Origin of the sequence: Methylophaga sp. OBS3 (genome assembly GCF_026319325.1) — a bacterium.
Taxonomy (GTDB): domain Bacteria; phylum Pseudomonadota; class Gammaproteobacteria; order Nitrosococcales; family Methylophagaceae; genus Methylophaga.
Map to the genome: position 1 here is coordinate 1 of NZ_JAPDMU010000006.1, position 57,671 is coordinate 57,671.

The 57,671-nt window shown below is 43.7% G+C and carries 47 protein-coding genes (1 of these 47 running past the window's edge); 17 read left to right on the top strand and 30 right to left on the bottom strand.

The genetic code is table 11. The features are described from left to right. The 11 genes from OMP94_RS10490 to OMP94_RS10540 form a co-directional block, all read right to left on the bottom strand. Positions 1 to 1,264 (bottom strand): retention module-containing protein (locus tag OMP94_RS10490; protein WP_266278253.1); only part of this gene is annotated, 1,264 nt, incomplete at its 3' end. A gap of 254 nt (positions 1,265 to 1,518) precedes the next feature. Then, positions 1,519 to 2,481 carry a GlcNAc-transferase family protein gene (locus OMP94_RS10495; RefSeq protein ID WP_266278254.1) on the bottom strand — a complete coding sequence of 321 codons (963 nt, stop codon included), beginning with the start codon at positions 2,479 to 2,481 and terminating at the stop codon, positions 1,519 to 1,521. Between the two features lie 89 nt (positions 2,482 to 2,570). Next, a complete protein-coding gene (locus OMP94_RS10500) occupies positions 2,571 to 13,709 on the bottom strand; it encodes a retention module-containing protein (RefSeq protein WP_266278255.1) in 11,139 nt (3,712 codons plus the stop codon). 318 nt (positions 13,710 to 14,027) lie between these two features. Beyond that, positions 14,028 to 14,444 carry a hypothetical protein gene (locus OMP94_RS10505; protein WP_266278256.1) on the bottom strand — a complete coding sequence of 139 codons (417 nt, stop codon included), beginning with the start codon at positions 14,442 to 14,444 and terminating at the stop codon, positions 14,028 to 14,030. Further along, the gene (gene slmA / locus OMP94_RS10510; RefSeq protein ID WP_266278257.1) at positions 14,441 to 15,058 is read right to left on the bottom strand and encodes a nucleoid occlusion factor SlmA; all 618 of its coding nucleotides are present in this window, start codon (positions 15,056 to 15,058) and stop codon (positions 14,441 to 14,443) included. The genes OMP94_RS10505 and slmA overlap by 4 nt, the downstream gene beginning before the upstream one ends. After that, complete coding sequence (gene argB, locus OMP94_RS10515) at positions 15,055 to 15,957, bottom strand: acetylglutamate kinase (RefSeq protein WP_266278258.1); 903 nt, start codon at positions 15,955 to 15,957, stop codon at positions 15,055 to 15,057. Before argB ends, slmA begins: the two co-directional genes overlap by 4 nt. 17 nt (positions 15,958 to 15,974) lie before the next feature. Next, on the bottom strand, positions 15,975 to 18,464 hold the full coding sequence (locus OMP94_RS10520; protein WP_266278259.1) for a phosphomannomutase/phosphoglucomutase: 2,490 nt from the start codon (positions 18,462 to 18,464) through the stop codon (positions 15,975 to 15,977). Continuing rightward, positions 18,464 to 18,919 carry a dUTP diphosphatase gene (gene dut / locus OMP94_RS10525; protein ID WP_266278260.1) on the bottom strand — a complete coding sequence of 152 codons (456 nt, stop codon included), beginning with the start codon at positions 18,917 to 18,919 and terminating at the stop codon, positions 18,464 to 18,466. Before dut ends, OMP94_RS10520 begins: the two co-directional genes overlap by 1 nt. After that, positions 18,891 to 20,120, bottom strand: a complete 1,230-nt coding sequence (gene coaBC / locus OMP94_RS10530; protein WP_266278261.1) for a bifunctional phosphopantothenoylcysteine decarboxylase/phosphopantothenate--cysteine ligase CoaBC — start codon at positions 20,118 to 20,120, stop codon at positions 18,891 to 18,893. The genes dut and coaBC overlap by 29 nt, the downstream gene beginning before the upstream one ends. Then, entirely contained in the window at positions 20,113 to 21,459 is a 1,347-nt protein-coding gene (locus OMP94_RS10535; protein WP_266278262.1) for a YhjD/YihY/BrkB family envelope integrity protein, read from the bottom strand. The genes coaBC and OMP94_RS10535 overlap by 8 nt, the downstream gene beginning before the upstream one ends. Before the next feature lie 10 nt (positions 21,460 to 21,469). Continuing rightward, positions 21,470 to 22,228, bottom strand: coding sequence for a Nif3-like dinuclear metal center hexameric protein (locus OMP94_RS10540; RefSeq protein WP_266278263.1), 759 nt, complete (start codon positions 22,226 to 22,228; stop codon positions 21,470 to 21,472). A 53-nt stretch (positions 22,229 to 22,281) separates the two neighbouring features. Between OMP94_RS10540 and OMP94_RS10545 the strand changes: the two genes are divergently transcribed. Beyond that, a complete protein-coding gene (locus OMP94_RS10545) occupies positions 22,282 to 22,950 on the top strand; it encodes a DUF4126 domain-containing protein (RefSeq protein ID WP_266278264.1) in 669 nt (222 codons plus the stop codon). On the opposite strand, the gene OMP94_RS10550 is transcribed toward OMP94_RS10545, so the two are convergent. Then, a complete protein-coding gene (locus tag OMP94_RS10550) occupies positions 22,947 to 23,780 on the bottom strand; it encodes a CheR family methyltransferase (protein ID WP_266278265.1) in 834 nt (277 codons plus the stop codon). The genes OMP94_RS10545 and OMP94_RS10550 overlap by 4 nt on opposite strands. Before the next feature lie 103 nt (positions 23,781 to 23,883). On the opposite strand from OMP94_RS10550, the gene OMP94_RS10555 reads away from it, so the two are divergent. Together OMP94_RS10555 and OMP94_RS10560 are read left to right on the top strand one after the other, a co-directional pair. After that, complete coding sequence (locus tag OMP94_RS10555) at positions 23,884 to 24,741, top strand: SDR family NAD(P)-dependent oxidoreductase (RefSeq protein WP_266278266.1); 858 nt, start codon at positions 23,884 to 23,886, stop codon at positions 24,739 to 24,741. A gap of 69 nt (positions 24,742 to 24,810) precedes the next feature. Beyond that, positions 24,811 to 26,946, top strand: a complete 2,136-nt coding sequence (locus tag OMP94_RS10560) for a putative bifunctional diguanylate cyclase/phosphodiesterase (protein ID WP_266278267.1) — start codon at positions 24,811 to 24,813, stop codon at positions 26,944 to 26,946. A gap of 50 nt (positions 26,947 to 26,996) precedes the next feature. Here the strand turns inward: OMP94_RS10560 and OMP94_RS10565 are convergent, their stop codons facing one another. The 5 genes from OMP94_RS10565 to OMP94_RS10585 all read right to left on the bottom strand — a co-directional run bounded on the left by OMP94_RS10565 (position 26,997) and on the right by OMP94_RS10585 (position 32,811). Next, positions 26,997 to 27,851, bottom strand: coding sequence for a formate/nitrite transporter family protein (locus OMP94_RS10565; RefSeq protein WP_266278268.1), 855 nt, complete (start codon positions 27,849 to 27,851; stop codon positions 26,997 to 26,999). Positions 27,852 to 27,982: 131 nt separating this feature from the next. After that, the gene (clpB, locus tag OMP94_RS10570; RefSeq protein WP_266278269.1) at positions 27,983 to 30,568 is read right to left on the bottom strand and encodes an ATP-dependent chaperone ClpB; all 2,586 of its coding nucleotides are present in this window, start codon (positions 30,566 to 30,568) and stop codon (positions 27,983 to 27,985) included. An 82-nt stretch (positions 30,569 to 30,650) separates the two neighbouring features. Beyond that, positions 30,651 to 31,325: a lysophospholipid acyltransferase family protein gene (locus OMP94_RS10575; RefSeq protein WP_266278270.1), complete on the bottom strand. Its 675-nt coding sequence runs from the start codon at positions 31,323 to 31,325 to the stop codon at positions 30,651 to 30,653. Then, a complete protein-coding gene (locus OMP94_RS10580; RefSeq protein WP_266278271.1) occupies positions 31,322 to 31,948 on the bottom strand; it encodes an L-threonylcarbamoyladenylate synthase in 627 nt (208 codons plus the stop codon). The genes OMP94_RS10575 and OMP94_RS10580 overlap by 4 nt, the downstream gene beginning before the upstream one ends. Then, positions 31,945 to 32,811, bottom strand: a complete 867-nt coding sequence (locus tag OMP94_RS10585) for a PHP domain-containing protein (RefSeq protein WP_266278272.1) — start codon at positions 32,809 to 32,811, stop codon at positions 31,945 to 31,947. The genes OMP94_RS10580 and OMP94_RS10585 overlap by 4 nt, the downstream gene beginning before the upstream one ends. 53 nt (positions 32,812 to 32,864) lie before the next feature. Between OMP94_RS10585 and OMP94_RS10590 the strand changes: the two genes are divergently transcribed. The 4 genes from OMP94_RS10590 to OMP94_RS10605 are packed head-to-tail and all read left to right on the top strand — an operon-like array spanning position 32,865 to position 36,204. Continuing rightward, positions 32,865 to 33,452 carry a septation protein A gene (locus OMP94_RS10590; RefSeq protein WP_266278273.1) on the top strand — a complete coding sequence of 196 codons (588 nt, stop codon included), beginning with the start codon at positions 32,865 to 32,867 and terminating at the stop codon, positions 33,450 to 33,452. A 3-nt stretch (positions 33,453 to 33,455) separates the two neighbouring features. Beyond that, positions 33,456 to 33,755: a YciI family protein gene (locus OMP94_RS10595; protein ID WP_266278274.1), complete on the top strand. Its 300-nt coding sequence runs from the start codon at positions 33,456 to 33,458 to the stop codon at positions 33,753 to 33,755. Next, complete coding sequence (locus tag OMP94_RS10600) at positions 33,752 to 34,018, top strand: BolA family protein (protein WP_266278275.1); 267 nt, start codon at positions 33,752 to 33,754, stop codon at positions 34,016 to 34,018. The genes OMP94_RS10595 and OMP94_RS10600 overlap by 4 nt, the downstream gene beginning before the upstream one ends. A 2-nt stretch (positions 34,019 to 34,020) precedes the next feature. Beyond that, positions 34,021 to 36,204, top strand: coding sequence for a PilZ domain-containing protein (locus OMP94_RS10605; protein ID WP_266278276.1), 2,184 nt, complete (start codon positions 34,021 to 34,023; stop codon positions 36,202 to 36,204). Here the strand turns inward: OMP94_RS10605 and pmbA are convergent. Genes pmbA through OMP94_RS10640 form a run of 7 tightly spaced genes read right to left on the bottom strand, consistent with a single transcriptional unit; the run spans position 36,201 to position 41,605 of the window. Then, positions 36,201 to 37,526, bottom strand: coding sequence for a metalloprotease PmbA (gene pmbA / locus OMP94_RS10610; RefSeq protein WP_266278277.1), 1,326 nt, complete (start codon positions 37,524 to 37,526; stop codon positions 36,201 to 36,203). The two genes, OMP94_RS10605 and pmbA, sit on opposite strands and share 4 nt — an antisense overlap. After that, on the bottom strand, positions 37,523 to 37,933 hold the full coding sequence (locus OMP94_RS10615) for a M67 family metallopeptidase (protein WP_266278278.1): 411 nt from the start codon (positions 37,931 to 37,933) through the stop codon (positions 37,523 to 37,525). The genes pmbA and OMP94_RS10615 overlap by 4 nt, the downstream gene beginning before the upstream one ends. A gap of 1 nt (position 37,934) precedes the next feature. After that, positions 37,935 to 38,690: a HesA/MoeB/ThiF family protein gene (locus tag OMP94_RS10620; RefSeq protein WP_266278279.1), complete on the bottom strand. Its 756-nt coding sequence runs from the start codon at positions 38,688 to 38,690 to the stop codon at positions 37,935 to 37,937. Beyond that, complete coding sequence (prmC, locus tag OMP94_RS10625) at positions 38,687 to 39,538, bottom strand: peptide chain release factor N(5)-glutamine methyltransferase (RefSeq protein WP_266278280.1); 852 nt, start codon at positions 39,536 to 39,538, stop codon at positions 38,687 to 38,689. The genes OMP94_RS10620 and prmC overlap by 4 nt, the downstream gene beginning before the upstream one ends. 12 nt (positions 39,539 to 39,550) lie before the next feature. After that, complete coding sequence (locus OMP94_RS10630; protein ID WP_266278281.1) at positions 39,551 to 40,558, bottom strand: response regulator; 1,008 nt, start codon at positions 40,556 to 40,558, stop codon at positions 39,551 to 39,553. Between the two features lie 10 nt (positions 40,559 to 40,568). Further along, complete coding sequence (locus OMP94_RS10635; protein ID WP_266278282.1) at positions 40,569 to 40,880, bottom strand: DUF3301 domain-containing protein; 312 nt, start codon at positions 40,878 to 40,880, stop codon at positions 40,569 to 40,571. After that, positions 40,877 to 41,605, bottom strand: a complete 729-nt coding sequence (locus OMP94_RS10640) for a 16S rRNA (uracil(1498)-N(3))-methyltransferase (protein ID WP_266278283.1) — start codon at positions 41,603 to 41,605, stop codon at positions 40,877 to 40,879. Before OMP94_RS10640 ends, OMP94_RS10635 begins: the two co-directional genes overlap by 4 nt. Before the next feature lie 96 nt (positions 41,606 to 41,701). Here OMP94_RS10640 and OMP94_RS10645 point away from each other — a divergent pair, with 96 nt between their 5' ends. The 9 genes from OMP94_RS10645 (at position 41,702) to OMP94_RS10685 (ending at position 51,264) form a co-directional block, all read left to right on the top strand. After that, positions 41,702 to 42,502 carry an inositol monophosphatase family protein gene (locus OMP94_RS10645; RefSeq protein WP_266278284.1) on the top strand — a complete coding sequence of 267 codons (801 nt, stop codon included), beginning with the start codon at positions 41,702 to 41,704 and terminating at the stop codon, positions 42,500 to 42,502. Then, positions 42,495 to 43,232 carry a peptidoglycan editing factor PgeF gene (gene pgeF, locus OMP94_RS10650; protein WP_266278285.1) on the top strand — a complete coding sequence of 246 codons (738 nt, stop codon included), beginning with the start codon at positions 42,495 to 42,497 and terminating at the stop codon, positions 43,230 to 43,232. Before OMP94_RS10645 ends, pgeF begins: the two co-directional genes overlap by 8 nt. Positions 43,233 to 43,271: 39 nt before the next feature. Next, entirely contained in the window at positions 43,272 to 44,084 is an 813-nt protein-coding gene (locus OMP94_RS10655; protein ID WP_266278286.1) for a ZIP family metal transporter, read from the top strand. Continuing rightward, complete coding sequence (waaF, locus tag OMP94_RS10660) at positions 44,084 to 45,097, top strand: lipopolysaccharide heptosyltransferase II (RefSeq protein ID WP_266278287.1); 1,014 nt, start codon at positions 44,084 to 44,086, stop codon at positions 45,095 to 45,097. The genes OMP94_RS10655 and waaF overlap by 1 nt, the downstream gene beginning before the upstream one ends. 39 nt (positions 45,098 to 45,136) lie before the next feature. Further along, the gene (locus tag OMP94_RS10665; RefSeq protein ID WP_266278288.1) at positions 45,137 to 45,886 is read left to right on the top strand and encodes a lipopolysaccharide kinase InaA family protein; all 750 of its coding nucleotides are present in this window, start codon (positions 45,137 to 45,139) and stop codon (positions 45,884 to 45,886) included. A gap of 16 nt (positions 45,887 to 45,902) precedes the next feature. Beyond that, entirely contained in the window at positions 45,903 to 47,411 is a 1,509-nt protein-coding gene (locus tag OMP94_RS10670; protein WP_266278289.1) for a hypothetical protein, read from the top strand. A gap of 36 nt (positions 47,412 to 47,447) precedes the next feature. Next, on the top strand, positions 47,448 to 48,533 hold the full coding sequence (locus OMP94_RS10675; protein WP_266278290.1) for a glycosyltransferase: 1,086 nt from the start codon (positions 47,448 to 47,450) through the stop codon (positions 48,531 to 48,533). Positions 48,534 to 48,560: 27 nt separating this feature from the next. Next, entirely contained in the window at positions 48,561 to 49,241 is a 681-nt protein-coding gene (locus OMP94_RS10680; RefSeq protein ID WP_266278291.1) for a DUF6625 family protein, read from the top strand. A 298-nt stretch (positions 49,242 to 49,539) separates the two neighbouring features. Then, positions 49,540 to 51,264, top strand: coding sequence for a carbamoyltransferase (locus OMP94_RS10685; RefSeq protein ID WP_266278292.1), 1,725 nt, complete (start codon positions 49,540 to 49,542; stop codon positions 51,262 to 51,264). Here OMP94_RS10685 and OMP94_RS10690 read toward each other — a convergent pair. From OMP94_RS10690 to rfaP, 6 genes are all read right to left on the bottom strand, one after another. After that, a complete protein-coding gene (locus tag OMP94_RS10690; RefSeq protein ID WP_266278293.1) occupies positions 51,261 to 52,316 on the bottom strand; it encodes a CgeB family protein in 1,056 nt (351 codons plus the stop codon). The genes OMP94_RS10685 and OMP94_RS10690 overlap by 4 nt on opposite strands. Before the next feature lie 135 nt (positions 52,317 to 52,451). After that, positions 52,452 to 53,069, bottom strand: coding sequence for a YrbL family protein (locus OMP94_RS10695; protein ID WP_266278294.1), 618 nt, complete (start codon positions 53,067 to 53,069; stop codon positions 52,452 to 52,454). Beyond that, complete coding sequence (gene galE, locus OMP94_RS10700; RefSeq protein ID WP_266278334.1) at positions 53,066 to 54,100, bottom strand: UDP-glucose 4-epimerase GalE; 1,035 nt, start codon at positions 54,098 to 54,100, stop codon at positions 53,066 to 53,068. The genes OMP94_RS10695 and galE overlap by 4 nt, the downstream gene beginning before the upstream one ends. After that, positions 54,087 to 55,229 (bottom strand): glycosyltransferase family 4 protein, encoded by a 1,143-nt coding sequence (locus OMP94_RS10705; RefSeq protein ID WP_266278295.1) that lies wholly within the window; start codon positions 55,227 to 55,229, stop codon positions 54,087 to 54,089. Before OMP94_RS10705 ends, galE begins: the two co-directional genes overlap by 14 nt. After that, on the bottom strand, positions 55,204 to 56,610 hold the full coding sequence (locus OMP94_RS10710; RefSeq protein WP_266278296.1) for a lipopolysaccharide kinase InaA family protein: 1,407 nt from the start codon (positions 56,608 to 56,610) through the stop codon (positions 55,204 to 55,206). Before OMP94_RS10710 ends, OMP94_RS10705 begins: the two co-directional genes overlap by 26 nt. After that, positions 56,607 to 57,407, bottom strand: a complete 801-nt coding sequence (rfaP, locus tag OMP94_RS10715; RefSeq protein ID WP_266278297.1) for a lipopolysaccharide core heptose(I) kinase RfaP — start codon at positions 57,405 to 57,407, stop codon at positions 56,607 to 56,609. Before rfaP ends, OMP94_RS10710 begins: the two co-directional genes overlap by 4 nt. Positions 57,408 to 57,510: 103 nt before the next feature. Between rfaP and OMP94_RS10720 the strand changes: the two genes are divergently transcribed. Next, on the top strand, positions 57,511 to 57,671 hold the start of the coding sequence (locus OMP94_RS10720) for a D-sedoheptulose-7-phosphate isomerase (RefSeq protein WP_266278298.1). Its footprint extends 397 nt past the window's final position; the window shows 161 of its 558 coding nt (coding positions 1-161); its start codon is at positions 57,511 to 57,513; the stop codon falls past the right edge of the window.

Here is a 57,671-nt window from a genome sequence, read left to right on the forward strand (position 1 = left end):
CATCACCTTGGCCAATGCCGTCACCATCTTCAGCACTCACATCGGCTGCATCAAGAGCAAACAGGCCACTGCCAATGTCGCCTTCACCATTTAAGGCAAAGCCGTAACTCACAGACCCTGGGCCGTCTGCACCATAAACAGAGTCATCAGTAACAAAGTACACCGAGAAGTCGCCGGTAGCTGAACGCACGCCGGTCAACTCATCAACTGGATCAGTTTCATCTATAGTGACATCAACAGGTTTAATTTCTTGGTCAACATTCAGTATTGCATCAGGAATATCATCGACGACATCAATGACAATATTGCCTGAGCCTTGTTGGCCAGCTGTATCTGTTACAACAACTGAAATAATTTCAGCATTTAACTCGATGTTATTACCATCATCCAGTGCAGGATCTGAAAGTACATTTGTTTTCAATTCATACGTGAAATCAATGCGACCTGTCGTATCATCGAAATTATCAATGGTGATTTCACCCAATTCAGTTTCAATTACTAACCCTGGAATTAGCTCACCTAATGAAATAGGCGTTGAACCATTAAAAGCAATCGAAACAATGTCATCTACACCATCAGGATCTGAAATGAAGAAGCTTCCTGAGTATGATGCAGAACCACTTTCAGGGTCACTACCAAATTCTAGTCCTGCTTCACTAACAAGCGCTAAAGCAACAATATTTTCTGGACCGCCATTACCTCCTTCTGGGGGCGTTTCAGGATCCGGCGTAATAGATGGTGGACCATTAACTGGTGGCTCTACAATCGGATCTTCTTCAATGATCAAGTTGAGCTCTTCAGGATTTTCAAACGCAATTGTAGGACCAATGGTGTCAAAACCATTATCTGGTGTGACTTCAGGGTTTAGGTATTCACGGATAACAAAATCATGACCACCTTCACTTCCCTCTCCAGCCCCGGCTCCAGCGGCTGTTGCTTCACCTGCTATGGTTGGATCTTCACCATCTAATAATGCTTGCTGAATAGCAGCAACATCATCTGTTACTTCGGTAACGCCTGCTGTCTCAGTAGTTGCCGTATTTGGATTAAATACATCTAAATCTAGTATTGCCTGACTGCTACGTCCCATATCCATGGTAGTGCCATCAAGAAACTCAATTTCAATCGCCGCTGCTGCAGATGTCGTTATAAGGTCATTTTGATAAACCTTATCGCCAACTTGTAAATTTCGGATAGTGCCGTCAGATGATGTTGCAGTTGCGGTGCCAATGATTGCTTTGATGATGCCAATTTCTGTAGCCATAATGTCTCTCCCTTGAAACTATTAGCTTGAAAAAATTATTCAACGAACAACTTAATTTGATCACTTAAAGCCAATAATGCGCCGAAAAAAACACTTTGAAATTGTACTTAGGTACTAATTTAAAACTGATTGTGAGTACATCCTACTTCCCTTAGGATTTTATCCTATAAGGTGTTTTATATGATTGTTTTTACTATTTATTTAGCGTTTTATATTCCTGTTTACATTTGAATAAATCGTATTTAGATCTTTACTTAACGTTTAAATAACCAATATGGTCGGCCATTAGAAACGTACTTTTTCTGATGGATTTTTTGCAGCTTAAAATCAACTTTTATGAGAGCTTCGTAATCCTTAAGTGAACGTTGATTTCCTAACCCAAAGATATCCATATCTTTTAGGGCTTCATCATCGTTTGGCAGTTTATCAGCGAGCAAATATTGAATTCGCTGAACACTTCTTGCCTCAAGATCTGAAATATCATGATCATGCCAATGCCGTGGGCGACTCTTTTGTTCGCCATAGTTATGCCATGCCAATACATCGCTGGGAGCAAAAAAATCCCATCCATGAGTCCATAATCTTGCTGATAACGTGATTTCCTCACCAAAGAAATATAAGTATGGGTCGTAAGCAACTTGACGTAATGCTTCTGCAGGTGCGAATAAGAAATTTCCAGAGACAAAACCAGACGGTAATGGTTTGTCTGGCCGTTTTTCATAAAGATAACTATCTGACTGATAGACCAAGACACCATGTTTATTGAACCTGCCGGGCATTAATACGCGAATACGTTTATTTGAAAAGTTACCTGGACGTGTAAAACCTGGAGGGTAATGACTAATAATCGCTTTCCCGCTTGGACACTGTTGCCACATATTTAATAGCTTTACATCCCAATTGGGTTCAAAACGCATGTGGCTATCCAGCTGCAAGACAAAGTCAGCATCATCAGGTAAGTATTTATATAACTGTGCTCTAGCCCAGCAAACGCCTTTACTTATTGATGCATCTGCGACTATCTCGAGAATTTGTGAGTGTGGCTCAGATCGGCATGCATGATCTCCGGTCATTAACTGATTAAAGATGACGACTTTAAATAGCTCAGGCATCGACGCCTTTTGAAATAAGTCAGCTACCGTATTGTTTAAGTCATCATCACGATAACTAGCAATGGCAATAACGATTTTTGGATTTCGAGTTTCTTTATTCATCATATTTATATCATGCACAAAAAAGCCCGCTTTCGCGGGCTTTTTCATTAACGAATGACATCAGCGATGTTCTGCTAATGAGACCTACCTGATTAGCTGTTATCGACGTTGAGGTTCCCGCTGTTCAACAATGCGTTCAGATCCGTCTGATCTCCGTTGACAACGATACTCTGGGTTGATTGGCCAGAACCAGATTGCGCATCACCGTTGGTGTAAACATCAATGGTGGTTTTATCTCCATCAAAAGTCGCAACCAAATAATCATCCAGATTAGTGCTATCAATTGTTTTACTGCCATCTGAATCAAGCAGGTCAGACAATTCAAGCACATCGCCTTCAGATGCATTGAAGTTAACCACAGTGTCAACTGCTGGTGAACCTTCTGAACCCTCATCACCTTCATTCCATGTGAAGATATCAGCACCCAAACCACCAATCAGGATGTCGTCACCGGCACCACCAATGATAATGTTATCACCCGCTGCATCAATCTCAGCTTGTGATGGGTTAGGGTTAATCAGCAACTCATAGTTATCACGGATATACGCCATGATTTGTTCATCAGTTGGTGGTGTGCCATCACCATACAATTCAGACCAGGTCAGGTATTCCACCAGACCTTCGTAACCTAGACCATGACCAGCAGTGAATTCCTCACCGGTATCACCATTTGTCCAAGTTAACCCATCTGTGTAGAGCGTATCACCGAAGATAACATCATCACCGTCACCACCTTCCAGCACATCATCACCCAGGTCTACTGGACCTTCAGTGGTGTTGCCTTCTTGCAGTTGGGCAGTCAACTCATCAGCACTATTGATGATCTGTGGTTCGCCTACTGGACCAGAAACATCATTAGGAACACGCAGTTCGATGTTATCAATATCCATCTCGCTCGACCAACTACCATCTGAGTTGTCTTTAACCCAATAAACGACTCTATAGTTACCCGCATCTAAAGGATCAGAAGTAACTCGGTTCCAGTCACCATCACCTCTCGCTAGAGCCTCGGTTTCTACCGTGGTCCAAGAACCATTAGTATTCTGTTTCTGCAATGTCCAAACAAACTCATCGACGCTATTTGAATAGTAAGTGCGGTATTCGAATGTAAATTCACTTCCAGTTAGCGCTACAGCAAATACATTACTGCTTAAAACAGTGGCAGCATTATTACTAGAGCCACCTCTGGCGTCACGAATTGTTAAAAAATCGCCATACAGCGTACCAACTTGGCTATCAGGGTCACCTGATCTGGTCCAACCGGTCTCAAGTTGATCATTTGTACCGTAGAAATCCGCCAGACGAGTGGTCGTTGAACCAAAGTTCTCACTTCCCGTTCCTGTTTGGTTGGTGTTATCAAAGAATCGCAGATAGTCGGTATTAACACCGTCACCAATACCAATCGCATTGACTTCACTAATGTTGCTTAAAGCTTGGAAGGCTTGTACAGCATCATACAAATCTTCGTATTGCGTGCTGTTACCACTGCCATGACTACCACCATTACTATAGGTTGGGTCACCATCGGTCATAAAGTAAGTAATGAACTCGTGACCACTAGGCTGTTCGCCAAACCATTCCACAGCCTCATCAAACGCTGCTTCGTAGTTAGTACCACCACTTGCTGCCAAATCATCAATTTCAGCCAGCAGGGCATCTAGGCCATCAGGATTGTTTGCCAAATCGCTCACCGAAATTTCCAATGAAGCGCCTTGAGCAAAGCCAATCAACGCAATGTTGATAACACCATCATGGTTCGCTAAGTCATTAACGAAGCTTTCCAAAGCATCTTTCAGCAAGCCGTTACGGAAGCCATCCATACTGCCAGATTCGTCAGCAATCAAAGCGATACTGTAGTTCTTACCTGGAGAGTACTGTTGATCACGACCACCAATATCACCAATCAGAACGTCATTACCACCGTCTGTCGTATTGGTGTTGTCACCATTATTACCGACATACAACTCATCAGGAATTTCAGTTAATGCTTGCTCGGCTTCAACACCTTCACTGGTGATAGTACCGGTGATATTACCCTCACTAGTATCCCCATCAGCATCCGTAATGTTAACTGGCAGATCCAAATCGATATCTGATGGGCTGATTTCTTTAATCACCAGATCACCACCAACACGATAATCAACGTCGCCACCCAAGAACTCGAATGAGCCAATGGCTAAACCTTCTGCACCATTATCCCAATTGATATCTGAGGCATTAACTTCAATTTTGAATGGGCCGTTTGGATTATTTGAGCCAACTTCGACACTTAATGTACCTGTTGTACCGTCAACAGCAGTGAACTGCATCTCAATAGTTGTGGCTGTACCACCCTGCGTGTTAACAGAGATGTCAAAGCTACTGACACCAGCAACCACTGATGAACTCAATGCATTATCAAGGTTAGTCTGACCAGAGATACCACCTGTAGGTGCATCAATGTTGTCGTAGAAATAGAACGACGTGGACTCACCAGAACTAATCCAGTTGCTACCAGCACCGACATAACCTGTGCCACCTGCATTACTTGTGTTGGTAGAAGTACCTTCAGAGATGATCAGCGTATCGATACCGTCTGTTTGGGCAACCCAAGCATCGGCATTGCTACCTGACAAATCACCAATATCGAATGTTTGCTCATCACCAGCTAAGTAGAAAGTACCGTCAGCCACCTCGATATCGTATGTGCCATCAGCATCATTCAATGTGACTTTAATTGCTTCAACACCTGAGCCAGTCTTAGCGGTTAAGACATCACCTTCTAATTTCCAAGACAGTTCTTCACCATTAAAGAATACTTGCTCACCACCTTGCAGAACATTCATGCCATCTAATGATGAGTCGAAAGCAATATCACCAGCACCATCCGCACCAAACAGGCTTTCTAGCGAAATACCATTTGATGATGAGCCATCAGTGATAGTGCCGAATGACTCTGGCTCAATTTCAGGGACATCATCAACGATTTGTACTGACAACGTATCTGATGCTGGATCACCATCGACATCAGTCAACTCAACAGCAAAGTCTTCAAAGACAGAGTTTTGACCATTGTCATTCGGACCATGATTCAACGTGTTGTCATTTAAGGTGTATTCGTAAGTCACTTCACCCGTCGCTGGGTTGTAACCTGTAAAGCTCAATGTGTTACCCAGCGGCGTTGTGTAGCTACCAGCAACAAATACGCCATTGGTGATAACGGCAAAACCACCGACTGTCAGGTTACCGATACCATCAGCTGCTGAGACATTAAAGCTACCTTGAGCTGTTGTACTATCAGAACCATCAGAACCGGCAGATTCGCCAGCGCCACGGTCAGCAGATAAGTCATCTTCATCAACAGAAACGTCACCACCTTGAGCCTTAGGCGTCAGGTTGCTGATAACAGGTGTGGTATCAACACCAACTGACGTTTCACCAGCAGGTTGCAGATTTTCATATTGCTCATCACCAGATACTGTACTGATGGCATTATTCAGCGAAGATAGACCTTCAAGCTGCTCAGCGGTGTATTCAACGTCAACTTGACCACTTAATGCACCCGCATTGATAGTGATAGTGATTGGCTGACCGTCAGGGCCATTATTGGCCAGTGTGAATGTCACCGGTGTATTAGGATCAATATCACCAGGACCACCGGTTAATGTGACCTTATAAGTGATGGTACCGCCTTCTTCTGACAACTCGCTCGGTGTTGCCGTCAGTGTTGCTGTTACCGTATCAACGTCATCATTAATGGTTGTTGAAACCTCAGTTGTATCTGCTTGCAGGTTTTCAAAGGCACCATCAGTACCAGCGTTATCTTCAGTAACAGAATCAATTGCGTTGGTGATTTCATCATCTTCAACGAAGACGTCATCACGGTTTACAGGAACATCAATCGTGCCTTCACTGCTATCTGCTTCAATGATGATTTCTTCACCATTTTCCAAGATAACGGTAATAGCATTATTGGTTGTTACTGGGTTGCCATTGGCATCAACCAAACTCGCTTTATAGGTAATTAAACCACCATCTTCTGATGTGCTTTCGGTTGCCGTCAGCTTCACAATAACCGCATCGTTATCATCTGTAATTTCAGTGCTAACTTCGGCATCACTGAAGGTCAGTTTTTCGAAAGCACCTTGGGTACCGGCATCTGTTTCAGTGACATCTTCGATGGCAGTCGTAATATCGTCATTACCCAAGTAAACATCATCTTGGTCAACATCGACATCAACATAACCTGAGCTTTGGCCAGCTGGAATTGTGATGGTTTCACCATTTTCCAATTCAACTGTGACGCCTTTGTTAGTGGCTACCGGGTTACCTTCAGCATCTTCAATGGTTGCGGTATAACGAATGACACCACCATCTTCAGATGTGCTTTCAGTTGCCGTCAACTTAACTGTCACGGTGTCGATAGTGTCGTTGATAGTTACTGTCGCAGTATCATCACTGTCAATGTTAGCGAAATCACCACCAGTAACACCGGTCACAGTAACTTCGTAGCTTTCATTGTCAATATAAGGGTCATCACCTTGAATGTCGAACGGCTCTGATATTCCTTCGTCACTACCCACTGGTATTGTGATAGTCACACCATTACTTAGCGTGATAACAAGCGGCGAACCTGTAACTGGGTTATCCAGTTTGGCACTAATTATCTGTTGGCCAGTACCCTCATCAACCTCAACACCGTTCAAGGTGATAACAACATCTACTTGAACGTTTGCGATATTGATTGCGACGTTACCTTGAGCAGTATCGCCATCACCATCTGTCACAGTGAATGAGAAATTTTCAACTTCATTCTGTGTGACACTGCTGTCCTCAACACTGTAGCTGTATTCGCCATTGGCTTTGACTTTAATAGTGCCATGTTCCAACTCAATTTCTTGAGAGTAACCATCTTCACCGAAGACCAGTGCTACACCATTGATATGTGATACACCACCACCATCTTGACCGGCATCAAATACCAGTGTGCCAGTTGTAGTTTGGCCTTCATCAACATTACCTTGGGCTTGTTCACCAATAGACGGGCCGTCATCTTTAAAGCCAATAAGTGAACCTAAATCAATGCCAGCAGTCGCTTCATCGCCATCACCATCTGTGGCCGTGCCATTTAACGACAGCGCACCTTCGTTGATTGTTGCAGGTGAATCGGCTTCGTCATGATCGGTTGGGTCATCATGTTCAACTGAACGTAACTGCGTCAGAGTGACATTACCTTCACTATCAACACTAACGGTAAATACAACGTAGTCTTGACCATCGTCACTTGAGATAAAGCCTTCTACTTCGCCTTCATCATTTACTCGCAGCTCAACTGGTTTGCCGCTTAATGTATCGACAAGACCTGTTTCAACTGAACTATCGACTTCAAAGCTGTAACTAATACCTTCACCACCATCTGAACCATAATCTACGGTGAAGCTATCCGCTAAGTTCAAAGTCGCAGTGGCACCGGCTTCACCAATATATGTTTCATCGACAACCAGTTGACCAACACGAGTAATAACAACATTGATGTTAACGTCATTGTGATCGTTATCACCATTAATGATGTCTTCCCAGTTTTGGTTACCAGCTTCACTGTTATCTTCTACAGCGTTGTAACCATTTGGGTTCAAGCTAGGGTCATTAAACAGTACATTAGCACCCGCACCTGACAACGGCTGACCATCTAACAAGACAACCCAGTTACCGTCGGTATCTTGTTCAAAGCTAACTTCGGCACCATTTTCCAGCGCTTCATTTAAGTTAAAACCATCTGGAATAATGAAGAAACCGATATCAGCAGGATCTGCATCAATCGTCACTTCATCTGACTCGTTGTGTTTAACGTTAGCCCAGATAATTTCGCCAGTTAACGGCTCGCCATTTTCACCTTTGATGTAGTAACCGTAGGTGTTGTTATAACCCGCATCCCCACCTTCATTAGTGACTTCAATTGTCACTGATACAGCCGGTTGAGTTGCCATAACAGCAGGGCCATCATCTTCAAAGTTAATGGCAGATTTATTTTTGTTACTCAGAACGATACTGTCTTTTTCAGTCACGCTGTCGCCATCGGCATCAGTACGTGTGACTTCATATTCAAGTTTCAATGAACCTTTTTTGGTCAGTAAAGCCAGAGCTTCATCAAAACTGTTGGTATCGTTGTGTTTAATTGCTTCAAGCAACGTTGTTTGCAGTTGTAATTCACCATTTACATCAATAATTTCAATCGTGAATACGTCATCACCCTGTTCATCACGTCCAACGATAACGCCGTCAACATTGTAGAGTGAGATTAAACCGCCATCTGTCGCTTCAAGTGTCGTTGCTAGACCGTCACTTGAAAGTTGCAGTGACAAGGTACCTTCTAAAGTACCTGGACCATCAGCACCGACTGAACCGGTTACGGTAAATAAGTTGGTCAAACCACCTTCAACAGTTGTCGTCACCTGCGCAAGAGCACCTTCAACGTCATCATTGTTGCCATTGACCGTTTCACCTTCTGCTGCACGGTCTGCACCAACCGTTTCATCAAGTGTCATAGCTAACTGGCCGATAGCATTGTTGACTGCATTAACGTCAAGCGTCGGGCCATCATCAGTAAAGACAAGTTCGATTGTGCTTTCTGAGGTAATCGTGTCGCCATCACCATCAGTGATTGAAATATGAATCATATCCAAAGAAATAGATTCATTGTGACTGTCGGTATCGCCATGTTGCAGTGCTTTCAATTGAATCAAAGCCAGCAAATCATCACTACCGTCACCGGCACTACCTTCAATTAAACCAACCAAAAATGCCGCATCTGCAAGCATGTCAGCAATTGAGCTGTATTGGTCTAAGCCATCATCATTCGTTAAACCAATGACGATGTTGTCACCAAACAGGTCAAAGTCGCCTAAATCAACATTGATACCTAAGTCAGCTAACTGTTGTGCAACCGCAGCAACCAAAGCACCAGACAATGAGTACAGGTAGATAGGTTGACCATCAGCACTGGTATGCATACCCGTTGCTGTACCGTCGAAGTTATTACCCGCAGCATCTGTTAATGCGACGTTGCCAATACCATCGGCACCAGCGTTGTAGGTAATACCAGAAGTATCAGCTTTAACTGACACACCCAACATTTGACCATCGCCAAAGTGTTGAGTGAATAGTTCTCTACCATCATCATTCAAATCTAATGGGTTTGCACCACCCAAGATTTTGAAGAAAATTTCCATTGGCGACATTTGCTGTGCTTCATCTTGAGCACCGGCAGACTCGTCATGCGTGATGGTAATGCCTGAATCTTGGGTGAACACAGGAACATCGTCCTCAACACCAATCACCAAAATACCATCGGCAGTATCACCGTCACCATCAGTCACGGTAAATTCAAAGCCAAGCTTGATTAGTGCTTCATCACGACCTACATGATCCAGCTCACGGTATTGTGTAAATGTGTAAGTACCATCTGGGTTAACAGTTAAAGTAAAGACTGTTTCACCACCCTCAGTCGTGACTACCACTTCATTTGGGTTGCTGCTATCAGCAACAACAACCGTTTCACCACCAGAAGTTAAGCCTTGGAAGTCAACAGAGTTCGTGATGTTTACGGCAGTAACTTCTGCACCATCAGCACCTGGGTTGAATAACAACTGACCATTAACACTCTTAACATCAAAGCCATTGTTATCAATGTCTGTTTCTTTAATAGTGTTGGTTGTTGCTTTATCAATTGTTGGTACATCATCTTTAACACTGATTACCAAAATACCATCGGCTGTATCGCCATCACCATCAGTCACAGTGAAGTTAAAGCCTAACTTGATTAACGCTTCATCACGACCAACATGGTCAAGTTCACGGTATTGCGTGAATGTGTATGTACCATCTGGGTTCACCGTCAGTTTGAAGACTGGATCGCCATCAACAGAATTAACAACCACTTCATTTGGATTGCTGCTGTCAGCAACAACTACTTCTTCACCATCTGAAGTTAAACCTTGGAAGTCGACAGAGTTTGCGATATTAACCGCAGTAACTTCTGCACCGTCAGCACCTGGATTGAACAGCAATTGACCATGGATACTCTTAACATCAAAGCCATTGTTATCAACATCTGTTTCTTGAATGCTGTTAGTTGTGGCCTTATCGATAGTTGGCACATCATCTTTGACGCTGATGATCAGTGAACCTTCAGCTGAATCGCCATCGCCATCAGTAACGATGAACTTAAAGCCTAATTTAATTAATGCTTCATCACGGCCAACATGATCCAACTCACGGTATTGTGTAAACGTGTAAGTACCGTCTGGGTTCACCGTCAGTTTGAAAACTGGGTCGCCATCAATTGAATTAACAACAACTTCATTTGGATTGCTGCTATCCGCAACTACAACTTCTTCACCATCAGATGTTAGGTCACGGAAGTCAGCAGTATTCGAAATAGTGACCGAAGTAACTTCTGCACCATCAGCACCTTCATTGAAGAGTAACTGACCGCTAACACTCTTAACATCAAAGCCATTGTTATCAACGTCTGTTTCTTGAATGCTGTTGGTAGTCGCTTTAGGAATGGTTGGAACGTCATCTTTGACATTGATGATCAATGAACCATTAACGGTATCACCATCAGCATCTTTAACACTGAATGTCAGATCGATTTCAGCATTATTTTCAGTGTTATCACCTTCAAGACCATCTAATGATTCATGCAATACATTAGTTAATAGCTCAACAGTGTAATCACCCGTTTCAGGATCAAGCGTTGCAGTAAATAACACTTGTCCATCACGGTCACCACCAGTAATCGTGGCAGTTAAAACACCATCAACTAGCTCATAGGTAACCATTTCGGTACCAGCCATACCAGTTTTGCCATCCATTGGCGCAAAGCTGAATTCTGCTTCCTCATCGGAACCTACTGAGGCATCAATCGTACCTGAGACTGTTGTTTCACCACCTGCTGAAGGTGTGCCACCTGGCAATGCACCATCATCTAAGTCAGCTGAATTATCACCAACAACTGGGATATCGTCTTGAATACGGATAGTGAACATACCCGCATCGTCTTGGCTCAAGATCAGGTAATCACCATCGAAGTCGCGAATTGACAACAGCAGTGTAAAGTCGATGCCTTCAACGAAACCATTTGGCTCGCCATTTTCATCAAGAGTAATGAGGTTGAAGTTAGCTTCAGCACCTTCACCTGCAACGTGATCTAACTGATCATTAAGTGTAAAGATCCACTCACCATCGCTTGTAACTTCAAGCGTGAATACTTCACGTGCATCATCACCTTCGCCTGCAGTTGCAACCAGAATAGAGCTACTACCATCAGTAATAACTTCATAAGTAACCGCTTCACCTTTCGATGACAGGGTAGGCAAAGAAGCCATAGCAGCTTCATATTGGGCTTGTACAAATGGGTTTTCTGAAGGTTGTAATAATGCAAACTCACCAGGACCATCAGCACCCATATTAACCAGTGAGTTCAAGTCACCAGTCAAGGTATTCATGCTGGCAGTGGTATCCGTTACGTTACCCAATGAATCCCATTCTGCATCAATTGGCTGACCATTTAAGGTCACACCAGAAACACTCAGGCTTGAGTCAGCGAAATCATCACCGACATTCATTTGACCAAAACCGATGGTAACTTCACCATCCGCTGGTACTTCGTAGGTAAATGGGTTTGGTTGTAACGCATTACCGTTACTATCTGCTAATTCAAATACTTCACCATTAATTACAACAAAAGCAAAGTCGTTATATTCGCCCCCATCATTGTCGTCAAAAGACCATGAGAAGCTGATAATATCGCCAGCTGAAGCTGTGATAGTAGTCTGGGTGGCTGAGCCATTATCAGCGCCACCAGTACCTGGCGTATTGCTTTCAGCAGCAGCATCTAATGCACCTGCTGGAAGGCCTAAGAAGCTTTCAATGTCTGACTGTGTTGCATCTGAGTCTTCAGAAGTAACAGTGAAGCCTGTGAGGTTACCATCAGACAAGTTGCCATTGTCGAATGATAAAGCACCTTCTTGTACAACACCTTCAAAAGATGACGGACCTTCTTGATCTTCGCCACCAGCACGTACAGGGCTGTCATCATCAACATTAAGTTGTAATGTACCGGTTGCACTATCACCATCAAAGTCAGTAATAGTGAAGCCTAAGTTGATAAACAGATTGTTTTCAAAGACAAACTCACCGTTTTCATAATCTGGGCTTGCATGGTCAAACTGAGCAAAAATACCAACGAGGAATTCACCGCCAGTTGCAGTCGGTGTTAATTGAATAGTGAAAACGACTTGTGCGCCATCACCTTCGCCTTCACCACAACCACCTTGACCTGGACCATCACCAAAACCGTTACCAATGTAACCAATAACGGTCAGACCATCTGCAGATACCCAGTATTGAACTTGCTGACCTTGTGAGGTAACTGGATTACCGTCTGCATCAGTAACATTTGTGCCTGAAGTCACATTAAAGACGATCGGTGAAGTTAAATTAGGGCCGTTGCTACCAAAGTTAGCAACTAAGTTACCACCTAGGAAGTAGCCATCCGGAGAACCGACATCATCACCGATTTCTGTACGCTCGTCACCAACACCAGCTGGAGATTCAAAGCGGAAACCGTAGAGACCGATACTTTCTAAATAATCTTGGAATTCGTCACTGACATTACTTAAATCAACTTCGCCATCAGTAACTAAATCATCTTCGTCTAACAGAACTTCTGTCAGGCCTGCAGTAGGAATACCATCAACTTCAAGATCATTGAGGTCTTCTTCATTTTGAAGAAATGCTTGACCAGGACCAGTGGTGTCAAAACCACTTTCTGGCGTAACTTCTGGGTTTAGGTAATCGCGTACAACAAAGTCATGGCCACCTTCACTACCTTCACCAGCACCGGCACCCGCTGCGGTTGCTTCACCAGCGACTGTTGGATCTTCACCATCCAATAAGGCTTGTTGAATTGCGGCGATGTCATCAGTAACTTCGACAGGTTGCGTGGTTTCAGCTGTTGAAACACTTGGATCAAATGCATCAAGGTCTAAAACAGCTTGGGTGCTGCGTCCCATATCCATTGTACTGCCATCTAGAAACTCAACTTGGACTGCAGCAGCTGCGCCAGTTGTGATCAGATCGTTTTGATATACCTTGTCGCCTACTTGGAGTGTGCGAATAGTACCGTCGGTAGATGTTGCAGTTGCTGTTCCAACAAGCGCCTTAATAATGCCAATTTCTGTAGCCACGTTATGGTTCCTTGTAATGTCAGTCCTGAATGAATAGGGGATCTATTTCATTTTGTGAGGCTGATTGTGCAAGTAAGCAAGTGGCGTGAGAACTGTACTAAAGTACTAATTGGAAAAATTTTCTATGAAAATCACAAACTTAATATAGGAATTTTTCCTATATGCAATCGATATATCCTTTTGGAAACAGCGAGTTACAGGCTCCCAAAATGCGAAAAAAAATACCGTGAAAAATATCTGTTTTTGTTCAAATATTTATCAAAAAACAGTTTCTAGGGATATATTTTGAGAAAATTGCGGCTTAGTAAAGGTAAATCACTACAGCGATGAGGCTGCAAAACGATTTAACATCTCAGCAACCAAACGTCTCGGCAGCCAGGCCTCACCATCATAAACAGCATGGATAGCTTTACTCAGAACATCGCGTTGGCTTGGTGTAATGTAGCCGCGTGCAGAAAAGCCTGTTTGTGAGAGCATGTCGAAATCAGGTGTTTCGGAAGTCAGGATTAAAGTTTGCGCTCGGTTATGTTGTTTAGCCAAAAAAGAGCAAACCACATCAGCCTGTAAATCTTCGTTGTCTTGATCTAGGACGACGACATCAGCATCTAAACTAATGATGTCTTCCAGAGCTTGATTAAGGTTTGTTGCAGCCAGAGTGACGATCTGTAAATCATCAGCTTCAGTCAAATCACAGCCCGCTAACGTTGTCTCACCCAACACTGCAACTTTAATCATTGATATGCCTTAAGTAATTGAGCCATTAAAGGCCATTGCTGGTCCCAACCAGCTAATGGCGACTGACGGTAACCACTACGAACAAACTGTTGCATATGACCTTCAACAACACATAGCAATAAATTAGCTGTTTCGTTAACAGGGCGGCCACCTGCTTGTGTCAACGTTAATTCACGCTCACGCAAAATTTGGCGAAACTGTGTTTCTAAACGATCAAAAAACAGGCTAACACGCTGACGTAATCTTTCGGTCTCACCGGTTAATGCAACCCCGACTAATACACTTGTGATACCCGGATTTTTAGCACTAAAGCCTAAGAGTAAAGCGATGATTTTTTCACAACGCGCTAAAGCGTCTTTTTCATCATCCATGATCCGGCGAATCAAACCAAAAACAGTGTCTTCAGCAAACTCAATTAACCCCTCAAACATGCGGGCTTTACTTGGGAAATGTCGATAAAGTGCAGCTTCTGATACACCCAAGCCAGCAGCTAATCTAGCGGTAGTAATGCGTTCGCCCGGATTTTGCTCCAACTCGGTTGCTAACGCTTCCAAAATTACCTGACGCTTAGATTGTTTTTGTTCAGCCCTAGTCGGCTTTTCTAATTCACTCACCGACCACCTCCGCGGATCAATGTACCCACACCTTCATCGGTGAACATTTCTAATAAAACAGCATGCTGAACCCGGCCATCAATGATATGTGATGATGTGACACCAGTTTGCACCGCATCCAAGGCGCAACCAATTTTTGGCAACATACCGCCATAAATCACACCTTGTTCAATTAATTCATTCACTTGCTTGGCATTTAAACCAGTCATTAACTTGCCATCAGCATCAAGCAGACCCGGCGTATTTGTCAATAGAATCAACTTCTCAGCCTGTAAAACCTCGGCGATTTTACCGGCAACGAGATCTGCATTGATGTTGTACGACTCGCCATGCTTACCAACACCAATTGGTGCGATAACAGGAATAAAGTCACTATTGATCAGCATATCGATAACCGCGGTATCAATACTGCTGACCTTACCGACATGACCAAGGTCGATCATTTCTGATGCATTTAATGATGGATCATTTGAGGCAACTTGCATTTTCTCAGCAAAAATCAAACTACCATCTTTACCGGTTAAACCAACGGCACGACCACCATGACTATTAATAAGGTTAACAATACTTTTATTAACCTGACCGCCCAAAACCATTTCAACGATATCCATGGTTTCACTGTCGGTAACACGCATGCCATTGATGAACTCAGATTGTTTACCAACCTTATTAAGTAGTTCACCAATTTGAGGACCACCACCATGTACGATAACAGGATTAATCCCCACCGCTTTTAATAACACCACATCACGGGCAAAGCTGTTTTTCAGCGCTTCATCCGTCATGGCATTACCGCCGTATTTAATAACCAGTGTCTTACCCGAAAAGCGTTGAATATAAGGTAATGCTTCCGTTAAGACCTGAGCGATGTGCGTTGCACGCTGTGTGTTTAGACTCATCTTCTTTCCTCTGCCTGTTACAAATGGAGATCCAAGGTCGGTTTGACCTGCAACATTTGTTGAACAAACAGTTGTTTAATATTTTGTAAATCGGCTTCGCTGCCAGCTTCAAATCGTAAGGTTAAGCCAGGCACGGTATTTGAGGCTCTGACTAATCCCCAACCATTAACAAAGTCTGCTCGAAGCCCATCAATTTTAGTGATGCGGGCATCGTTAAATTGTGCCTCATTGATAAACCGCAGCATAAACTCACGGCAGGCAGAATCGTCCATAGCCACATGAATTTCTGGCGTATTCACTCGCTGTGGTTGAGCAGCAAAAATTTCGCTTGGCGAACGCCCCTCAGCATCAGCGGCGAGCAATTCTAACAGTCGGCAGGCTGCGTATAAAGCATCATCAAAGCCATACCACCTATCAGCAAAAAAGATATGTCCACTCAGTTCACCAGCCAGTTTGGCGTTGTGATCTTGCAGCGCTTTTTTAATTAATGAATGTCCTGAGGCCACCATCATTGGCTTGCCACCAGCTTGCTTCACCGTATCGTGAAGCAATCCGGTACTTTTTACATCAAACAAAATTGTTTCATCCGGAGAGGCCGCCAATATTGCTTGGGCAAATAACATCAACAAACGATCTGGCCAGATAATGTCACCAGTCCCGGTGACCACACCCAAGCGATCACCATCACCATCAAATGCAAGGCCCAAGTCTGCGTTAACTTCTTGGACTTTATGAATCAGATCTTGCAGGTTTTCAGGTTGTCCTGGATTAGGATGATGATTAGGAAACGCACTATCAACATCACAAAACAGCGGGGTAACCTCACAGCCAATTAGCTTGAATAATTGTGGTGCGATAACACCAGCAATACCATTGCCGCAATCAACCACGACTTTGAGAGGTTTCGCTAATTTGATTTGCGCCAGAATACTGGCCTGATAAATATCGGTGATATCTTCTGTTCGTGACGCCCCATGACCATGCGCCAACTGCTTTTTCTCTATTCGAGTATGGAGGGCTTTGATGGCATCACCTGATAAGGTTTCGCCAGCAAGGACTATTTTCACGCCGTTGTAATCTGCCGGGTTATGACTGCCCGTTATCATCAAGCCCGAACCGGTTTCAAAATGTTCTGCTGCAAAATACAAAACCGGGGTCGGTACAGCCCCGATATTCAGCACATCACAGCCACTCTCATTTAGTCCTTTAATGACCGATTTGGCAAAACTGTCACTACTGGCACGACCATCTCTTGCAACGACCACTTCTTGAACACCACGAGCTTGAGCTTCACTACCAATAGCATGGCCAAGTTGCTGCATGACTGATTCAGATAACTGACTACCGACAATGCCGCGGATATCATAAGTTTTGAAAATGGCTGGGTCGAGAGAGCTAGGCTCAGAAACCGCCTCATCGTCAGTTGGTAGATAAAACTCTAAAACATCCGATGTGGTATCGGTCTCAACCTTTTCATCTAAACTGCCGCTACGTGGTCTATCAAATGCATCTTCCGGTAAGACTTCTTCCACAATAGCATTCATTGTTTCTGCTGACGTATGTTCGACGTCAGACTCAATATTATGTGACTCGATTTTGTCGAGCGATGATGTTGCTGTTATTTGTTGGGTTGGCTGGATATCTTGAACAGGCGTTTCCAAGTCAGTAATTTCGCGAGATATGCCGCCGTTATCATGGCGTTTTGCCTCAACAGTATCAACGACAACTGGTGCGGCTTTGCGTGCTTTTTTCTGACGCGTAGCACGCTGCTTTTTAGACAGTTTACCCGCCAATGGCCACCAAACGATAAGTGCCAATAATAATGCGGGTAGCCACCACACATAGCTAAATTGGAACCCCTTTGGTGGCATCATCCACAGGCTTAACTGCCAATGACTACCTTTGATTTTGCTGCTAACAGGGCTGCTCATTGTTGCTAACTCAGGATCACCAGATTTAGCAACCACCAAACTGCCACCTTGTTGAATAGTCCAATATCCCAACTTAGTATCAAGGGTTTGACTTAACTTGCTAAGTACTTCAGGTTTTAAAGCCAGTAACTGATAACCATTGTTGTGCTGACGAACCAGTTGTACAAAAGCATCTTTGGTGTTTGGCTGCATCACCGCAACATCGGCAACAACTTGTTCTTGAGCTTGCCGTAAAGCGAGCAACGTGGCATAGGTGATTGGCATACAATCACCGTTTTGAGGCTGCACGGGGATCGTCTCAATTATGCAGAGCAATTTTGCTTCCGGCCATTTAACCAGTGTTTCAGGTTCTGCTGCTTGTTTCTGCCAACCATTAATAACACTCGTCAATGCTGAGGCTTGCTGACTAACAATGTGTTGTTGACGTTCAGGCGTCTTATCCTCTGGGCTCGGTGTGAACAGTTGCCCAAGATAAAAACTTGCGGTGACAGCAATCAGCATCACCAAGACCAGTAGCAAAAATGCTGGTCTATTTAGCCGTTTTTTAAGCACATCCTTGACGTCAACGTTCGCCATTAATGTCGGCCTGTATGACCAAAACCACCTGTGCCACGTTCGCTAGCTGTAAACTCCTCAACCTGTTCAAAAGCGACTTGGGCGACTGGGACAAATACCATCTGAGCAATACGTTCACCAATTTGAATATCAAATGGTGTTTGACTACGATTCCAGCACGATACAAAGATTTGCCCTTGATAATCACTATCAATTAAACCAACAAGATTACCCAGTACAATACCGTGCTTGTGACCTAAACCTGAGCGAGGTAATAAAACTGCGGCTAGAGAAGGGTCATCAATGTGGATAGCGAGTCCCGTTGGAATAAGCGTTGTTTCACCTGGCTGTAAGGTGATATTTTCCTCGAGACAAGCTCTCAAATCTAATCCCGCAGAACCATCGGTTGCGTAATTAGGTAATTCGATGCTGTCACCCAAACGTGGATCAAGCAGTTTTAACTGTATTTTTTGCATAGTAATGTTCGATTATTAAAGTCACTAAATCTCGGGCCAATTGGGCTTTAGGCCCAACCGGTAATATTTTTTCACCACCTTGCCAAAACACCTGCAAGGCATTGGTATCAGCACCAAAAACTTGGCCATCAGCCACGCTATTGGCAGCAATCATATCTAGTTTTTTTGCTACACGCTTTTGCTGAGCATAATCAGCAACGGATTGTGTTTCTGCTGCAAAACCAACCACCATATTTGGTCTTGCTAGCATCGCTGCAATCTCACTAATAATATCGGCATTAGCTACCAATTGCAGATGCAAATTTTCATCCAGATTTTTCTTCATTTTTTGGCTGGCAGGGGTTGCAACACGATAATCCGCAACGGCCGCACAACCAATGAAAATGTCGCTACCGGCGGCTATACGCAAACTGTGTTCATGCATCTCGAGTGCAGTTTGCACGTTAATACGTTTCACCTTTGTAGGTGTCGATAAATTCACAGGTCCACTTATAAGTGTCACCTCAGCGCCAGCTTCAACACAGGCTTGTGCTAATGCAAAGCCCATTTTTCCTGAACTACGGTTACCGATAAATCGTACAGGGTCGATTGGCTCATGGGTTGGCCCAGCGGTAATCACAATGTGTTTACCTTGTAATCTAGCTGGCACCAAATAGCGTGCAAGCTCAGAAATGATCATTTGTGGCTCTAAAAGCCTGCCTTCGCCCACTTCACCGCAAGCTTGATCACCACTATCTGGCCCTAACACCACCACACCTCGCTGTTTCAGCACCTCAAGGTTGGTTTGTGTCACCGTGTTCGACCACATTTTGTTATTCATGGCAGGCGCAATAGCCAATGGTGCTTCACTCGCTAAAATAGTCGCTGTCAAAATATCATCTGCCCGTCCCTGAACCAGTCTGGCTAAGGTATCGGCGCTAGCCGGTGCAACCAAGATCCAATCAGCCCAACGCGCAAGGGCAATATGCCCCATTGTCGACTCTTCAACGGCATCCAATAAATTTATGGCAACCGGAAAACCACTCAAGGTTTGCAAAGTCAGTGGCGTTATAAATTGGCATGCACCTTCAGTCATCATGACTCGCACTTGAGCACCACAATCTTGCAACCGACGTACTAAGTCTGCTGCTTTATAGGCAGCAATACTACCGGTGACACCGAGGAGAATTCGCTTACCGTTTAATGCTGAGATGTCATTCATTTGGTTGTCCAACAGCCAAGTCTCGTAAAGTCATATTGGCTAATACTTGCTCTTCGGCAGAACGTAATTCTGACAAAACATGTTCAATTCGCGGCGTGACACGGTGTCGAAGCGGTAACAAATCTCGCTCTTCAGCGCTTCGTAAACAATCGATTATTTGCTGTACTTTGATCGTAGATAAATCTCGGCCCGGTACAAAACTCGTTTCCTGTCCGGCGACCTCGGTTAATAAACCATCTTGCTCCAACATCGTCAGAATTTCCTGCACACTGCTGGCATTCAATGAAGTATGGTCTTCTAATTCTGGCAAAGTTAGGGGTGGCTTTTCTTGGCAAAAACGGCGAGCAATTTCGGTCATCAGCCAAAGCCCCTCTTTCACTCTTAAGCGTGGGCTTAAACGTTGCGACCTACCGCCCATCTGTACCAGTTTGGGATGCTGAAGGTAAAAGGCAACTTGTGAACCTATCAATAAGATAAACCACGCCAAATACACCCAAATCATGAAAAAGAACAAAATCGCAAAGCTCGAGTAAATCGCTGTGTAATTACTCGACGAAGCAACAAAACTGGCAAATAACGTGCCCAAGGTCACCCATAGAATGCCGGCAACCGTAGCGCCAGTAAATGCCGCACCGATCTTAACGCGCGTATTCGGAATAAACGTATACAAAAAGGTAAACGCCAAAATGATCATGAAATAAGGTAATAACTTACTTAAGACCAATAAAAACGTACCAAAAGGCTCGATCGACTGAAGCTTAGCAACCACATCATTATCCAGTGCCGCACCAGTAATCCCTAGAGCAGAAAACACCAAAACTGGACCAATCATGACCACACTAAGGTAGTCGGTAAAACGTCTCGCTAAAGTACGTGGTCGCTTAACACGCCAGACAAAATTAAAGGCACTTTCCACTTTTTGAATTAGCGCGATGATAGTGTAAAACAGCATCGCCAAACCCAACGAACCTAATACGCCAACTTTAATATTTTCAACAAAGCCAATAATGTTAACCGTCAGTTCCTGACCTTTGGCACCTAAGGGTTCAAGCATACCGATGAGAAATGGTTCGATCTGATTATGAACGCCAAAGGCTTTTAATACTGAAAAGGCGACGGCAATAAGTGGAACCAATGACAATAAAGTTGTAAACACCAAGCTCATTGCCCGCAAACTTAAATTTCCGGTACGTAGCTCATTTGCCATGATGTATGCGACACGAAGCAAATGCAGCAATGTGCGTTTTACCTGACTACCTTGCTCAGAAGCTTCCTGCCATAAAGTTTTGGTAAAAAAGGTATGTGTTTGTTGCCCGTAATGACGTGCTCTTGTCAGCATGGCCTATTCCTTAAACCGGGTTATCAATATCGATAAACTGCACTGAAACAGGCCAGTTTGTAGCAATCGTATCACCAAGTGCTTTGACACCATACCGCTCAGTCGCGTGATGCCCTGCAGCGATGTAATGAATCCCCAACTCTCGGGCGAGATGGGTGGTCTGCTCTGAAATCTCACCACTCATAAAAGCATCCAAACCCAGCTCAGCAGCTTGCTGAATATAACCTTGCGCCGCGCCAGTACACCAACCGATCGTGCTGATAGGTCGGTCATGGCCTGAAATAGTGAGGGCTGGACGGTCGAGCACCTGAGACACTTTTTCCGAAAAACTTTCTAAACTTACCGGTGATGGCAGCGTGCCACATAAAGCAATGGCTGGATCACCGCTACCGCGAATGCGGCCATCAATCTCAATGCCCAATAATCTTGCTAGCTGCACATTATTGCCAAGCTCAGGATGCGCATCTAACGGTAGGTGATAACCAATTAAGTTGATGTTATTGGCTAACAATTTCTTTAAACGTTGTTGTTTAATGCCTGTTACCGTTTGCGATTCACCACGCCAAAAATAACCATGGTGAACAATGATAGTGTCAGCCTCAACTGCTATCGCGGCATCAATGAGCGCCTGACAAGCAGTGACTCCAGTGACGATTCGCTCGATATTTTCACTTCCCGCGACTTGTAAACCATTAGGGCTATAATCTTGATACCGTCCAGGCTCTAGCAAACCATCAAGATAGGCGAGCAGTTCAGTTCGGGTTATCATCAATCTATATTCCGTTTCAGCATAGACGTCACTATAACAAAGAGGAGGCGCAAATGGACGCGGTCAGTGTAATTGCCCTCAGTATGGGTATTGCTTGGGCTAGCGGTATTAATTTATACGCCGCTGTGTTTATGTTGGGTTTTCTCGCGAATGCTGGGCATATTGTATTGCCTGAAGATATGGTCGTGTTAAGTGACCCATTGGTCATGATGGCTGCCGCCACCTTATATTGCGTGGAATTTTTTGCCGATAAAGTACCAGGCGTCGATACAGGCTGGGATACTTTACATACGTTTATAAGAATTCCAGCAGGTGCAGTCCTTGCGGCTAGTGCTGTTGGTGATATTAGCCCTGCTGCCGAATTAGCTGCGGGCTTAATTGGTGGCACATTAGCTGCAGGTAGTCATGCCACCAAAGCTGGTAGTCGATTACTTATCAATACCTCACCCGAACCTTTCAGCAATTGGGGGGCATCGATTAGTGAAGATTTGATGGTCATTGGCGGCTTATGGCTGGCTCTCAACCATCCTGTAGGCTTTTTAATTTTACTGGTTCTATTTATCGCTTTGATGATCTGGCTGTTACCCAGGTTATGGCGTCTTATCAAACTGGTTTTTCGACAAATCGGCAGTTGGCTTGGTCTTTGTGAGCCACCCGAGAAACCTGATAAGCCCTCGGAACAAACGGTAGCCAGCCCACAACAAATACCCAAAACAGATTAACGTCGTTGGTAAACAACGCCCTCGGGATAACGTTTGATTTCGAATGCGTCTGAATAGCCGCTAATCGTTTCTGATGCACCCAAGAATAAATAACCACCCGGGTTCAGGGCCTGCGCCATTCGGGTCAGGATGTCACTCTTTCGCTGAGCTGAAAAATAAATCAATACATTTCGGCAAAAAATCACATCAAAACGCCCCAGACCGGTATAGCTTTGTAATAAATTCTGTTCGCGAAATTGCACGCGCTGCTTAACGTCCTGACTAATTTCCCACTGCTCACCAACCGCTTTAAAAAACTGCTGTTTTCTAGCTAAAGATAGTCCACGATCCAGGGTATTGGTTTCGTATAAACCAAGTCGCGCCATCGTCAACATTTTGGTGGAGATATCAGTCGCCACGATTTGCGAGCTGCTCAACTTACTTCCTGAATTTTTTCTCAGATATTCAGTGATTAACATGCTAATCGTATATGGCTCTTGTCCAGAAGAACAAGCAGAAGACCAAATTCGACATGGCGCTTTCGTCGTTTGCTCAAGCTCAGCTAACATATTTTTTTCAAGGATAAAGTACGGACTACCATCACGAAACCACGAGGTTTCATTGGTCGTCATAGCATCAATCACAGAATTACGCAGATGGGCAGGCGTACCCATCTGAATCGCCGTCAGCAATTCAGAAACGGAACCAATCTTTTCATCTCTAAGCAGCTTCGTTAAACGACTGATAATCAAATATTGCTTACCGTCACCCAGCAAGATACCGCAGGCCTGCTCGAGAAAAAGCCTGAATTTTTCGTAGTCAGATTGGCTGATGTCTTGCGATTGCAGCATACTCAGTACTTTGCGACCTCTTTTATTAAGCAACTTAATAGCTTTTAGCGTCTCAAGTCACTATTTATTTAATTATTCCGTCGCCGGCGGGTAGTATCAGCATATGAAAAATTCACCTAAACGAAAACATATTCTTATCACAGGTTGCTCCAGCGGTATCGGTCTAGAGGCCGCCAAGTTATTGCATGACCGAGGTCACAAGGTCGTGGCAAGTGTGCGTAATGAAAAAGATATCAAGCAATTTAATGACTTAGGTATTCCTTGCGTCATACTTGATCTGGACTGTGATAACAGCATTCAACAAGGGCTTGAAGAAAGTCTAAGTCTGTTAGATGGTCGTATTGATGCGCTATTTAATAATGGTGCTTATGGGCAACCTGGCGCCGTTGAAGACCTGACAAGAGACGTTTTACAAGCCCAATTCAATACCAACCTATTCGGCACCCAAGTGCTCACCAATGCCGTTATCAAAGTCATGCGTCAACAAGGTCATGGCAGAATCATCTATAACAGCTCAGTACTCGGCTTAATTGCATTACCTTATCGCGGTGCATATAACGCCAGTAAATTTGCTTTAGAAGGCCTTGCCGATACCTTAAGACTAGAATTACGTGGCACAGGCATCGAAGTTAGCTTGATTGAACCTGGTCCTATTCTCAGTCAATTCCGTGCCAATGCTTTTGCTAAATATCAGCAAAATATTGATAAGACTAACAGTGCCCATCGGCAAATTTACCAAGCCATGGAAAATCGCTTAACCAAGTCTGGCCCAGCAGCGCCCTTTACGCTACCTGCGAGTGCCGTTGTCGATAAACTGATTCATGCAGTTGAAGCTAAACGCCCTCAACTAGGTTATTACGTGACATTCCCAACCTACTTGCTCGGCACTTTAAAACGGATATTACCCGGACGCGCTTTAGACTGGGTATTGAAAAAAATCTCCCGTGGCGAGCAAAGTTAGGGTGATAGCGATACTTGCTGAACAAGGCTTTTATGCCATAATCGCCGTTCAGCAAAGGGATCTGTGACCATGGCCGGCATTTCACGCAATACACTTCACTGGCAATCAATTGCAAAAATCTTTATCGGTAGTTTGGTAAGCGGCTTATCTGTTTTATTTATTGCTGCATGGTTGGTATACAGCAGTTTGGATAATGCTTTAACAGGTAGTGATATCGCCATCTATTTTGGCTTATGTGCCGCACTGCTCATCATTATCGCAGGACTATGGGCTATCTATGCCTACCACCGTTTAGCTAGACCATTAGAAGCGCTTGAACAAATCACTTCTGCCCTTCCCTTGCTCTCCGCCAAAAAATATCAAGAAGCCAACGAGATATTTCAACGCCTTGAATCTGCAACAAAACATCAAGAAATCATTGATCTGCAACATGCGGGTCAGCAACTCACTGAGATGTTGGCACAATTAGATAGCAATATCGAACAGCGAAGTAAGCAAATCAATGCAAAGTCAGAAGAACTTCGTGTCGAGCGTGATTTCATCAAAAGTCTGATGGATACGGCACAGCTTATTATTCTGACCGTAAATGAAAAATTCGAGATCACCTTATTTAATGAACATGGTGCCAAACTCACCGGCTTTCAGGAAGCTGAGCTTCTCAATACCGATGTCGCCAGAATGTTTCCGGCCGGCAATTGGACTGAAGCGCAGACTTGTTTTAACGAGTTATTAGCCGGCAATCTGCGTATTGCTCAGCAAGATGCCGAACTGGTTGATAAATATGGCGTCATCAAACAAATTTCTTGGCTACATTCACGCCTAGAAAATAATAATAACGATGCCGTGATCTTATCCGTGGGTTTAGATATGACCGCGAAAAGTGAGGCTGAAAAACGCGTTATCTGGATGGCCGAACATGATCCGCTTACAGATTTATGTAACCGCCGTAAATTTACCGAAGAGTTTGAAAAGTCTTTACGCACGGCAATTCGTTACCACCATAACAACACGCTGTTATATCTCGACTTAGATCAGTTTAAAGATATCAATGACACGAGCGGTCACAAAGCTGGCGATGAGCTGTTGGTGTTGGTTGGAAAAACACTCAAACGCGTCACGCGCTTCACTGACTTAGTTGCCCGACTGGGTGGTGACGAATTTGCGATTTTGATGCCCGAAAGTGATGACGAAGGCGCACAAGTTTTAGCACATAAAATATTAAAAGAGTTGTCAACACTCCAGCTTGAATATGGGGCGGTACGCCATAAAATTTCCGCCAGCATCGGTATTGTGCATTTCCCGCTACATGACGCCAGTATTCATGAGCTGCTGACCTATGCAGATTTGGCCATGTATCAAGCCAAACAAAATGGTAAAAGTGACTTTCACGTGTTTTCCGCCGATGACCAAACAAGGCAAGAACTGGAAAGCCGAGTGTACTGGAAACACCAAATTGAAGATGCTTTGGAAAATCATAACTTCCTGTTGTATTTCCAACCCATTCTTGAGCTCAAATCCAATAATGTCGAGCACTATGAAGTCCTGATTCGTATGCATCACCCGGAAACAGGTGATATCAGCTTGCCAGGAAAATTTATTGAAGTAGCTGAACAAGTCGGACTAATTCGCGAAATTGACCAGTGGGTCATCAATATCAGTATTAAAAAGCTTGCTGAGCTCCATAAAAAAGGTATTAAAGCGCGCTTTTCTATCAACTTATCGGCTTCAATCATTGATGCGCCGATGCTGCTGCCATTATTGAAAAAGCTGATTAAAAAGTATGAGATTGATCCGGCGACACTCATCTTTGAAGTCACTGAAACCGTTGCGGTTAGTAATCTGCAAAAAGCCAAAGCTATGATGCTGGCGATTAAAGCGTTAGGCTGCCAATTCTCTTTGGATGACTTTGGTGTGGGGTTCTCATCATTCAACTACATGCGTGAGCTACCGGTCGATATCATCAAAATTGATGGGATTTTTATCAAAGACTTGGATAAGAATGCTGACGATCAATTATTCGTCAAAGCATTGGTGGATGTCGCTAAAGGCTTAGGTCGTAAAACGATTGCAGAGTTTGTCGAAAACCACGCGGTTTTGACATTGTTGAGAACCTACGGAGTGGACTTTGCTCAGGGCTATTATGTCGGCAAACCAAGCCCGAAAATCTTGACTGATAGCGACTGGCATCCACCAGAAACACATTAATGATGAGGTAAAAGTGCACTTCCCGTAAGGGAAATGCACTTATTTTATGTTTATTTAGTGGTTTCAGGTCGGTTGTATACGTAAACCAAGTAATACGCCATGGCGACAAAACCCGCACCACCGACGATATTACCTAGTGTTACTGGAATGATATTACCCAGCAAACCACCGAAATCTAACGCCTGTAATTGCTCCGGGGTAAAATGACTTGCCGCAACAATAGCTTCATCAGCAGCGGCAATCATGGCAATTGGAATCATGTACATATTGGCAACACAGTGCTCAAAGCCCATCGCAACGAAGCCTGAGATAGGGAAAAGCACCGCCATCACTTTATCTGTGACTGAACGTGATGCGTAAACCATCCAGCTACCTAAACAAACCAAGACATTACAGAACAAGCCACGAACAAAAGCCTCTGTTGTCGTGAGCTCAACTTTGCCAAGACCCGTTTTTAGCGCTGTCGCCCCAACGCCGTAGTGCGCATTATCAAGATATCCCGATAAATAAACGAGGTAGACCGTTACCAGCGCGCCAATCAGGTTGCCCATGTAAACGATACCCCAGTTACGCATCAGGCCTTTAAAACTGACTTGCCCTTTGGCATATGCCATCACCACTAAGGTATTACCAGTGAATAATTCCGCCCCCGCAATCACGACCAGAATAAAACCTAAGGCAAACACTAAACCGCCAAGCAACCTTGCCATACCATAAGCGGTACCCGCGTCGGTCATAACGACTGTGTAATACATTGCTGCAAAAGAAATAAAAGCGCCGGCCATTAATGAAAGAATGACTAACGGAATAATCGACATATTGGCTTTATCGACACCAACTGTTTTGACTTTTTCCGCGACTTCCGCAGGCGTAAAGGCATCGACAAACTTGCCGAACTCAGACATGTTAACGGTTCCCCGAGGCAGGAAAGAAAGCTGAGTATTATAGCAACGGCTAGTTAAATATGCATAACCTTGCAAGTAACAGCCATCGCGTTAGGTTTGCCCGATGGCTGCATCTCGCTGTTCAAACTCACTTAATGTTTAACAGAAGTACTAAACACCAAAGCTTCATCTTCAACATCAACATGAATTACCTGACCAGCCGTATATTTGCCTGCCAGTAATTCATGCGCCAGTTGGTTTTCAATTTCATTCTGTATGACACGTTTCAGTGGTCGTGCACCGTAAACCGGATCAAAACCCGCCTCTGCGATGTGATCTAATGCAGCATCTGTTAATTCCAACGCCAAATCCCGATCCGCCAATCGTTGGCGTAAATGTGCCAACTGAATATCCGTGATTGTGCGGATTTGTTGTTTTTGCAGCGGATGGAAGACCACCACATCATCAACCCGGTTAATAAACTCAGGGCGAAAATGTTGACCGACAATCTCCATCACCGCATTTTTCATGACGTCGTATTGCTCTTCACCCGCCATTTCCTGAATCACATTTGACCCCAGATTAGATGTCATCACCACGACCGTATTCCGGAAATCCACTGTGCGTCCCTGACCATCAGTCAAACGGCCATCATCAAGTACCTGTAACAAAATATTGAATACATCCGGATGCGCTTTTTCGACTTCATCAAGCAAAATTACCGAGTACGGTTTACGGCGAACCGCTTCGGTCAGATAACCGCCTTCTTCATAACCGACATAACCCGGCGGTGCACCGACCAATCGTGCCACTGAGTGTTTTTCCATAAACTCAGACATATCAATTCGCACTAAGGCTTCTTCGGTATCAAATAAGAAACTGGCCAACGATTTACATAACTCGGTTTTACCAACACCCGTTGGCCCCAAGAATAAAAACGAACCGTTTGGTCGATTAGGATCTGACAACCCTGCCCGACTACGACGAATCGCATTAGCTACCGCATTAACCGCTTCATCTTGGCCAACAACACGCTCATGTAATGCTTCGTCCATTTTCAGTAGTTTGTCGCGTTCGCCTTCAAGCATTTTGGACACAGGAATCCCCGTCCACTTAGAAACTACCTCGGCGATTTCTTCTTCACCCACTTTATTGCGTAGTAGTTTGAACTCAACCTGTTCGGCGGCATTGGCTGCAGCGAGCTGTTTTTCCAACTCTGGAATACGACCGTATTGCAGCTCTGACATTTTCTCCAGATTGCCATTACGATTTGCCGCTTCTAATTCTAACTTGGCTTTTTCCAACGCCTCTTTGATGTGTTGGCTGCCATGTAATGCAGCTTTTTCTGACTTCCAAACTTCTTCTAAGTCAGTATACTCACGCAGCAGTTTTTTCATTTCGGTTTCAAGTGTTTCTAACCGTTTTTTCGAGGCATCATCGCTTTCTTTTTGTAGCGCAACACGTTCGATTTTTAACTGAATCAAACGACGTTCCAGACGATCTAACACCTCTGGTTTAGAATCAATTTCCATCCGGATACGGCTTGCTGCTTCATCAATCAGATCAATCGCTTTATCCGGCAATTTACGATCAGTAATGTAGCGATGCGACAACGTGGCCGCCGCAACAATGGCAGGGTCAGTAATATCAACACCATGATGCACTTCATAACGTTCGCTAAGACCACGCAAGATCGCAATCGTCGACTCAACAGTCGGTTCACCAACCATGACTTTTTGGAAACGACGCTCTAAAGCAGCATCTTTCTCAACATACTGACGATATTCATCTAATGTTGTTGCCCCAATACAATGCAATTCGCCACGCGCTAAAGCAGGTTTAAGCATATTGCCAGCATCCATCGCACCGTCCGCTTTACCCGCGCCAACCATAGTGTGGATTTCATCAATAAACAGAATGATTGAACCTTCTTGTTTAGCCAGATCATTCAGTACGGCTTTGAGGCGTTCTTCAAACTCACCACGGAATTTGGCACCGGCAATAAGGGCGCCCATATCCAGAGACAATACGCGTTTATGTTTCATGCCTTCTGGCACTTCACCATTCACGATGCGTTGCGCCAAGCCCTCCACAATCGCGGTTTTACCCACACCTGGCTCACCAATTAACACCGGGTTATTTTTGGTACGGCGTTGTAAAACCTGAATGGTGCGACGAATTTCATCATCTCGGCCAATTACTGGATCCAGTTTGCCGCTCTCTGCGCGAGCCGTTAAATCAATGGTGTATTTTTCCAATGCTTGGCGCTGCTCCTCAGCATTTTGATCGGTCACTCGCTCACCGCCACGAATTTTATCAATCGCTGCATTTAAGCTGGTTTTACTGGCGCCATGTTGACGCAGTAACTCACCGGTCTGATTTTTGTCATCAACTGCCGCTAAAACAAACAATTCACTGGAAATGTATTGATCCTGACGTTGTTGTGCCAACTTGTCAGTCTGATTCAACAAACGATTTAAGTCTTGGGAAATGTGGATATCACCATTACCGCCCTCAACCTGTGACAAACGGTTTAGCTGGTTATCCAGATCGGCTTGATAACTGACGACATTCACACCACTTTGCGCCAATAAAGGTTTGACCGAGCCACCTTGCTGTTTCAGTAAGGCAAGCATCAGATGCACTGGCTCAATAAATTGGTGATCTTTCCCTACCGCCAGACTTTGTGCTGCGCCTAAGGCTTCCTGAAATTTACTGGTCAACTTGTCGATTTGCATGACTGAAAGTCCCTATAAAAACTAAGTTAATTAGCAAAATGGGGGAGCTGCTACCAAAATCAAGAGGAAGATTTATTTTTGTTTAATGACGGGCATTGTCCGTGTTTTCAATCACTTGTTGGACATGACTTAAACACTCATCTAAAGATGCCGTATTAACCTGTATCGGCTGTGCCACGGTCAATTGCACATGACTTGGAATAAATGGTGCGGTTATCACATTTCCCGGCGCACCAACGCCATCAATTCTGACTGGAATAACAGGCGACTCTGTCCAAGCGGCTAAACGAGCAAAGCCTGCTTTAAGTTTTCTGGGTGGATCGCTATCTAGGTGAATTTTACCATGTGGAAATAAGGCTATCACCTCTCCCTGTTGCAGGGCTTTTAATGCTTGGCGAAGTGATTTTTCGGGTCGCCCATCTCGGTCAACCGGAATACAACCTGCGGCTTTAAACAACCATCGCAGACCAAAGCGTTGGTATTCTTCGCGAGCGATAAGAAAACGAAGTGGTCGCTTACTTGCGGCGATTAACAATAAGGGGTCAACACCTGACACATGATTGGCAACCACGATAGCAGCGCCAGATTCTGGCAAAGCAATTTGCTGTTTACCTAATCGATGCAGACCACGACACAAAATTCGTGTCCAACCATCGAGCCAATTTACATGTGGCCCGCCCCAATTTGCTTTAGCAGTGAGCAGCCCAATTATCCAAATACTCATTAGTGGTAATAGCCACCAAAGAAATGTGGTCATGCCACCTCAAATGGTGCGGTATCACCGCCGCCACTACGAATAATTTCAGGTACATCATCGATAAACTCAACAACGGTAGTTGGCGTTGCACCGCAAGCGCCACCATCGATGATTAAATCTACATGTTTACCAATAGCATCAACAATATCTTCTGCCTCAGTCATCGGCATATCATCGCCTGGCAAAATTAATGTCGAACTCATCAATGGCTCATTGAGTGTTTCCAGCAACGCCAAAGCAATATTGTTAGTTGGGATGCGTAAACCAATGGTTTTACGCTTGGCATGTTGCAGGCGACGCGGCACTTCTTTGGTCGCTGGCAAAATAAATGTGTAAGGCCCCGGTGTATGCGCTTTCAGCATACGAAACACTGAGTTGTTCACTTTTGCATAAAGCGATAGCTCAGAAAGATCACGGCAGACCAAGGTGAAGTTATGGTCGTCATCCAGCTGTCGAATGCGACGAATCCGTTCCATGGCGTTTTTATCACCAAGATAACAACCCAAGGCATAACCTGAGTCCGTTGGGTACACCACCAGACCACCGCGCTGAATAATGTCGCAAGCTTGTTTAATTAACCGTGGTTGTGGGTTATCAGGGTGGATTTGAAAAAACTGACTCATGCAAATTTCCGTTCATCAGACTGCGGCCATGTCGACCAAATCGGCGTCACATGCGCCGGCAAAGGCGTAATTTTGCCTAACTCTGTCCAAGTTTGCTCAGGACTATGAAAATCACTGCCAGAAGATGCCAATAATTCAAACTTATCGGCAAGTGCAGCCAAATGTCTGACTTCATCACCATGCTGCACACCTGAGCAGACTTCAAAGCCAACGCCGCCCAATTCTTTAAACTCAGCGATAAGTCGGCGTAGCTTAGTCGCTGTCATTTTGTATCTGGCTGGATGGGCGATAACGGCCTGACCACCAGCCGCATGAATCCAGCCGAGCGCATCCTCAAGCGTTGCCCATTCGCCGGGAACATAACCGGGTTTATTTCTGACCAGATATTTTTTAAAGACTTCTCGGGTATCTTTAGCGTGTCCTGCTTCGACCAGAAATTGCGCGAAGTGCATACGTCCCAACATGGTTTCCGAAGCATATTTGCTTGCACCTTCATAAGCCCCCGCAATACCGGCTTTTGCTAAACGATTTCCAATTTCGACAGCACGACCAGAGCGATAATCTCTTAAGGCCGATAAGCCGTTTTGCAACTGGACATTATTGATATCAATATTTAGGCCAACAATGTGTAAGGTGTTAGCACCCCATGTGACGGATATTTCAACACCAGCAACACAGGTGATTGGCAAACTTTCAGCAGCTTGCTGCGCTGCAGTAATACCTTCTGTACCATCGTGATCGGTCAGCGCCAATACATCGACACCTTTTTCAACGGCGCGCGCGATCAACGCCTCAGGTGGCAGTGCACCATCAGAAACATTTGAGTGGCAATGTAAGTCGTAGACAAGTGGTTGTTGCGTCATAAGTTTTGATTTTACGTTAGAATACCGACTCACGCAGGTTTTGAAGATAAACAATGAAATTACTCAGCGATTTTTTACCGATCATTCTCTTTTTTATTGCCTATAAATTTGGCGGTGGCACTTATGAATGGGGCGGACAAAGCTATGAAGTTGCCGGTATTTACGCCGCAACGTTTGTCATGATGGTCGCCACTTTATTGCAAGTGCTTTACACCTGGTTGCGCTATCGTCGCACTGAAAAACAACATCTCATCACGCTTGCTTTAGTCATGGTGCTGGGCGGTGCAACTTTATGGCTGCAAAATCCTGAGTTTGTTATGTGGAAACCAACGGCTGTTAATTGGTTATTTGCTGCAGCATTCATCGGTGCCAAAATTTTCACCGACAAAACCTTGCTTGAACGCTTGATGGAAAACCATATTCAACTGCCAACTTTTGTTTGGTCTCGCTTGAATACTGCTTGGGTGCTTTTCTTCATTTTCTCCGGCTTTCTCAACATTTATATCGCCTACGGTTATTCAGAAGAAACATGGGTCAACTTTAAACTGTTTGGCTCATTAGCTATCACCATCGTCTTTATTGCGGGTCAGGCGCTGTACTTATCAAAGTACGCCACTGAAGTCCCTAAAACGCGAGATTAAGGTATGTGGTACGCGATTATCAGTGAAGATAAAAATGATAGTTTGGAACGTCGCTTAGCCGCTCGACCAGCACATTTAGCACGCCTACAATCTTTGCAAGACGAAGGTCGTTTGTTACTAGCAGGCCCACACCCAGCGATTGATAGTGAAGATCCTGGCGCTGCAGGTTTTACTGGCAGTCTAGTGGTTGCTGAGTTTGATAGCCTGCAAGCTGCTCAAGCTTGGGCCGGCGCAGATCCGTATATTGATGCTGACGTCTACGAAAAAGTCACTGTTAAACCTTTCCGTAAAGTATTGCCATGAGTACCGAAGATATACTGCGTGAACGTCTCCAGTCACTAAATCCTGACACATTAGAAATCATTGATGAAAGCCACTTGCATGCTGGTCATGCAGGTAATACCGGTGGCGGTCATTTCAATATTTTTATTGTCAGCGAGCAGTTCTCTGGCTTACTGCCATTAAAGCGTCATCGCTTAGTATTTGATGCTGTGGGTGATTTGATGCAACAAAAAATCCATGCACTCAGTATCAAAGCCAAAACGCCGGCGGAATTTAACGGTTAAAAATGGCTGATGCCGATAGCCGCCAGAAAAATCAGGCGTTCCTGCAACAAATGGAACGTCAGCGGCTACAAAAGCCTTGTCTACGGGCTATTGATTTACGGGGCAAAGTCATTGGTGAATGTCAGGCTTACCAAATTGGTCAGCAAACACATTATCTCGACGATCGAAGTTACCTTCTACTTAAAACCCTACTCGAACGCAGCGATAATAAATTTACCGTTGGGGTGTTTGAAGCTTGGCAAAAAGCACGCGAATTACTCGATAAACAAACCACCACACCACAAGCGCAGGCCCCAAAGCCCATTTTGCTTCGCGATGCTGACCACTATCAAAAAATAGACTTCTCTCAACCGATTTTAAGACGCGAACTTCGGCTTAACATCGCGACCAATGTGCTGGTTGATGTCGATGAACTTCGTTATCACGCCACCACAATTGATATGAGTGTGAGTGGTATGCGGATCAGTATGCGACCCACGCAGTATTTGCAAAAAGACCAGCATGTCTTGATATCACTGCCGCAGTTACAAGAAAACGCGCCAGAAAACCTGTTAACCGAGCTGACCTATCAAATCACCTCGTTACAACATACACCACAGCAAACCATTGCCATCATCCAACGCCAATGCAGTGATGATATTCAGTTAAATTATTGGCTTACGCAGTGGTTACATGACAAGCAATCACTGAGCGTTGTGAATCTTGATAGCGAATTACTGAATATCGCTAACGAATATTATCTAAGACTATTCTGCCAATACTTTTCAAGCCCACTATTTTGGGCTGAGCAAGACTTAAGTAATATTTTGTTTACACACTCAAGTGAACCAGCAGAGTCCGTTTTAAATTCGCTAGAAAAAGTACAAGTGCTTAACAAGCTTCCTATTCAAGCCTTAGAAACAGCACAGGCCGTTCTGATACAAATTAATCAGGATGATACACTCTCTTGGGCTGACACGAATGATGCTGTACAAATACAGCAACTGTCTTCTCATAAGGCCGCTAAAAAACAGTATTTGTTACGTAAACAAACAATTACTTTTTCAGCTGAACAAGTTTCTCAAACGCTTGAGCCACTTGCAGCGCGCCAATCAGATTTAGCCCTATCACTTGCTGAGAAATTGCAGCAATGCCAACTTTTGTTAACCCTGACCGATATCTCTACTGGTAATCATGACTTCGTTAAATCAGATGATATTAATGAGCATGAAAATGTGTCTGAAACGTCGATTTCATTGCCAGAAGCACAGCGCTTAAGCCTTTACATCACCCGCAGTACTGAGCGTTACGAAATCCATACTCCAATCCAACTGCATATCAATCAGCAGCAGTTATCACTGGTAACCAACGAATTATCAGCGGGGGGCTTATCGGTGAGAGTACCGGCATCACAATCAGTGACCACCGGTAGCCGAGTCAACGTTGATTTCACTCGCTGGCAACAACAAAGCAAATTGAAACTCACCCAAGTACCGTATGAAGTGCGTAGCCAACAACATTGGCAGGGTATGACATTGTTAGGCCTGCGCAGATTAGTTGAGAGCTGCCCTAGCAGTATCAATACTTTTTTTGATCAGATCCTCGCCGAAAATAAACCTACATTAAGTGTTCGTAATGATGATCTTGCCCTGCAACTCAGCAGCCGATTATTTGCAAATCAACTGCGCGATAACTTGGCTGATGTTTTGTTATTTTTTGGTTTAGACGCTGACAACAACCGTATTTTGCAAGCTGTTGCCTCAACAACCAACAATAACGCCAATTCCCACCAGTCGCTATGGCAAGCTATCAGTTATGCCACAGGCCGCATCACTCAACCGCTTAAACTACCGATTAGCGACTTGCAAGCAGGGTTGCAGTTTGGTCTGTATGCGTTTAGTCGAACCACAGAGTCAGAATGGCAAATTAGTAGTGATCTCTTGTTTGAAGATATGGCAAGTAAACAATTCTTTATTAACCGAGCGATGAACTCGGCGGAATATCGATTCTTTAATTGCCAGTTGCAGCCAATCAAACCAACAACTTGGTCAGCCGCTGCCGATTTGCAGCAGCAATTAACGCAACTTCGCCGTCACAATAATCACAAAGTGAAGCAAATCCGTGAAACGCTTAGTAGTTTATTTGTAATCGCGCAGCTCACCGATATTACCCAAGTACTTGTTAACCAGTTTGGAAATAAGTCTTAAGCAGCAACGGTCATTCGGTCGATGAGCACTGAGCCACTGCGGGTATTACCGCGAAGATCGATATCATTACCAACCGATTGAATACCCATAAACATGTCTTGTAAGCGGCCCGCAATGGTGAACTCATCAATGGCGTGTTGGATTTCACCATTCTCAACCCAAAATCCAGCAGCCCCTTGAGAATAGTCACCAGTAACGATATTACTGCCCATGCCCATGGTTTCGGTGACGATGACACCGCGGTCCATTTGCTTCAGTAATCCAGCAAAATCTAGATCACCGGAATCAATGGTCAGATTATGTACACCGCCAGCATTACCCGTGGTGGTGGTGTTCAATTTACGTGCTGAGTAGCTGTCTAAAACATAACCTTGCAACACACCGTTTTGGATAATATCGCGTGCTTTGGTGGCAACGCCCTCACCATCAAAGTTAGCACTGCCCATGGCTTTTTGGATATGTGGTTGCTCATGGATATGCATAAACTCAGGGAATATTTGTTGGCCTTTCGCATCCAGTAAAAAACTGGCTTGACGATATTGTGCGCCGCCACGAATGGCTGAAATCAATTGACCAAACAGGCTACTCGCCATTTCAGCAGCAAATAATACTGAGTATTGGCCCGTTTTAACCTCTTTGGCATTTAGTCTTGATAACGTTCGCTCAGCAGAACGTCGGCCAATAAACGTGGCATCTTGCAGATCATTGGCATCACGGGCCTGGTCATACCAATAATCCCGTTGCATGCCTTTTTTATCTTGGGCAATCAACGTACAGCCAATGCTATGACGGCTTGATTGGGTGCTACCAGCAAACCCTAAGCTATTGGCATACACTCTTCGACCTTGATGTGTTGAGACACTGGCGCCTTCAGAGTTTGTGATTTGTGATGAAAAATCTCGCCCAGCTTGTTCACATTGCATCGCCAATTCAATCGCTTTATCAGGCGAAATATCCCAAGGATGATAAAGCGACAAGTCAGGAAACTCTGTCGCTAACAATGATTTATCTGGCAAACCAGCAAACTCATCTGCTTGGGTAAACTTGGCAATGCTGCAAGCCATCGCGACAGTTTCCGCAATAGCAGATTCACGTAAATCAGATGTGCTTGCTGATGCCTTACTCTGACCGAGATAAACCGTGATCGCCATACCGGTATCGTTGTTGTGTTCTAGCGTTTCGATTTCTGCCTGACGCACAGAGACAGATAAACCATGGCTATTTGAAATACCGACCTCTGCAGCAGTGGCGCCCAATTGACGTGCTTTATCCAGCGCAAATTCTGCGGCTTTTAACAACGTCGCTTCGTCATATTGACTCATATGATTAAATCTACCTCTTCGAGTTTTCCTGACTGACGGTCAAAGCCACGCATTTCCAACACCCCTTTTGTATTCAGCGATATCAGCAAATACAACGCCTCGGGAAAGTCAGCAACATCTTCATCAGTAATCGCGGGCAATGCTGGTGAATTTGGGTGTGAGTGATACACCGCATATAACGCTTGCTCGGCTGCCTCTATAGCTTTTATAGCTGTTAATTGCTCGCTAGCATTTAAAGCAAACATGACGCTCGCATCAGTTTCCTGCATTTCTAATGGATAGCAAACACAGTCATCTTGCTTACGGCCCACTAGCCCACAGACTTCACGGCTGGGTGAAAGCTGCGCCTGATGTAACAGTGCGTTAACTAACGTACGCGGTATACGCACGGTTTGTTTCTGCGTCATATTATTTTCCTTGAGCATGGCAGACCGGACAGGCCGGATCTTGCGGGAGTCGCATTTCCCGTATTTGCAAACTGAGTGCATCAATCATTAATACTCGTCCAGAGAGTGACTGACCGGCATCGGTTAACAATTTGATGGTTTCGATGGCTTGTATGCTACCGATTAAGCCCAATAATGGCGATAAAACACCATTTTCAGCACAGCTTTGTGGCGTTTCATTGCCTTCGTCATCATATAAACAGCGATAGCATGGTGCCCCCCCCTGGCGTGGGTCAAATACCGTAACTTGGCCCTCCCAACGTATTGCCGCACCGGAGACCCATGAGGTTTGAGTTTGTTGGCAAAGACGATTGAGTAAAAATCGACTGGCAAAGTTATCAGTACAATCCACCACCACATCAATGTCAGGCAATAATGTGCTTAACTCGTCGTCATCGAGACGCTTAGCAATACACTCAACGACAACCTCTTCGTTTAAGGCATTGATTGTCGTTGCTGCGGAATCGGTTTTGAGTTGGCCGACCGTCTCAGTACGGTGGATAATTTGGCGCTGTAAATTGGTTAGCTCGACCTCATCATCATCGACCAGTACCAAGTTACCGACACCACTTGCTGCCAGATAAAGTGCAACCGGTGAGCCTAAACCGCCCATACCGATAATCATTACACGACTATTAATCAGCTTTTGCTGGCCATCGTATTCAAGGTGCGGCAACAAGATATGCCGACTGTAACGTAATAATTGTTGGTCATTCATACCGGTATTTTACCTGATGGCAACTGCCCCATGACCACCCTGTCCTGTCCACCAAAATCTTGATGACCACTAACCTCAATAAACCCAGCAGCTTTAAATAAATTCTGAACAGCTTCTGATTGGTTCCAGCCATGCTCAATCAAAAGCCAGCCGCCTGATTTCAATACATCAGGTGCTTGATGCACGATATGTCTGATGTCATCCAGTCCATCGCTGCCTGAAGCGAGTGCTGAGCGTGGTTCAAAACGAAGGTCGCCGGTCTCAAGATGCGGGTCGTCATCTTCAATATAGGGTGGATTACTCACCAATAGATCTAAACGATTGGCAGCTATCATCGTCGCCCAAGCACCTTGAGAAAACTGCACATTTTTCACTGCATAGGTTTCAGCATTTTGACGAGCGACTTTTAACGCGGGAAGTGAATAGTCACTTGCCAACCAAAAACTGTCTGACCGTTGCTTGGCTGCTGCTAACGCAATTGCACCACTACCGGTACCAAGATCAGCACACACCGCATTTATAGGCATTTTACTTAATGCCAGTGTCACTAAAAGCTCAGTATCGGGCCTAGGTATTAACGTGGCATCGGTGACCGCCAGATCCATATCCCAAAAACCACGATAGCCCATCAGATACGCGACTGGCTGGCCTGAGTTTCTGGCATCGATCAGCTGAAAAAACGTGACAGCTTCATTATCAGAGAGTGGTTCGTTGGCATCGGTCACCAGTTTTACCAATGAACACCCCAGCACATGACACAGCAATAACTCGGCTTCTTGACGAGCATCCTGAGTATTTAATTGGGCACTGGCTTGCTGTAACGCTTGCGTCAGCGTTATCTCACTCACTAAGTTCACCAACTATATGACGCTGATGATAAGTGCAGCTAAGGCAATACCAATTGCCGCCCAAGCTAACGTCACATTACGTTTACCAGCATTTTCTAGTTCTGCACGTTGGCTCTGTAACTGTGTTGTTAATGCAGCATTTTGTTGCGCCATCGCTAACTCCAACTGTGGCGTAATGGCTGAGTTTAACTGCGTTGATAATTGCTGTTGAACTTGCGTCGAAATCATCTCAGCAAGCTGCGTATTCATTGTTGATTCAATCGATAACTGTTGCTGATGAAGCCATTCAACTGACTGTTGCTGTAATACCGCTTGCCATTTTTCCGACACATCAAAGTTTTGAAATGCCTGCTCTAAAGCTGAGTTGACTGTTGCCGACACTTGGTTAGTGTCAACTTGTTGCTGAGATTGAGACTGGCTCTGCGCAACCGATGCGGCAATTTGCTGGCGAATGACGGGCAATACCGCATCAACGATTGATTGTTTTGCAGCGTCAATCTGCTGGCTTTGTTGCTGTGCCAACTCAACACGCAGTGCTGGCAATGCTTGTTGTTCAATTTGCTGGCGAACTTCGCTGATAACAGCAGAAATATCCAGTGTTGGTGTGACTGCTTCAGGCTCAGCTGTTATTGCTGTTTCTGCTGCTTTAGTAGGCAACTGACTTAACACTTGTTGTAACGCTTCTGAGGCTGGCGGTTTAGCTAATACGGTTTCTGCGCCAGCTTCTACAGCAGCATTTTTCTCGATATCACTATCATTTCCCGTACAAATCACCACAGGAACCGCCTGTAATTTCCCATCAGCTTTGATAGTACGTGTTGCCGTCAGGCCGTCCATGCCAGGCATCATTAAATCCATAAAGATCACGCTCGGCAAATGTGTTTGCTGTGCTAACCATGCCAATGCATTTTCAGCACTGTCGTGCTCAACGACGTCGAACTGTTGTGCCAGCAGGAGTTTATTTAGCGTCAACCGCGCCACTTTGGAATCATCAACCACTAATGCCAATTTATTTGTCATAGCTTGTTACCTATGCCACTCGATGAGGATCTAATTGAATATTCTTTACCCGTTTGCCCAGCATAACAACCTCACCACGATAACGCTGATTACCATCACTAGAAAACTCAAAAAAATAACTCCGCTCAAAAGCCATACGACCTTTAAGGTTTCGCTTTAAACGGATTTTCTGCCAAGCCACTGTGTCGTTTAAAAAGCTGACATTCATTGACTCACAATATTGCTTAGCGACTCGGGTTGCATGCTCAGCAACACCTCGGCTATCCCACCAAAACCAGCCGATAGCCATCAACAAAATTAAAACAATCGTACTGTCACTCATCCAATATCACCCCAACTTGCTTGGACAATGGCCAATGCTGCCGCTGAGGCCGTTTCTGTTCTTAAAATGCGTGGCCCAAAACGTAATGCGGTATAGCCACTTTGTTTCGCATCCAGAATTTCGCTATCGCTAAGCCCACCTTCAGGCCCGATAAGTAAGGTCACTGCCTTTTGCTTGGCAAGTCCACTAAAGCCTTGATCGGCTGTTGGGTCTAAAACCAATTTACAATCCGTTTGACTGTTAGCAAGGGCATCTGACAAATCCACAACAGGTGCCAATGTCGGTAACACCGCTCTGCCACTTTGCTCGCAAGCACTGACCATCACACCATGCCAATGTGCCCAGCGTTTATCAGCCCGCTCTCCTTGGAGCTGAACATTACAGCGCTCAGTGATGACCGGCACGATATGTTGCACCCCCAGTTCAACGGCTTTTTGTATCGCATAGTCCATGCGCTCACCACGCGAGATGCCTTGTAGCAAAAATACCGGTAAAGGTGACTCACTATTATTTTCTACTTCGCTTGTAAGCCTTGCTTTTGCTTCACGTTTGGCGACATCGGTGATCTCGGCGAGATATTCAGCCCCCTCACCATCAAATAATTGGATTTCAGCCCCTGCTTTTAGACGTAATACCTGAATTGCATGACGAAATATCGTGTCAGGTAGCGAAAAAGCTTCGTTCCACTGATATGGGCCGGGATAATAAAAACGTAAACTTCGCATGAAATATTGCGCTTAATTAATGTTGATAATGGCAGTTTACAGGCTGCTTCACTGGCTTTGAATAAGCAGGTAAAAATCACTGCTATACTCTAGCCCATGAAAATTGACTTGCCGCAGCTTCAACAACTCGTCACGATCACCGTACAACAAGAGCTTATGCCTTTGTTTAATGCGGTTACGAGACGTTATAAAAATGATGGCAGTGTCGTCACCATTGCCGATCAACTGCTCCAACAAAAATTAGGTGATGTGCTGACTGGTTTTTATCCCGGCAGCGTTATGCTCGGTGAAGAGATGTCGCCAAGCCAACAACAAGAATTGATGCAAACAGCAAGTCCTCTATGGGTGTTAGACCCAATCGATGGCACAAGCAACTTTGCCGCTGGTTTACCTTTTTTTTCCGTGTCGCTAGCTTTAATTCAGAATGGTGAAGTGACCCATGGGATTGTCTATGATCCGCTAGCGGATGAGTGTTTTGCTGCTGCTATCGGTGAAGGTGCTTGGTGTAATGGTCAGGCACTAAAAACAAGTCCCAGTGGACTGACACTGAAACAAACCATTGCGATTGTCGATTTCAAACGCTTACCGACTGAGCTAGCAACAAGAATGGTTAAAGAAAAACCTTATGGCTCACATCGTAGTATTGGGTCGATTGCACTTGAGCTATGTTGGTTAGCCGCTGGCAGAGCCCAAGTTTACCTGCATGCTAAACAACACCTATGGGACTATGCTGCGGCCCAATTGATCTTAAGTGAGGCTGGTGGCTTTCTCTGTACGTTAGATAACGAACCTGTCTTTAGCGCAGACTTAACGCCACGATCCACTTGCGCTGCCATCGATGAAACCCTCTTTGCCGCTTGGCGAGACTATCTCCATGTGCCCCGCTGGAATGGCTGACGAATTTATTCTCCCCGACTGGCCTGCCCCCGCCAACGTTCATGCGTTGGCTACAACTCGGTTTGGCGGTCAAAGTCCAGCGCCATACGACAGCCTTAATTTGGGCGATCATGTTGGTGATGATCTGCAAAATGTTTTGGCTAACCGTCAATATTTAACTGAGCACGCATCCCTACCCTCTTCACCACTATGGTTAACTCAAACGCACTCAACCATTGTGCTTAATAGTCAGGACTGGCAACAAGCTATCGAAGCTGACGCAACGGTGTCACAACAAGTTAATGCGGTTTGTGTGGTTATGACAGCTGATTGTTTACCTATCCTGATTTGCGATACAGCGGGTACTGAGATTGCCGCCATTCACGCTGGCTGGCGAGGCTTATGTGATGGCATTATCGAAAATACGTTAAAAAAACTTTTTTCTGACACAAGCAACTTAATGGCTTGGCTTGGTCCTGCGATTGGGCCATCAAAGTTTGAGGTAGGCGAAGAAGTAAGAGACGCTTTTTTAGCGCATTCTGCCACTGCAGATAGCGCATTTCAGCCCTCTCGACCGAATCATTATTTTGCTGATATTTATCAATTAGCTAAACAACGTCTGGCGGCCTGTGGACTAACAAGTGTTTACGGTGGCGACTATTGCACGGTTAGCGAACCTGAGAAGTTCTTTTCATATCGACGAGATAACGTCACAGGAAGAATGGCATCACTTATCTGGTTGTCCACGTAAGTGGTATGATCTGCCGATTATTTGCGCTGTTGAGTTGTTATGGATTTATTAATCTGGATCGTCGCCTTTAGTTTAATTGGCGGCTTATTGAGTGTCGGCATTGCCTCATCATTCTTACTTCTATCAGAAAAAGCCCGCAACCATATGGTGCCGCACTTGGTTAGTTTCGCAATCGGGGCACTTCTCGGCGCATCCTTCCTGGGCTTGATACCACATGCTATTGAGCACCAATTTTCAGTGGAAGCCCATGAACTTGGCCTGACCTTATTATTAGGTTTATTACTGTTTTTTGTCTTAGAAAAGATGGTGCTTTGGCGTCACTGCCATAGCCATCATGGCCACGAACACATTCCTGAGTTGGGTCCTGATCATCACTCACATGATGGTCATCATCATGCTCATGGGAAAGCTGCAGGCACACTCATTCTTGTCGGTGACACAATTCATAACTTTGTCGATGGTATTTTGATTGCTGCCGCATTCTTGACCGATGTGCATTTAGGGATTGTGACGGCTCTGGCTATTGCCGCCCATGAAATCCCACAAGAATTAGGAGATTTTGTCATTCTTCTGCATAGCGGTTACAGCAGAAGTAAAGCCCTTTACTTCAACATGCTATCGAGTTTGGGTACGGTTTTGGGCGCCGTTTTAGCCTACTTCTTGCTCAGCGACTTACAGCATTTATTGCCTTATGTATTGATTGTTGCCGCTTCAAGTTTTATCTATGTTGCCGTTGCTGATTTAATACCTGGTCTACATTCACGAGTCCGCCTAAGTGAAACCTTGCAGCAAATTTTATTAATTGCCGCAGGGGTTGTATTTATCTATTTCGCGCACAGCACACTGCACTGATGTCAGAACGCATGGCGATTTTGATTATCGGCCCATCATGGGTGGGCGATATGGTAATGGCACAATCGTTGTTTATCGCGCTTAAACAACAACATCCTCATTGTGAGATTGATGTCTTAGCGCCAGCTTGGACTCGTCCACTGTTGGATAGAATGCCTGAAGTTCGTGCGGCTATTGATATGCCAGTTACCCACGGTATGTTTGCTTGGCAAGCCCGCAAAGAGATTGGCAAATCATTACAAGGCCAATACGACCAAGCCATTGTCCTGCCTAACTCATGGAAATCAGCTTTAATTCCATGGTTTGCCAAAATCCCTAAACGCACTGGTTGGCTTGGTGAAATGCGTTATGGTTTGCTGAATGATATTCGTAAACTAGATAAGCATGCGCTACCGTTAATGGTAGAACGCTTCGTAGCACTCGCATTCCCGAAAGCCCAGTCATCTCAAATGCCAAGCTGGCAACCACCAGCAATGAAAGCGTCAGCGATTGATTCTGAGTTAAATCCAGTACGTGAGAATAATCAGCAACGTTTAATTTTGTGTCCTGGTGCAGAGTTTGGCCCTGCCAAGCAATGGCCTGTGAGTCACTATGGTGAGTTGGCAAATCACTTTTTAACGCAAGGCTGGCAGGTATTAATCCTTGGCTCTAAAGCTGACAAAAAAGTGGCTGGCGAGATTGTCGGCTCTGTACAAAAAGAGCTGCGAGAGCAGTTATATAATTTGGCCGGAAAAACCCAATTGGCTGAGGCAATAGACTTATTGGCTACTGCCGATCAGGTTGTGACCAACGACTCAGGTCTGATGCATGTTGCGTCGGCATTAAATCGACCGCTTTTGGCGATTTATGGGCCAACATCGCCATCATTTACACCGCCACTTTCTCAACAAGCTAAAATAGTGCAGATCCCGGTTGAGTGTGGCCCCTGCTTTAAAAGAACCTGCCCTGAAGGGCATCACAGCTGTATGCAAGAATTAACTGCTGCTTCCGTCATTTATAAGTTAGATAAATAAATGTGACTGAAAAAACTCAGGATGAGAGACAATTCAAGCATGGCATTTAATCTAAAAAAGCGTAGTTACTTCAACCCAAAGCTCTGGAGCAAAAAATACCGACAAAGCTTCTCTCAACTTTGGGCCTTACCCAAAGACTGGTTTGAGCCACCAAATAAAGCCAGAGGTGGTTGGAGTGGCGTTTCAAGAGCCTATATTGAAACGCGAGAGGGTAAAACCGCTGTCTTTGTAAAAAGACAAGAGCAGTATGTAAGTCGAACTTGGCTACACCCTATCCGCGGCATTCCAACATTTCAAAAAGAACTTCAGAATATCCAACGGCTTAAAAAACTAAAAATCCCAACGCTTCGTCTCGTATATTTTGGCAAAGAAAATGACCGAGCATTGTTGATCACAAAAGCACTTGATAAGTATGTTTCGCTTGATAAATTGGATCCAACATCGCTTACCCAAGCAGAACGTCGGAAACTTATTCGCAAGTTAGCTAAACTAACTCGAAAGCTGCACCGCTCTCATTATGTACATAATTGTTTTTACCCAAAACATGTCTTTGTTAGGCTGAGCAAACAAGGGAAGTGGAAAATCCGCTTTATTGATCTTGAAAAGCTTCGCTGGAGATTTAGTTCAAAATTAGCCATGAAAAGAGATTTAGCCAGCTTTAATCGTCATGCCGACTTAAAATGGAGTGCTAAGGACCGAGTTTATTTTTACAAAAATTACATGAAATTAACCTCATTAAATAAAAAAAATAAAAAAATTCTCCGCTCAATGATGAGTAACAATAAATAACAAAAAAAGAGCATTCATGTTTTACAAACTTGCCTCAAACCCAACCTATATGCCATCCCAACTAATGGTTAGGCTTTTTACAGCAATCGCAAGCCTTCTCCTCTCCGTTTATGCATTTGCAACAGATGACCTTATCAATTCTGATGGGGTTCTCTATATAGACATGGCAAGGGCTTTTTTGGAGGGTGGCCTATCCCAATCTGCCGAGCTTTATGACTGGCCGTTCTTTTCCATTTTGGTTGCGGCAATACACTTATTAACAGGTATACCTCTTGAAAGAAGCGGTGAACTCTTAAATATTGTGCTTTTTGTTGTATTTACGGACGCCTTGCTTTTGATAGGTCAAAAGTTACTCCCCAATACTCGACACCTTTTAATTGCAGGATTGTTTATTCTTGGTTTTACCTTATTTGTAGATTACAGGGCATACCTATTTAGAGACCTTGGCTATTGGGCATTTATAAGTTTAAGCCTTTATTTCTTTATTACATTTCAGGAAGCACCTAAACTTTCTAAAGCCATTTATTGGCAATTATCAATACTTTTCGCAATATTGTTCCGAGTGGAGGGTGTTGCTTTTGCAGCATTAATGCCGCTTTTGCTTCTCGCTAAGCAAGAGCCAGTAGTTAATCGCGTAAAAAACCTTGCAATGCTATGGGCACCTTTCCTTATTATTGCGATATCAGCGATAACCTTTGCATTAAGTACATCAGAAATATCAAGCTCATTCGCCAAACTCGGAGAAGTTTTAAGATATATTAATTTTTCAGATAACCTTGAAAACTTTTACGAGCGGGCAGACGTAATAAACTTGCACGTTCTAAGTCAATTCGCTAAAGATGATGGTGCGCTTGTGCTTTTCTCGGGGCTACTCGTCATGATGGCTGTTGATGTAATAACAGCATTAAGTATTGGTTATTTGATTCTATACTTAATTTCTAGACACCAAACTAAACCTCTACAGATAAACCCTATTACAAAAAATACATTAGAAATATTTATTCTAATTAATATTTTAATTTTAGCTGTTTTTTGTTTAACAAAGTTTTTCCTCAGTACTCGGTATGCATTCATGCTGGTAACAGCATTATTTTTACTGATGTTACCGAGACTTTGTCAGTATGTTGATCAAGCCCTAATAAATAAATCAAAGTTTGGGTTAGCGCTTACCTTTTTAGTTTTGATTTCAGGGCCAATTGATGGTCTAACGAGCTCGGTTTCTAAGTCCTATATAAAAGAATCTGCTTTATGGGCTGCCCAAAACTTACCGGAGAATACTTCGACATTGGCGTTTGACACCATTAGTGATTATTACTTACGTGAAAATCAAGCCAAAACCGATGTTCACCTCGCCGTTAGAACGCCAAAAATTAAAGACAGAAATTATGACTATCTCATTGTTGTGGTTAAGAAAAAAGACACTGACTTACAAAGCCAGTTAAAACAGATTAATAGTCGGGTTATTTTCTCATCGGAAAACAATAGAGGCGACAAGTCCCTCGTCCTTCAAACTATGTCAGATTAAAACTTAACAATGCAAACGTCATCTAAGTGTCACTATGTGTTACAAATTTGTCATAGCTATTATGACCCTTTCCTTGACTGTGCAAGACAATATGCGGCGCTATTCAACAGTAAACCTTTCAAAGTTATCACTGTGTTTTTGTCAGGGGAAAAATCTGATGAAGTTGCTAATAAAGCGGGGGCAGATGAAGTCGTATTTTTGGAATACAGCAGTAAGCAACTGACAGGCTTAAAATTAAACATCATCAGTGATATTCGAAAAATATCAAAACAATACCCGTTTGATTTTTGCATCGCTCACCGTATAAAACCCACCTATGTTGCTTTGATGGCTACGAAACTTCCGGTGCTTAGTATTCAGCATACATTTGGCTGTTTTGATCGTTTGGGTCGTCAACTTTTAGTTAACTTATTTAAACAACGGGTAAATATAATTGCAGTTTCAAATGCTTTAAGAGATGAAATTCGTAACCGTTTTAATAAATGGCCAAAAAATAGGATTACAACCCTCTATAACCATTTAGATATTAGTAAAGTTACAAATGAACAAGTATCTCAATTAGAGGCTAGAAAAAAACTCCAAATCCCGGAAAATGCCTGGATTATCGGTAATGTAGGTCGACTGCATCCCGATAAGGACCAAGCAACTTTGATTCGTGCATTCGCCAAAGCCAAACCAAACCTTCCAGAAAACAGTTACCTAGTTATCGTTGGAAAAGGAAGGCTGGAAGATGAACTAAAGCAACTTTCCAGAGCCCTTGCTGTAGATACACATATTATTTTTACAGGCCCTGTTACCAATGCTAGCGCTTACTTTAAAGCTTTCGATATTTTTGTGCTGAGCTCAGACAGCGAGCCCTTTGGAATGGTACTACTTGAAGCAATGGCCGCAAATATCCCAATTATATGTTCTGATTGTGGCGGAGGTGGGGAGATAACTCAGCCTATTGGACATTTATTCCCTTTTCAAAATGAAGAAGTTTTATCAGAGTTGATTACCGTTCAAGCTTTAAGTCATGAAGATGTTAACCACATCCCCTACCTCGCTCAAAACTTTTCAGATGAGGCCGTAAGTAGAACATTTTGGGAAACATCTTACCCAGCGTTAACAAAAAATTATTAACTTCACCGTATAAATTAAAAGATAATCATGGCCAATATTTCGATTGTTAAGTTGATTCCATACTTTGGTAAATGGCCTGATTGGTTTGAGCTTTTCTTACTGAGTTGCGAGTTCAATACCACTGTAAACTGGATATTCTATACAGACTGCCCTATCCCAGACAAAACGTTGCCAAATGTGAAGTTCATCCAGACTAGTTTTGAAAATTACAAAAGCATGGTCAGTGACAAACTGGATATCAAATTTACTCCTACATCTGCATATAAACTTTGCGATCTTAAGCCTGCATTAGGCTATATTCACCATGAGGAAATTGCTGGTTACGACTTTTATGCCTTTGGCGATATTGATGTTATTTATGGCCAAATTCGACAGTTCATCACAGATGAAATGCTCAACAAATACGATGTTATTGGCACACATGATCGGAGACTTTCAGGCCACTTTTGCTTCTTTCGTAATAATGAAAGAAACCGAAATGCTTTTAGAAAAATAAAGCACTGGCAGAAACTATTGGAAACCGAACAACACCTTGGCATTGATGAGTCTAAGTTTTCTAAAATATTTGTTGCCCACAAAAACCATCCAAAATGGTTACAAAAACTTTGGAGTATATCTTCTCGACATCAAAGAAAAGTAATATATAAAGAACAGTTTAGTACTATCCTCTCACCAATCCTCTGGTGCGGCGGACAAAAAACATCCTGAATCATGGCGTTGGCATAACGGTAACTTATCCAACGACATAGATGATAAGTGTTTTATGTATCTGCACTTCATGAACTGGAAGTCTAGTCGATGATTACCAAAGCAATATAGAGGGAACGGCGCTGCATGGGAGAACGTGAGCCCCTTAGTGAAGGTATCTATAAATACCGCTAGGCAAGAAGGTTTTAAAATTTCGACTGATGGTTTTACTGCTATCAACTAAAAATACAGTTAATAACGCCAACTCTAATTCGCTTGTTATAATTAAACGTTTATTTTTCAAATATCGACTTAATTTATGATTATTCTGGGTTTGTCCGGTGCAGTAAGCCATGATGCTTCAGCTGCAATCTATGTTGATGGTAAGTTAATTGCCGCAGCCGAAGAAGAACGTTTCCTCAGAGACAAGCATGCTAAAGGCAAAATGGCTTATGAAGCCACCAAGTTTTGCCTCGAACAAGCCGGCATTCGTCCCGATGAAGTTGATGTCGTTGCATTTCCTTATGCCAAAATTGGCCTGAGTTCTCCTGCGAGATGGCACTATGCTAAACGGCATTGGTATGCACCCGACCGCGCAATAACAGCGTTATTTGCTGGTAACCGCCGTTACTGGCGTAATCATCGTCAGGTCATGAAATTGCTTGATGATTTGGGCATTGACTCAAAACGCGTCAAATTTATGCCTGTAGAACATCACTTAGCGCATGCAAGTAGTGCCTATCACTTAAGTGGATTCAAAGAAAAAACGGCCATCATTGGTATTGATGGTAAAGGTGAATATGCGACCACTTTCTTTGGTTATGGCGAGAATGGCCGTATTCATAAAATCAAAGAGTTTTATGATCCAGATTCACTTGGTGGCATGTATGGTGCTCTAACTGAATTTCTTGGCTTTGAAATGCTCGATGGAGAATTTAAAGTGATGGGTATGGCACCTTATGGTGATCCCAAGCGCTTTGACTTTTCCCCTTTGATTTCATGCAAAGACGGTGACTTTAAGGTCAACACCAAACTCGTCAATACTGTTGGCTGGCGTCGATATAAACAAGACGGCAAAGGTTATTTCTTTAGCCCAGAACTCATTGATTGGCTGGGCCCTATGCGGCACGGCGATGAAAAGGATGAGCCGTATATTGATTATGCCGCCAGCATTCAAGACTTGCTGGAGAAAACCGCCTTACATCTGATCGATTTTTATCTGGGTGACATTATTCGCGAAACCGGAAAAATTGCTTACGCAGGTGGTGTGGCATTAAACGTAAAACTCAACCAACGTATTATTGCGATGCCGGGCGTAAAAGAGCTGTTTGTACAGCCGGCTGCAGGGGATGCTGGTACAGCGATTGGTGCAGCAAGTTATGCCTCTGAGTTACTTGGTACGCCAGTTGAGAAAATGACACATGCTTATTTGGGGCCTTCTTATACCAACGAGCAATGTATTGAGGCCTGTGAAAAATACACGCGTCCGGTCAGCTGGCAATATTTAGATGATGTCTGTGCGCAAACTGCGAAACTGCTTGATGATGGTAATCCCGTTGCTTGGTTCCAAGGCCGCATGGAGTTCGGTCCTCGAGCATTAGGTAACCGCAGTATCTTAGGCTCTCCAAGCCATTCTGGTGTTGCCGATCGTATTAATGAACAAATCAAATACCGTGAGCGCTGGCGTCCATTCTGCCCAAGTATGCTGGATAAAGTTGCGCCAGAAATTTTGCAAACAGATCACCCTAGCCCATACATGACATTTACTTTTGATGTCGCTGAAAGTTGGAAGTCTCGCATTCCGGAAGTTGTTCATGAGGATGGCACTGCTCGCGCACAAATTGTGACCAGAGACACCAACGCACGTTATTACTCGCTTTTAGAAGAGATGGAAAAACTTAATGGCAATGCTGTTATGTTGAATACATCTTTAAACCGTCGTGGTGAGCCGATGGTTTGTAGCCCAACAGATGCTTTGAATATGTTCTTTGGCTCGGATCTTCAGTATTTAGTAATGGAAGACATATTGGTAACTAAAGATTAATCAACAATTACCTTATCTATTTGATTAAGCATATCATTTACCCTGACAGGCCAAGTGTACAGTTTAGAGACCTTCTCTCTAGCTCGCTGTGCAATGGCCTGTCTTGATGAGTCATTTTTTAAATAAAACTGTACCTTATCTCGTAATTCATCAGAGCCATTGAATGTCTCAATTTCTTTACCTAACTCAAATATATTTGCCACTTCGTCGCAATAGTCAGTCAACATAAAGCACCCTGCAGCCATTGCCTCAAAAATACGCAAGTTGATACCCGTTTCTGCTGCATAAAATGGTGCTCTGGTGATATTTAAGATAATCTTTGCGTTAGCCATATGCTGATACAAGTCATTACCCCAAACAGGCTTATCAGTCACAGATTGTTTTAGTGCATCTGACATTAGAGGGAAGTGTCGCTTCCAACGGCTACCAAAGACTGATACATATTCAGCAATATGCTCTAGCATAAAAATGCGCCGCAAATCACCGCTTCCTACAAAAAGCACATCTCGGTCAACCTTATTTCTTTCTGGCAACTGCACTGAATGAGCTCCAAAAGGAGAGAACGAGGCTTGATAGCCCTTTCTTTGCAGAAAGTCAGTTACAACTTTAGAAAAAGAAAAAACGTGATCATAGACTGAAATTTCTTGCTGCAAAAAGAAAATAAACTCACGACGATTCGAGTAGAGATTACAACTGTCAGTATCGTACAGAAATAATTTGGCTTTATACCGCATAGCAAGATTCTTAAGTGCTTTTGGATCAATGAATCTGTATACAAAACCAACGACAATCACAATATTAGGCTGATTCAGTTTAAAAATACCCTCCAAAGCATCAAATCGACACTTCGGCAAATAGGTGAAACTATCTTTATCAAGCTGCTTATTACGTATTTTTTTAATTGCTTCCCTAGGTTTATAAAAACGTAGTCTTGGAAGGGATGCAAGGTTGCAATATTGGCTTCTTTCTCCTAAATCAAGCACTGACTGATGAATATCTTTTCCAAGTGAAATCCCCCCGATTCCATCCAAAATCAAAATATTCTTTGTCATTGCCATCACCCACAAAATTAATGCGTATTTTTACCAAGCAGCTTAACCCCTATACAGAATCAATGCTCTCGAGTTATCAACAGCCCAAAAAGAGCGCTTCCGTTTTGTCGACACTCCATCATTTCTTAACAAGACTTAAATTAACCCCATTAAACTTAAAAGCTTATCGTTAAACGGATACATTCGTTTAATACGACGCTCAAAGTCTTTCCATTTGCGTTGAATTTTGTGCCTACCTAAATAAGGCACATAGGTCATGATTGGTATCCAATCAGAGTTACCGATATTATCGACAATCACACAGCGCCACCTGTCTTCATTAACTTGCTGAAAAACAATATTTTTCGGCTTTAAAGACATAGTGATAATGTTAAACCGAAGTAGATAATTTTTGAGTTCATTAAACTCAAAAATCAACTCATTGAGGTGAGCTTCCGTTAATTTTGCATCCCCAAGATAATACTCCAATGTTTTAGAGACATGACCGCTAGTATCACGAATCAATTCAAACATTGCTGCAGGGCCAAGGTTTGTCTCTACGTTACCGTAAAATTTGGGCAAACCTTCCCAAGAGATTTTTCTTTTTTGTAATAACGCGTAATAACCTTGTTCACGTGCTTCTTCCTGAGAGCCACGATTCACCCTGTTACGATCAACCCTAACTTTTATACATCTATCTGGAAAATCTGGATGTAAATAAACATCACGATGTAAACCCTGGCCGATCAGTAGGCCAACATTAAGCTCGATCAATCACCGTATCCTTCTGGATTTTGTTGTTGCCATCGCCATGCATCTATCAGCATGTCTTCCAATGTTTTTTCTGTTTTCCAACCTAGTAAGGCACTCGCCAATGAAGCATTCGCGTAATAAATAGCAACATCGCCAGCACGACGGTCAACTAATTCATATGGTATGGAAATACCGGTTACAAGCTCGAAAGTCTTAACAATTTCTAGAACACTATAACCATGGCCAGCACCAAGATTGATTGGTGTGCACATGCCTGCTGATTGTTTTTCCAAGAATTGTAACGCTTTAACATGACCTCGCGCCAAATCAATAACGTGGATATAGTCCCGGACACCGGTACCATCTACCGTCGGATAATCACTACCAAAAACCGACAACTTCTCAAGTTTCCCAATAGCAACTTGCGTCACGTAAGGTAATAAGTTGTTGGGGATTTGGGCCGGATCTTCGCCAATCAAGCCACTTGGATGCGCGCCGGCCGGGTTGAAATACCTTAGTAGCGCCACCTTGAATAGTTCTGGTCTTGACTGCACAACATCCGCCAACATCTGCTCAATAAACAGCTTACTTCGACCATAGGGATTTGTCGCAAACAATGGAAAAGACTCATCCATTGGCACCGTTTCAGGGTCGCCATAAACCGTTGCGGAAGAACTAAAGACAAAGTTGCCTACATTGGCTTGCTGCATAACCTGTAGCAATACCAATGTCGAATCCAAGTTATTTTGGTAATAGCGAATAGGCTCGGCACAAGACTCACCAACAGCTTTCAAACCAGCAAGGTGAATAACGGCATCGATAGAATGGGCCTTAAATACCTCAGATAAGGCTTCTGCCTCTCTGACGTCTTGATGATAAAAGTGAACTTTTTTTGCTGTAATTCTTTCAATGCGTTCAATGACGGCGAAACGACTGTTAGACAAGTTATCAACAACGACCACATCATAACCAGCATCAAGCAACTCGACGCAAATGTGACTACCTATGTAGCCAGCACCACCGGTGACAAGAACAGTTTTAATGGCTTCTATCCTTTTTACTTTTTGCTAAGTCTTCAATCAATTTCGCAGCCTTCTGCGGCATGCTATAGAGGTCTTCATTTTTAGCATAATGAATTGCATTATCAGACCAGCGCTTTAGCTTGTCTGAATCTAACATCTCAACTAACAACTTGGTAAAAGAGTCCGTGTTTTCGGGAGACTCAATTAAGTGGCCAGCCTGAGACTGCTCAACATGATTTGCATAACCACAAGCACTACTAACCAACTGTGGTAATCCGGCAACCATCGCTTCAAGGATCACGGTTCCAGTATTTTCAGAGCGTGCTGGATGCATAAATAAATCGGCCGCTTGTAACCACTGGGGAACATCACTTCGCCCCCCCATAAAGTTTACATTTGCACTGATATTTAATTGCCGGGCCAAATATTCAAACGGCTTTTGATTATCTTCACCAACAACAAAAATATGGGTTCTATTACGAAGCGCTTCGGGTAAAGATGCAATTCCTTTAATAGCAAAATCGACACCTTTACGTTTGAAACCAGATCCAATCATAAGCAATAAAAAATCGTCACTCGTCAGTCCTAGAGTTTCTCGAAGTGTTTGACGTTGTTGTTGCCAATCAGCTGGTCGGGTTCTCTCCGGATCGATACCTGGTGGTAAATCAACAAGTCGACTATCAGGTGTCTTGTATATTTCTTGGAACAACCGACGTTGAACCGAAGAAATCATCATTGATACCGTTTTGGTATCACGACCAAATACAGCTCGCTCCCATTCAGAATAAAATTTAACACGTCCAAATAATCTTGAAACAGGATAGTGCCACTCTTGTCGAGCTCGAGCTAAATAACATGGATCAGCCGCATAGTAGAGATCCAAGCCGGGCATCTTATTAAATCCGATAACAAGATCGTAATGACCCGCTGATAATTTTGGTTGAACTTGATGATAAAAATCACGCATTCTCGCGTGGTTACTATACCCTGAGACCTCTATATTTATACGGTTAAACCCCGGAATATCTTCACCGTGCCACTCGATACAGTAGACATCAATTTCATCACCAGCGTCTCTTCGCAATTCAAGAATTCGACGAAAATCTCTAGCCAATCCTCCAAACGGAAAATATTTATAGAGACAAACTGCTAATTTCATTCATTTCCATCACTTTGTTAATTTGACTTGCAACATCACGACCATCCCAATTGGCCATAAAGCGCCGCTTATCCTGCTCATGGAGCAGGTTAAATTTCTTATCTTTTACTTGGCGCATTGCATCTAAATCTATCAGCCATAGCTTGCCATCTTCATCTACCAGCAAATTATTCGCTTTCATATCGCCATGCACGATCTGATTTTGGCGTAATACAAGAAATAATTCGCCGATTTGCTTTAATAAAGACGGTGCTTTTAATTGTTCATCACTTAACTCGAGTAAAGGCTTACCAACCAAGTTTGAACACACGTAATATGAGCGATGTCTGAGCCCCAAAATACGGCGCTCAAGGAATCCCAATGGCTTTGGTGTTGCTATCCCAACGTAATTCAATAAATTCGCGTTAAGCCATGATGTTCTAGCCCGACTTGGGCGCATACAACGACGCAGAAAGTGCCAAAAACTTTTCATATTATAGCGTTTAATGACAACTTCTTGACCGGCATAAAAACTCTGAATGACGGTTGCAGAATTGCCCAGTTTCAATGGCTTTCCATCATTCATGCAGGCTTCTAATTGAATATAGGAAAGCGTTTGAACTTCCCCTCTTCTCCATGCTTTTTCTTCACGAACGGATTTCTTATATTCCGTCATCGTGCAGTTACGTAATTGTTTCTTTAAATAATGACGTTGATGATGCTGACGCGCTTTTTGATAATGGCTTTGAATCTCTATGCTTGCTTGTTGATTAAAGGTTAAAGCCCGTTTTGTAAAATAACTAGGCAGCTTAGCCTGTAGTTCAGGCTGCATAGTTTCGGGCCACTGTACAAGTAGTGAAGCGATATTTTTGAAGCCCATCGCTAATGAAATAGGCTTGCCAGAAATCACTACAGAAGCTAAATCCAAAAGATAAAGCTTGCCCCCAGACAGTACAAAGTTACCTAAGTGAGGATCATCTTGATAGCAGCCAGCCAAATGACATGTAGCAAACAACTCAAAAAGTTTGTCTAAAGGCTGAGCATCAAAACTCATGTTTGATATTTCAGTGGCATCAGGTAAATATTGATAGGCAATCGCACTGACACCATTATCTGAGTTCACCTCAGAACGAATACTTGGAACGGGGATCTGGTGCTTACAGCAATAGCTATGCACGCTAAGCTCATGTTCAAATTCTCGTTGGCCTTTACCTGACGCTATAAATAGCTTCAGAACTAGCAATTCAGCACTTTCCTTTTCTCGTACTAAAAGTGTTGAACGGCGGCCTTGAAGATGTCTTAAGGTCTTAAGCAGCTCATAATCTTGACCATTAAAATGCAGAGCGCCTGAAATAACTGGTGCTTCATGGTTTAACAAACTATTGGGTGTGTAACTCATCATTCAGCCAGTAATGTTTCAGCGCGCTGCTGCACATGTTTCCAGAAATCTGATTGTGTTTGTAATAGTTCGCGTAATGGCAGCCCACTGTACTGTTTCATAAAACGCAGTAAATCTCGTGAGGTCAGAGGCACTCTGCTTGCGGAAAAGAATAGACTACCCAAATCTTTGACAAGCCATCTTTCGGGTATTTTTTTTCGGATCTGAGCTCGGTGTAAATCGATTAGATAAATTGGCATATCTTCAGTGTAAGTATTATGCGAAGCAAAAGACTCATCCAAAAGAAAGTGACAAAGATAAAAGTCGCGATGATTGATGCCATTGGTATGCATTACTCGGCTAATATGAGCAAGCTTACTAATGAGTGTTTGTTTTGTCTGAAAGGTCGGCGGCTGACTCTGCCATTGTTCGCCCACCCACTCTAGACTCATTGTCTTTGTTAACTCATCAGTAATAACAAAGGATTGGCGTTTAGCGGGGTTCCAGCCTTTTTCACCATAAGCTGCAAGTGTCATGGTATCTAGACCAAGCTTCTCTAGAAACTGTATCGCCTGCCACTCATTGCGCGCACTAAAGATAGGTAAACGAAAAGCGATGAGGTTTTTGAATACCTCTTGCCAACCAATACCTGCATGATATTTCAGAAAGTAAGAATGATTTTGAAAATCAAAGCGTAGTGTGCGACGCCCTTCTTTATCCCGAAAAACATCACCCGTTATGGATTTAACTTGAGAAAAAACTGACTTATTAGCCCAAGCCAGCTGAAACTCTTTGCGTAAAAATAGCTTGTCATTATTCATTATGGCTTTTGGGCGTGTGATTTATGCGGTTGCGAATAACGTTTTGCTACACTATCCGCAAAGAAGACAAATATTAACACCTGACCCCATAAAGAGGTACACCGTGTCATTCCACTCTACATTAAGTCGCCATCAACAAATGGTCGACAGTTTGTTTGCCATGACGCCACAACTTGAGGCGTTATCAAATCGTATTAACGAATGCGTGTTGGCCGGAAACAAAGTTTTGTTCTTTGGTAATGGTGGTAGCGCGGCAGATGCGCA

What these genes read in the sequence shown, in the direction of transcription:
- OMP94_RS10495 (WP_266278254.1), bottom strand. Translation starts at nt 2,481, where the DNA reads ATGATGAATAAAGAAACTCGAAATCCAAAAATCGTTATTGCCATTGCT.
- OMP94_RS10505 (WP_266278256.1), bottom strand. Translation starts at nt 14,444, where the DNA reads ATGATTAAAGTTGCAGTGTTGGGTGAGACAACGTTAGCGGGCTGTGAT.
- argB (WP_266278258.1), bottom strand. Translation starts at nt 15,957, where the DNA reads ATGAGTCTAAACACACAGCGTGCAACGCACATCGCTCAGGTCTTAACG.
- OMP94_RS10520 (WP_266278259.1), bottom strand. Translation starts at nt 18,464, where the DNA reads ATGGCGAACGTTGACGTCAAGGATGTGCTTAAAAAACGGCTAAATAGA.
- dut (WP_266278260.1), bottom strand. Translation starts at nt 18,919, where the DNA reads ATGCAAAAAATACAGTTAAAACTGCTTGATCCACGTTTGGGTGACAGC.
- coaBC (WP_266278261.1), bottom strand. Translation starts at nt 20,120, where the DNA reads ATGAATGACATCTCAGCATTAAACGGTAAGCGAATTCTCCTCGGTGTC.
- OMP94_RS10535 (WP_266278262.1), bottom strand. Translation starts at nt 21,459, where the DNA reads ATGCTGACAAGAGCACGTCATTACGGGCAACAAACACATACCTTTTTT.
- OMP94_RS10540 (WP_266278263.1), bottom strand. Translation starts at nt 22,228, where the DNA reads ATGATAACCCGAACTGAACTGCTCGCCTATCTTGATGGTTTGCTAGAG.
- OMP94_RS10545 (WP_266278264.1), top strand. Translation starts at nt 22,282, where the DNA reads ATGGACGCGGTCAGTGTAATTGCCCTCAGTATGGGTATTGCTTGGGCT.
- OMP94_RS10550 (WP_266278265.1), bottom strand. Translation starts at nt 23,780, where the DNA reads ATGCTGCAATCGCAAGACATCAGCCAATCTGACTACGAAAAATTCAGG.
- OMP94_RS10555 (WP_266278266.1), top strand. Translation starts at nt 23,884, where the DNA reads ATGAAAAATTCACCTAAACGAAAACATATTCTTATCACAGGTTGCTCC.
- OMP94_RS10560 (WP_266278267.1), top strand. Translation starts at nt 24,811, where the DNA reads ATGGCCGGCATTTCACGCAATACACTTCACTGGCAATCAATTGCAAAA.
- OMP94_RS10565 (WP_266278268.1), bottom strand. Translation starts at nt 27,851, where the DNA reads ATGTCTGAGTTCGGCAAGTTTGTCGATGCCTTTACGCCTGCGGAAGTC.
- clpB (WP_266278269.1), bottom strand. Translation starts at nt 30,568, where the DNA reads ATGCAAATCGACAAGTTGACCAGTAAATTTCAGGAAGCCTTAGGCGCA.
- OMP94_RS10575 (WP_266278270.1), bottom strand. Translation starts at nt 31,325, where the DNA reads ATGACCACATTTCTTTGGTGGCTATTACCACTAATGAGTATTTGGATA.
- OMP94_RS10580 (WP_266278271.1), bottom strand. Translation starts at nt 31,948, where the DNA reads ATGAGTCAGTTTTTTCAAATCCACCCTGATAACCCACAACCACGGTTA.
- OMP94_RS10585 (WP_266278272.1), bottom strand. Translation starts at nt 32,811, where the DNA reads ATGACGCAACAACCACTTGTCTACGACTTACATTGCCACTCAAATGTT.
- OMP94_RS10590 (WP_266278273.1), top strand. Translation starts at nt 32,865, where the DNA reads ATGAAATTACTCAGCGATTTTTTACCGATCATTCTCTTTTTTATTGCC.
- OMP94_RS10595 (WP_266278274.1), top strand. Translation starts at nt 33,456, where the DNA reads ATGTGGTACGCGATTATCAGTGAAGATAAAAATGATAGTTTGGAACGT.
- OMP94_RS10600 (WP_266278275.1), top strand. Translation starts at nt 33,752, where the DNA reads ATGAGTACCGAAGATATACTGCGTGAACGTCTCCAGTCACTAAATCCT.
- OMP94_RS10605 (WP_266278276.1), top strand. Translation starts at nt 34,021, where the DNA reads ATGGCTGATGCCGATAGCCGCCAGAAAAATCAGGCGTTCCTGCAACAA.
- pmbA (WP_266278277.1), bottom strand. Translation starts at nt 37,526, where the DNA reads ATGAGTCAATATGACGAAGCGACGTTGTTAAAAGCCGCAGAATTTGCG.
- OMP94_RS10615 (WP_266278278.1), bottom strand. Translation starts at nt 37,933, where the DNA reads ATGACGCAGAAACAAACCGTGCGTATACCGCGTACGTTAGTTAACGCA.
- OMP94_RS10620 (WP_266278279.1), bottom strand. Translation starts at nt 38,690, where the DNA reads ATGAATGACCAACAATTATTACGTTACAGTCGGCATATCTTGTTGCCG.
- OMP94_RS10630 (WP_266278281.1), bottom strand. Translation starts at nt 40,558, where the DNA reads ATGACAAATAAATTGGCATTAGTGGTTGATGATTCCAAAGTGGCGCGG.
- OMP94_RS10635 (WP_266278282.1), bottom strand. Translation starts at nt 40,880, where the DNA reads ATGAGTGACAGTACGATTGTTTTAATTTTGTTGATGGCTATCGGCTGG.
- OMP94_RS10640 (WP_266278283.1), bottom strand. Translation starts at nt 41,605, where the DNA reads ATGCGAAGTTTACGTTTTTATTATCCCGGCCCATATCAGTGGAACGAA.
- OMP94_RS10645 (WP_266278284.1), top strand. Translation starts at nt 41,702, where the DNA reads ATGAAAATTGACTTGCCGCAGCTTCAACAACTCGTCACGATCACCGTA.
- pgeF (WP_266278285.1), top strand. Translation starts at nt 42,495, where the DNA reads ATGGCTGACGAATTTATTCTCCCCGACTGGCCTGCCCCCGCCAACGTT.
- OMP94_RS10655 (WP_266278286.1), top strand. Translation starts at nt 43,272, where the DNA reads ATGGATTTATTAATCTGGATCGTCGCCTTTAGTTTAATTGGCGGCTTA.
- waaF (WP_266278287.1), top strand. Translation starts at nt 44,084, where the DNA reads ATGTCAGAACGCATGGCGATTTTGATTATCGGCCCATCATGGGTGGGC.
- OMP94_RS10665 (WP_266278288.1), top strand. Translation starts at nt 45,137, where the DNA reads ATGGCATTTAATCTAAAAAAGCGTAGTTACTTCAACCCAAAGCTCTGG.
- OMP94_RS10670 (WP_266278289.1), top strand. Translation starts at nt 45,903, where the DNA reads ATGTTTTACAAACTTGCCTCAAACCCAACCTATATGCCATCCCAACTA.
- OMP94_RS10680 (WP_266278291.1), top strand. Translation starts at nt 48,561, where the DNA reads ATGGCCAATATTTCGATTGTTAAGTTGATTCCATACTTTGGTAAATGG.
- OMP94_RS10685 (WP_266278292.1), top strand. Translation starts at nt 49,540, where the DNA reads ATGATTATTCTGGGTTTGTCCGGTGCAGTAAGCCATGATGCTTCAGCT.
- OMP94_RS10690 (WP_266278293.1), bottom strand. Translation starts at nt 52,316, where the DNA reads ATGACAAAGAATATTTTGATTTTGGATGGAATCGGGGGGATTTCACTT.
- OMP94_RS10705 (WP_266278295.1), bottom strand. Translation starts at nt 55,229, where the DNA reads ATGAAATTAGCAGTTTGTCTCTATAAATATTTTCCGTTTGGAGGATTG.
- OMP94_RS10710 (WP_266278296.1), bottom strand. Translation starts at nt 56,610, where the DNA reads ATGATGAGTTACACACCCAATAGTTTGTTAAACCATGAAGCACCAGTT.
- rfaP (WP_266278297.1), bottom strand. Translation starts at nt 57,407, where the DNA reads ATGAATAATGACAAGCTATTTTTACGCAAAGAGTTTCAGCTGGCTTGG.